The sequence below is a fragment of the Microcystis sp. CS-574 genome, assembly GCF_028329095.1.
GTDB lineage: Bacteria > Cyanobacteriota > Cyanobacteriia > Cyanobacteriales > Microcystaceae > Microcystis > Microcystis ichthyoblabe_A.
In genome coordinates, this window is sequence record NZ_JAQMSY010000049.1 from 1 (window position 1) to 57671 (window position 57671).

At 42.9% G+C, this 57671-nt stretch carries 53 protein-coding genes, 1 tRNA gene and 1 pseudogene (1 of these 55 running past the window's edge); 36 read left to right on the forward strand and 19 right to left on the reverse strand.

What is annotated here, in order from left to right; genetic code table 11:
* The first annotated feature begins 97 nt into the window (after positions 1-97).
* On the forward strand, positions 98-334 hold the full coding sequence (locus PN470_RS03330) for a CopG family transcriptional regulator (RefSeq protein ID WP_045361284.1): 237 nt from the start codon (positions 98-100) through the stop codon (positions 332-334).
* Entirely contained in the window at positions 334-732 is a 399-nt protein-coding gene (locus PN470_RS03335) for a type II toxin-antitoxin system VapC family toxin (RefSeq protein WP_002759214.1), read from the forward strand. The genes PN470_RS03330 and PN470_RS03335 overlap by 1 nt, the downstream gene beginning before the upstream one ends.
* A 223-nt stretch (positions 733-955) precedes the next feature.
* Here PN470_RS03335 and PN470_RS03340 read toward each other — a convergent pair whose 3' ends face one another.
* Positions 956-2038: a molecular chaperone DnaJ gene (locus PN470_RS03340; protein ID WP_123230776.1), complete on the reverse strand. Its 1083-nt coding sequence runs from the start codon at positions 2036-2038 to the stop codon at positions 956-958.
* 397 nt (positions 2039-2435) lie between these two features.
* Here PN470_RS03340 and PN470_RS03345 point away from each other — a divergent pair, with 397 nt between their 5' ends.
* From PN470_RS03345 to PN470_RS03365, 5 genes are all read left to right on the forward strand, one after another.
* A complete protein-coding gene (locus tag PN470_RS03345) occupies positions 2436-3794 on the forward strand; it encodes a CmpA/NrtA family ABC transporter substrate-binding protein (RefSeq protein WP_272103653.1) in 1359 nt (452 codons plus the stop codon).
* Positions 3795-3906: 112 nt separating this feature from the next.
* Positions 3907-4737: a nitrate ABC transporter permease gene (ntrB, locus tag PN470_RS03350; RefSeq protein WP_272103686.1), complete on the forward strand. Its 831-nt coding sequence runs from the start codon at positions 3907-3909 to the stop codon at positions 4735-4737.
* Positions 4738-4806: 69 nt separating this feature from the next.
* A complete protein-coding gene (locus tag PN470_RS03355; RefSeq protein WP_272103655.1) occupies positions 4807-6825 on the forward strand; it encodes an ABC transporter ATP-binding/substrate-binding protein in 2019 nt (672 codons plus the stop codon).
* A gap of 79 nt (positions 6826-6904) precedes the next feature.
* Entirely contained in the window at positions 6905-7744 is an 840-nt protein-coding gene (locus PN470_RS03360) for a nitrate ABC transporter ATP-binding protein (protein WP_002737031.1), read from the forward strand.
* Between the two features lie 268 nt (positions 7745-8012).
* Positions 8013-8486: a phosphate-starvation-inducible PsiE family protein gene (locus PN470_RS03365; protein WP_002751476.1), complete on the forward strand. Its 474-nt coding sequence runs from the start codon at positions 8013-8015 to the stop codon at positions 8484-8486.
* 159 nt (positions 8487-8645) lie between these two features.
* Here the strand turns inward: PN470_RS03365 and PN470_RS03370 are convergent, their stop codons facing one another.
* A complete protein-coding gene (locus PN470_RS03370; protein WP_271935900.1) occupies positions 8646-9167 on the reverse strand; it encodes an SH3 domain-containing protein in 522 nt (173 codons plus the stop codon).
* A gap of 12 nt (positions 9168-9179) precedes the next feature.
* A complete protein-coding gene (locus PN470_RS03375; RefSeq protein WP_002751478.1) occupies positions 9180-10685 on the reverse strand; it encodes an AAA family ATPase in 1506 nt (501 codons plus the stop codon).
* A 598-nt stretch (positions 10686-11283) separates the two neighbouring features.
* Here PN470_RS03375 and PN470_RS03380 point away from each other — a divergent pair.
* The 4 genes from PN470_RS03380 (at position 11284) to PN470_RS03395 (ending at position 14643) form a co-directional block, all read left to right on the forward strand.
* Positions 11284-11817 carry a hypothetical protein gene (locus PN470_RS03380; RefSeq protein WP_002751481.1) on the forward strand — a complete coding sequence of 178 codons (534 nt, stop codon included), beginning with the start codon at positions 11284-11286 and terminating at the stop codon, positions 11815-11817.
* A complete protein-coding gene (locus PN470_RS03385) occupies positions 11814-12941 on the forward strand; it encodes a DegT/DnrJ/EryC1/StrS family aminotransferase (protein ID WP_103112644.1) in 1128 nt (375 codons plus the stop codon). The genes PN470_RS03380 and PN470_RS03385 overlap by 4 nt, the downstream gene beginning before the upstream one ends.
* 181 nt (positions 12942-13122) lie before the next feature.
* Entirely contained in the window at positions 13123-14103 is a 981-nt protein-coding gene (locus tag PN470_RS03390) for a DUF4351 domain-containing protein (protein WP_002773319.1), read from the forward strand.
* A gap of 39 nt (positions 14104-14142) precedes the next feature.
* Positions 14143-14643 (forward strand): hypothetical protein, encoded by a 501-nt coding sequence (locus PN470_RS03395; RefSeq protein ID WP_103112645.1) that lies wholly within the window; start codon positions 14143-14145, stop codon positions 14641-14643.
* Positions 14644-15009: 366 nt separating this feature from the next.
* On the opposite strand, the gene PN470_RS03400 is transcribed toward PN470_RS03395, so the two are convergent.
* Positions 15010-15081, reverse strand: a tRNA-Thr gene (locus tag PN470_RS03400).
* A gap of 59 nt (positions 15082-15140) precedes the next feature.
* Here PN470_RS03400 and PN470_RS03405 point away from each other — a divergent pair.
* The 5 genes from PN470_RS03405 to PN470_RS03425 all read left to right on the forward strand — a co-directional run bounded on the left by PN470_RS03405 (position 15141) and on the right by PN470_RS03425 (position 19878).
* Positions 15141-15395: a DUF3493 domain-containing protein gene (locus PN470_RS03405; RefSeq protein ID WP_002751490.1), complete on the forward strand. Its 255-nt coding sequence runs from the start codon at positions 15141-15143 to the stop codon at positions 15393-15395.
* 221 nt (positions 15396-15616) lie between these two features.
* Positions 15617-15919: an RNA recognition motif domain-containing protein gene (locus PN470_RS03410; protein WP_103112647.1), complete on the forward strand. Its 303-nt coding sequence runs from the start codon at positions 15617-15619 to the stop codon at positions 15917-15919.
* Between the two features lie 473 nt (positions 15920-16392).
* A complete protein-coding gene (locus tag PN470_RS03415; RefSeq protein WP_271938913.1) occupies positions 16393-16695 on the forward strand; it encodes an RNA recognition motif domain-containing protein in 303 nt (100 codons plus the stop codon).
* A gap of 198 nt (positions 16696-16893) precedes the next feature.
* Complete coding sequence (locus PN470_RS03420) at positions 16894-19416, forward strand: glycogen/starch/alpha-glucan phosphorylase (RefSeq protein ID WP_272103661.1); 2523 nt, start codon at positions 16894-16896, stop codon at positions 19414-19416.
* Between the two features lie 180 nt (positions 19417-19596).
* A complete protein-coding gene (locus tag PN470_RS03425; RefSeq protein ID WP_002736843.1) occupies positions 19597-19878 on the forward strand; it encodes a hemolysin XhlA family protein in 282 nt (93 codons plus the stop codon).
* 111 nt (positions 19879-19989) lie between these two features.
* Here the strand turns inward: PN470_RS03425 and PN470_RS03430 are convergent, their stop codons facing one another.
* Both PN470_RS03430 and PN470_RS03435 read right to left on the reverse strand, forming a co-directional pair.
* Entirely contained in the window at positions 19990-20412 is a 423-nt protein-coding gene (locus PN470_RS03430; protein WP_042790766.1) for a type II toxin-antitoxin system VapC family toxin, read from the reverse strand.
* Positions 20399-20659: a hypothetical protein gene (locus PN470_RS03435; RefSeq protein ID WP_002740817.1), complete on the reverse strand. Its 261-nt coding sequence runs from the start codon at positions 20657-20659 to the stop codon at positions 20399-20401. Before PN470_RS03435 ends, PN470_RS03430 begins: the two co-directional genes overlap by 14 nt.
* A 180-nt stretch (positions 20660-20839) precedes the next feature.
* Here PN470_RS03435 and PN470_RS03440 point away from each other — a divergent pair, with 180 nt between their 5' ends.
* From PN470_RS03440 to PN470_RS03455, 4 genes are all read left to right on the forward strand, one after another.
* A complete protein-coding gene (locus PN470_RS03440) occupies positions 20840-20998 on the forward strand; it encodes a hypothetical protein (protein WP_271938908.1) in 159 nt (52 codons plus the stop codon).
* Between the two features lie 299 nt (positions 20999-21297).
* The gene (locus tag PN470_RS03445) at positions 21298-21579 is read left to right on the forward strand and encodes a type II toxin-antitoxin system RelE/ParE family toxin (RefSeq protein ID WP_002737336.1); all 282 of its coding nucleotides are present in this window, start codon (positions 21298-21300) and stop codon (positions 21577-21579) included.
* Positions 21580-21588: 9 nt separating this feature from the next.
* A complete protein-coding gene (locus tag PN470_RS03450) occupies positions 21589-21903 on the forward strand; it encodes a HigA family addiction module antitoxin (protein ID WP_002737909.1) in 315 nt (104 codons plus the stop codon).
* A 168-nt stretch (positions 21904-22071) separates the two neighbouring features.
* Positions 22072-26262 (forward strand): CHAT domain-containing protein, encoded by a 4191-nt coding sequence (locus tag PN470_RS03455; protein WP_272103663.1) that lies wholly within the window; start codon positions 22072-22074, stop codon positions 26260-26262.
* Positions 26263-26341: 79 nt separating this feature from the next.
* Here the strand turns inward: PN470_RS03455 and PN470_RS03460 are convergent, their stop codons facing one another.
* From PN470_RS03460 to bchL, 5 genes are all read right to left on the reverse strand, one after another.
* Entirely contained in the window at positions 26342-26752 is a 411-nt protein-coding gene (locus PN470_RS03460) for a hypothetical protein (RefSeq protein ID WP_272103665.1), read from the reverse strand.
* Positions 26753-27085: 333 nt separating this feature from the next.
* On the reverse strand, positions 27086-27889 hold the full coding sequence (locus PN470_RS03465; RefSeq protein ID WP_272103667.1) for a nucleoside phosphorylase: 804 nt from the start codon (positions 27887-27889) through the stop codon (positions 27086-27088).
* Between the two features lie 77 nt (positions 27890-27966).
* Positions 27967-29367 carry a ferredoxin:protochlorophyllide reductase (ATP-dependent) subunit N gene (locus tag PN470_RS03470; protein WP_069473983.1) on the reverse strand — a complete coding sequence of 467 codons (1401 nt, stop codon included), beginning with the start codon at positions 29365-29367 and terminating at the stop codon, positions 27967-27969.
* 16 nt (positions 29368-29383) lie between these two features.
* A complete protein-coding gene (locus tag PN470_RS03475) occupies positions 29384-30148 on the reverse strand; it encodes a DUF5331 domain-containing protein (protein ID WP_002773284.1) in 765 nt (254 codons plus the stop codon).
* A gap of 228 nt (positions 30149-30376) precedes the next feature.
* On the reverse strand, positions 30377-31246 hold the full coding sequence (bchL, locus tag PN470_RS03480; protein WP_002773281.1) for a ferredoxin:protochlorophyllide reductase (ATP-dependent) iron-sulfur ATP-binding protein: 870 nt from the start codon (positions 31244-31246) through the stop codon (positions 30377-30379).
* A gap of 458 nt (positions 31247-31704) precedes the next feature.
* Between bchL and PN470_RS03485 the strand changes: the two genes are divergently transcribed.
* From PN470_RS03485 to PN470_RS03500, 4 genes are all read left to right on the forward strand, one after another.
* Positions 31705-32550 (forward strand): hypothetical protein, encoded by an 846-nt coding sequence (locus tag PN470_RS03485; protein ID WP_272103669.1) that lies wholly within the window; start codon positions 31705-31707, stop codon positions 32548-32550.
* A gap of 4 nt (positions 32551-32554) precedes the next feature.
* A complete protein-coding gene (locus PN470_RS03490) occupies positions 32555-32740 on the forward strand; it encodes a hypothetical protein (RefSeq protein ID WP_002766362.1) in 186 nt (61 codons plus the stop codon).
* Positions 32741-32820: 80 nt separating this feature from the next.
* Positions 32821-33000 (forward strand): type II toxin-antitoxin system RelE family toxin, encoded by a 180-nt coding sequence (locus tag PN470_RS03495; protein WP_272103671.1) that lies wholly within the window; start codon positions 32821-32823, stop codon positions 32998-33000.
* A gap of 289 nt (positions 33001-33289) precedes the next feature.
* Positions 33290-33658, forward strand: coding sequence for an STAS/SEC14 domain-containing protein (locus PN470_RS03500; protein ID WP_002738247.1), 369 nt, complete (start codon positions 33290-33292; stop codon positions 33656-33658).
* 640 nt (positions 33659-34298) lie between these two features.
* Here PN470_RS03500 and PN470_RS03505 read toward each other — a convergent pair.
* Positions 34299-35240, reverse strand: coding sequence for a DUF1517 domain-containing protein (locus PN470_RS03505; RefSeq protein ID WP_002737563.1), 942 nt, complete (start codon positions 35238-35240; stop codon positions 34299-34301).
* 230 nt (positions 35241-35470) lie between these two features.
* On the opposite strand from PN470_RS03505, the gene PN470_RS03510 reads away from it, so the two are divergent.
* Both PN470_RS03510 and PN470_RS03515 read left to right on the forward strand, forming a co-directional pair.
* Positions 35471-36730: a phosphopantothenoylcysteine decarboxylase domain-containing protein gene (locus tag PN470_RS03510; protein ID WP_272103673.1), complete on the forward strand. Its 1260-nt coding sequence runs from the start codon at positions 35471-35473 to the stop codon at positions 36728-36730.
* Positions 36731-36773: 43 nt separating this feature from the next.
* Positions 36774-37073 (forward strand): 2Fe-2S iron-sulfur cluster-binding protein, encoded by a 300-nt coding sequence (locus tag PN470_RS03515; RefSeq protein ID WP_002801057.1) that lies wholly within the window; start codon positions 36774-36776, stop codon positions 37071-37073.
* 70 nt (positions 37074-37143) lie between these two features.
* Here the strand turns inward: PN470_RS03515 and psbQ are convergent, their stop codons facing one another.
* Both psbQ and PN470_RS03525 read right to left on the reverse strand, forming a co-directional pair.
* Positions 37144-37584 (reverse strand): photosystem II protein PsbQ, encoded by a 441-nt coding sequence (psbQ, locus tag PN470_RS03520; protein ID WP_002789746.1) that lies wholly within the window; start codon positions 37582-37584, stop codon positions 37144-37146.
* A gap of 238 nt (positions 37585-37822) precedes the next feature.
* Positions 37823-38956, reverse strand: a complete 1134-nt coding sequence (locus PN470_RS03525) for an FAD-dependent oxidoreductase (RefSeq protein WP_272103675.1) — start codon at positions 38954-38956, stop codon at positions 37823-37825.
* 219 nt (positions 38957-39175) lie between these two features.
* Here PN470_RS03525 and phaA point away from each other — a divergent pair, with 219 nt between their 5' ends.
* The 7 genes from phaA (at position 39176) to PN470_RS03560 (ending at position 47390) form a co-directional block, all read left to right on the forward strand.
* Positions 39176-40366, forward strand: a complete 1191-nt coding sequence (gene phaA / locus PN470_RS03530) for an acetyl-CoA acetyltransferase PhaA (protein WP_271938883.1) — start codon at positions 39176-39178, stop codon at positions 40364-40366.
* A 12-nt stretch (positions 40367-40378) separates the two neighbouring features.
* Complete coding sequence (gene phaB, locus PN470_RS03535; protein ID WP_002751543.1) at positions 40379-41095, forward strand: acetoacetyl-CoA reductase PhaB; 717 nt, start codon at positions 40379-40381, stop codon at positions 41093-41095.
* A gap of 126 nt (positions 41096-41221) precedes the next feature.
* A complete protein-coding gene (gene phaE / locus PN470_RS03540; protein ID WP_271938881.1) occupies positions 41222-42217 on the forward strand; it encodes a class III poly(R)-hydroxyalkanoic acid synthase subunit PhaE in 996 nt (331 codons plus the stop codon).
* Positions 42218-42383: 166 nt separating this feature from the next.
* Positions 42384-43478, forward strand: a complete 1095-nt coding sequence (locus PN470_RS03545) for a class III poly(R)-hydroxyalkanoic acid synthase subunit PhaC (protein WP_272103677.1) — start codon at positions 42384-42386, stop codon at positions 43476-43478.
* 226 nt (positions 43479-43704) lie between these two features.
* A complete protein-coding gene (chlP, locus tag PN470_RS03550) occupies positions 43705-44922 on the forward strand; it encodes a geranylgeranyl reductase (protein WP_002773238.1) in 1218 nt (405 codons plus the stop codon).
* A gap of 264 nt (positions 44923-45186) precedes the next feature.
* A complete protein-coding gene (locus PN470_RS03555) occupies positions 45187-46131 on the forward strand; it encodes an isoaspartyl peptidase/L-asparaginase (RefSeq protein WP_002790968.1) in 945 nt (314 codons plus the stop codon).
* 71 nt (positions 46132-46202) lie between these two features.
* Entirely contained in the window at positions 46203-47390 is a 1188-nt protein-coding gene (locus tag PN470_RS03560) for an FtsW/RodA/SpoVE family cell cycle protein (RefSeq protein WP_271938916.1), read from the forward strand.
* 515 nt (positions 47391-47905) lie between these two features.
* Here the strand turns inward: PN470_RS03560 and PN470_RS03565 are convergent.
* The 4 genes from PN470_RS03565 to PN470_RS03580 form a co-directional block, all read right to left on the reverse strand.
* Positions 47906-49210 carry an ABC transporter substrate-binding protein gene (locus PN470_RS03565; protein ID WP_103112663.1) on the reverse strand — a complete coding sequence of 435 codons (1305 nt, stop codon included), beginning with the start codon at positions 49208-49210 and terminating at the stop codon, positions 47906-47908.
* 497 nt (positions 49211-49707) lie between these two features.
* A complete protein-coding gene (ctpA, locus tag PN470_RS03570) occupies positions 49708-50946 on the reverse strand; it encodes a carboxyl-terminal processing protease CtpA (protein WP_272103680.1) in 1239 nt (412 codons plus the stop codon).
* Positions 50947-51211: 265 nt separating this feature from the next.
* Positions 51212-52291, reverse strand: a complete 1080-nt coding sequence (gene fba / locus PN470_RS03575) for a class II fructose-bisphosphate aldolase (protein ID WP_002751568.1) — start codon at positions 52289-52291, stop codon at positions 51212-51214.
* Between the two features lie 132 nt (positions 52292-52423).
* Complete coding sequence (locus PN470_RS03580) at positions 52424-53551, reverse strand: aldo/keto reductase (RefSeq protein ID WP_271936869.1); 1128 nt, start codon at positions 53549-53551, stop codon at positions 52424-52426.
* 572 nt (positions 53552-54123) lie between these two features.
* On the opposite strand from PN470_RS03580, the gene PN470_RS03585 reads away from it, so the two are divergent.
* Positions 54124-55599 carry a leucyl aminopeptidase gene (locus PN470_RS03585; RefSeq protein ID WP_272103682.1) on the forward strand — a complete coding sequence of 492 codons (1476 nt, stop codon included), beginning with the start codon at positions 54124-54126 and terminating at the stop codon, positions 55597-55599.
* A 168-nt stretch (positions 55600-55767) separates the two neighbouring features.
* Here PN470_RS03585 and PN470_RS03590 read toward each other — a convergent pair.
* Positions 55768-55974: pseudogene (locus PN470_RS03590) on the reverse strand (IS200/IS605 family transposase); the annotation flags it as partial.
* A 78-nt stretch (positions 55975-56052) separates the two neighbouring features.
* On the opposite strand from PN470_RS03590, the gene PN470_RS03595 reads away from it, so the two are divergent.
* Together PN470_RS03595 and PN470_RS03600 are read left to right on the forward strand one after the other, a co-directional pair.
* Positions 56053-57267: an RNA-guided endonuclease InsQ/TnpB family protein gene (locus PN470_RS03595; protein WP_271934845.1), complete on the forward strand. Its 1215-nt coding sequence runs from the start codon at positions 56053-56055 to the stop codon at positions 57265-57267.
* Between the two features lie 140 nt (positions 57268-57407).
* Positions 57408-57671, forward strand: the 5' end (the start) of a protein-coding gene (locus PN470_RS03600) for a tetratricopeptide repeat protein (protein WP_271934846.1). It continues 921 nt past the right edge of the window; the window shows 264 of its 1185 coding nt (coding positions 1-264); it begins with the start codon at positions 57408-57410; its stop codon lies beyond the right edge, outside the window.

A 57671-nucleotide genomic window follows, 5' to 3' on the forward strand; every position in this document is an offset into this window, starting at 1 on the left:
ACCGGCACCCCCCTTATCACGGGGGGCAGGGGGGATCGAACCTAAAGTCCATTTTTCATTTAATTATAACCAGCTACTTATTTGCTTAATTTAAGTTATGAACTTCAATCTTTATCTGGAAGATGAATTAAGTCAGCAACTACAGGCTTTATCTCACTCTACAGGCAAATCCCAGAATGCTTTGATTCGAGAAGCAATACAGCTTTTAATTACCACAAAAGAACAGTCTCAATGGTCGTCAACTATCCTTAATTTTCAAGGGGTAAGTGATGGTATTATTTTTGAAGCTTATAGAGAGGAACTTTCCCCACCTAGAGAAGATGAGGTGATTTAGTGCTGGTTTTGCTCGATACTTGTACGATTAGTGATTTTGTCAAAGGTGATAGCAACACTCTAGGGCAGATCAAAAATCACTCTCCTAGGGAAATTGCCGTTTCTGCGATAACTTTAATGGAAATCGAATATGGACTACTTCTTAACCCAGCGAAGGCAAAGAAAATAAGACCCATTCTTGACGAATTTCTTGCTTCTATCTCAATTCTTGCCTTTGGCAATCAAGAAGCCATTTGCGCCGCTCAAATTAGAGCAGCTCTCAAACAATCCGGCACTCCCATTGGTGCTTACGATCTGTTAATCGGTGCAACGGCGATTACTCATAATCTTAAATTAATTACGGCCAATCCCCAAGAATTTGCTCGTATTCAAGGATTATCGTGGGAGAATTGGCGTTAAAGCTAATCGCCTAACTAATTCGAGAATATATAGGGTTTGCTGAATAAATCTAAAAACCTTGTTGGATAAGGTTTTTAGACTTTTTTTCCCTCAAAAAGTGCCGACCATTGGAGTGATTGGGGGGAAAATTCAGGGACTTTTTCCCTGAAAATTAGGTAAAACCCCACACTCGGCCCCCAGGAAAAACTTTTTGCCGCATACCCTAAATATTGGCTTTCTCTCTTCAACGGCTGATTCCGCGAAGTTGCTCCAGAAGTTGATCAAGAATGTCTTCCATCTCTTCCGGGCTTCTGCCCATCCTGACCGGTCCGCGCAGAAACTCTTTAACCGTTATTTTTTTATCGCGGAAGTCACGGACAAAATTATAGACTTTTTCGGTGGATTGAACTTGTAATTTCATCTCCTCTAGCATTTGCTCAATCGGGTCGATGCCATCCTTCTCACAAGCGCGACTGGCCCTCACCATCTCGCCTTCCGGGGTATTTCGCACCGAGCGCAGTTCTCTTTTCAGGTTCTCGTATTGCTTTTTAAGTAGTTCGTTATTGGTTTCAACCCTCTCGCACTGTCGTTGGAGGTCGCTTTCCGATGAGCCTTCAACCGCGAAAGAGTCCCCCATTTGATGCTGTCGTTCGATTTCCAGCAGTCTGGCAATATCTCCCTCTTTATAGGCACGGTTGACTTCCTTCATAATCTCGTTGTGACGCATCCGAGTTTCGGGGTCTGTAACCTTGTCGGGGTGAAAAATCTCAGCCATTCTCAGGAAAGTGCGGCGTATTTGTCTAGATTCAGGAGATTTAGGCGAGCTTTCAGGTGATATCTCTGTTCCATCATCGTGACGGCCGTAGGAGTCTCCCCCAGAGAAGAAATCCTGCGCGGATTGCTCCGATGATCCTTCCGACTCTTCGTCTCCGAAAAGTTCGTCTAGTTCTTCATCTCCATCGTCAAATTTTGGGCTAATCACCCCCGTTAACTGAAGTGTCTCGTAAATTCCGAGAATCCTTTTTTTTGTCTGCTGCCCCATTTTTCTAGCAGTGAGGATTTCGTCAAAAAGGGCGTGTATTTCGCGGTCGAGGTCGGTAAGTTTTTGATAGAGGGGTTGCCCTCTCTGGAAAATCTCCGTCGCTAAGGAACGCATCTGGTCGAGGAATTTCTTCAGTTCGTTGCGTTTTCTGCCAATCTGCTTGAGGAGCCACTGATGCTCCTCCTCTAAAGCTTGGAGACGAAAATGTAGGGAAGACAGAGCCAAGGAAGGAGAGGTGGGCGAATCAGAGGAGTTCGGTGATTTCGGCTGTTTGGATCTGGTCATTACTTTGGGGTGAAAGCATATTGTCCATTCTACCAAGCCGCAAGGAACCGCATTCCTAAAACTCACCCTTGGCTCATTTTGTTGTTTCTCCCCACTTCCATCACCCCATCACCCCTGCTCCAGCGCCCTACGGAAACCTTTTTAAGTGGCTAGAAGCTAGATATATCAATGGTCTTAATTAATTCTTATCAATCGAATTAAATTTTTGTAAATAAAATTCTCGCTCGGATTAATTATTTTTTCCAAATTCCGCTAGACTTATTTAGTAAGTTCAATCGAGATTCAATATTCCATAGCTAAATTTCTATAGCACGGGCTAGAAGGGAAGTTTAGCGAGGGATTCCTTTACCCATAATTCAGCACACATATTTGCTTTAGCAGCAGGTAGGAGGATTCTATGTCAAATTTTTCGAGACGGAAATTTTTAACCACGGCGGCAGTTTCAGCCGCAGGGGCTGTTGTCCTCAAAGGTTGTGTGGGTAATCCCCCCGACAGTACGGGTGGAACCACCACCACCGCGCCCGCTTCCCCGGCAGCCTCTCCCGTAGCGGTGGCCCCCGGAGAGGCCCCCGAAACCACCAAAATTAAATTAGGTTATATCCCGATTGTTGAATCAGCACCTTTAATTATTGCCAAGGAAAAAGGCTTTTTTGCTAAATACGGGATGCCCGATGTGGAAGTCTCCAAACAAGCAAACTGGGGATCCGCTAGAGATAACGTCGAAATTGGGGCAGATGCGGGCGGAATTGACGGGGGACAGTGGCAAATGCCCATGCCTTACCTAATTTCTGAGGGACTAATCACTAAAAATAACGTTAAAGTCCCCATGTATGTGTTAGCGCAGTTAAACACCCAGGGTAACGGAATTGCGATTGCGGGTAAACACGAGGGCAAAAATATCGGTTTAGACCTAAAACCCGCCAAAGATTACATCCTCGGCATGAAAACGACGGGAACTCCCTTCAAAGCTGCCTATACCTTCCCGAAAGCTAATCAAGACTTCTGGATTCGTTACTGGTTAGCCGCCGGTGGGATTAACCCCGATACGGATATTAACCTAATTGCCGTACCCGCAGCCCAAACCGTGGCCAACATGAAAACGGGAACCATGGATGCGTTTAGTACCGGTGATCCTTGGCCGGCGCGAATTGTGGCTGATCAGATCGGTTTTATGTCAGCTTTAACCGCAGAAATCTGGCCCTATCACCCGGAAGAATACCTCGCTATCCGCGCCGATTGGGTGGATAAAAACCCGAAAGCCACCAAGGCCTTATTAAAAGGAATTATGGAAGCGCAGCAATGGCTCGATCAAGAGGCAAATCGGGCAGAAGCGGCGGCAATTCTCGCTAAACCGGCTTATTTCAACCTCAAAGAAGAAATTATCGCCGGTCCCCTCAAAGGAATGCAGAAAATGGGTGACGGTAAACCGGAAATCACCGACAAAAATAAAGGGGTTTTCTACTGGAAAGATCCCGCCGGTAGCGTTTCCTATCCCTACAAGAGTCATGATCTCTGGTTTTTAACCGAAAGTGTTCGTTGGGGTTTCTTGCCGAAAGAAAGTTTAACCACTGCCTCCGCCTTAATCGACAAAGTTAACCGCGAGGATCTTTGGAAAGCGGCAGCCACAGAATTAGGAGTTCCCGCAGCCGATATTCCCACCAGTACCTCCCGCGGTGTCGAGAAATTCTTCGATGGCAAGACTTTTGACCCCGCCAATCCCCAAGCTTATCTCGATAGTTTGGCGATCAAAAAATAGCGAGCTTTTACCGATAGGCTAGGGGCATAAAATATCTAGTCTATCAATCCCAAAAATGTTTTCTTCTCTCCCCAATCAAGTAACTTTATCTTCAACAAAGGAAAACGGCAAAATGGCAAGTAGCGTCAGCAGAACAGGTAAAGGTGGTTTCAACTTCAGTAAATTCTGGAAAAAGCATTCCCATGACATTCTTCCCCCCATTATCGGTACCCTGGGTTTTCTGATTGTTTGGCAATTAGTCTCGATGCTGGGATTAATCAAATTACCCCCCCCATCCGACCTAATCACCAATGAACGGACTCGTACTTATTTAATGTATCCTTTCTTTGATCGTGGGGGCATTGATAAAGGACTATTCTGGCAAACTTTAGCCAGTCTGCAACGGGTATTAATCGGTTATTCTTTAGCCGCAGTGGTGGGTATTGGCGTTGGGATTATGGTCGGTTTAAATTCTTTCTTAAATAAGGCACTCGATCCCCTTTTCCAATTCCTGAGAACAGTTCCTCCTCTTGCTTGGGTTCCCCTATCTTTGGCCGCTTTACAACAAAACCAACCAGCTGCTTTATTCGTTATCTTTATTACCGCAGTTTGGCCGATTTTGATTAATACCACCGTCGGTGTCCAACAAATTCCCCAAGACTATATCAACGTTAAACAAGTCTTGCAATTGTCCAGCAAAAAATTCTTCTTCAAGATATTAATTCCCTCGGCACTTCCCTACATATTCACTGGTTTGAGAATTGCGATCGGTTTAGCTTGGTTAGCGATTATTGCGGCGGAAATTGTTATGTCGGGTATCGTCGGTATCGGTTTCTTTATCTGGGATGCCTACCAAAATAACTACATTAGCGATATTATTCTCGCTCTGTTTTATATCGGTGGTGTGGGTTTATTGCTCGATCGCTTTATGGCTTGGTTGCAAAATCAAATCGTTCGTCAATAGGGAATCAATGGGGAGAGTTTCCCCATTTTCCAATAACTGAAACTTGAGGAAATTTAAGGAGAAAAAACTATGAGTTTGTTTGTCGCTGTCGATAACATTGATAAAGTATTCCCCCTCAGTGGTGGCGGTGAATATGTGGCCTTAAAAGGTATCGATTTACAGATCAAAAAAGGGGAATTTATCTCCCTCATCGGTCACTCTGGTTGCGGAAAATCCACCCTCTTAAACATGATCGCTGGTTTAGATTTGCCCACGGAAGGAGTGGTGACTTTGCAAGGTCAAAGCATTAAAAAACCGGGGCCTGATCGCATGGTAGTCTTCCAAAACTATTCCCTTTTACCCTGGTTAACCGTCAAAGAAAATATCACTCTGGCCGTCGATCAAGTTCTCACCCAACTGTCAGAAGAAGAAAGAAAAGCCGAAGTCGAAAAATATATCGATCTGGTCAATCTTCGTCATGCAGTGGATAAACGTCCCAACGAATTATCGGGGGGGATGAAACAACGGGTAGCGATCGCTCGCGCCCTAGCCATTCGTCCGAAAGTCCTACTTTTAGATGAACCCTTTGGGGCGTTAGATGCCCTGACTAGAGGTAATCTACAGGAACAGTTAATGCAGCTGTGCGAAGAATACCAAATGACCTCGGTAATGGTGACGCACGATGTGGATGAAGCGGTGCTATTATCCGATCGCATCGTCATGCTCACCAACGGCCCCGGCTCAAAAATTGGCGGTATTTTGGAAGTAGATATCCCCCGTCCCCGCAAACGGATGGAAGTGGTGGAACACCCCAGTTACTACAGTCTCCGGAGCGAGATTATCTATTTCCTCAACCAACAAAAACGGATCAAAAAACTACGCGCTCGCAAAGTCGAAGTAATTGCCCGTCACGGTTTAGAAAAAGTCAATCTAGAAATCGGTTTTGTTCCCCTCACCGCTTGCGCGCCCCTAGCAGTGGCCAAAGAAAAGGGATTCTTCACTAAACATGGTCTAGATGAGGTAAATTTGGTCCGGGAAACCAGTTGGCGAGGCGTTGTGGACGGGATCGCGGGGGGATTCCTCGACGGGGCGCAAATGCCTTCAGGAATGCCCACCTGGTTAACCGTCGGTGGTTATCAGGAGCAACCTTTGCCGATTGTCAGCGCCCTGACTATGACTCGTAACGGTAACGGTGTCACCCTCGCTAAACGCTTCTATGACGAGGGGGTGATTGACGGTAACGCCTTAAGACAGATGCTATTGGAATCGAGGGATCAGCGCCATATTTTTGGCATTGTTCACCCCTCCTCGATGCACAATTTGCTCCTACGTTACTGGTTAGCGGCAGCGGGAATTGACCCCGATAAAGACGTTCACCTCGAAACTATTCCCCCGGCCCAAATGGTAGCCGACCTGAAAACCGGTAGTATTGACGGTTACTGTGTCGGTGAACCTTGGAATCTCAGGTCCGCCATGGAGGGTATCGGTTACACCGTCGCCACCGACTTAGAAATCTGGCAGGGCCACCCGGGTAAGGCCCTGGGAGTCCGGGAAGATTGGGCCAATAAATACCCTAATACCCACGTCGCTTTAGTTAAAGCACTGCTGGAAGGTTGTCGCTACTGTGCCGAGGAAGGGAATCAGGAAGAAATTCGTCGAATCCTCGCCAGTCGTCAGTACCTTAGTACCAATATCGATTATATCCAACTGGGTGATCCCAACTCCTATGCGTGCAGTCTCGATCGACCGATGAAAGAATATGCACACCATCTGTTCTATGGAGATGGGGTAAATCGTCCCAGTCGTACCGAACACCTCTGGATGATGACCCAAATGGCACGCTGGGGCCACATTCCTTTCCCCCGTAACTGGGTAGAAATTCTCGAACGCGTCTGTCGGGTGGGTGTTTTTAGTACCGCAGCCCGGGAATTGGGTCTAGGGGATATTAAATATCGTCGCACACCGATCCTTTTATTCGATGGTATCGAGTTTGATGCCGAGGATCCGATCGGTTATCTCAATAGTTTAGAGATCAAACAAAACGTCACCATGGCCGAAGTGGCTATTGATGCTCGTCCTAGTGCCAGCGAATCCCGCAAAATTGCCTAAAAATCGACTAAGGGGATAATTCCTAACCAATTATCCCTAGCCATTGCTCCTATTATCTAATTTCCCCCAAAGACTAATCATGTACACCACCACCGACACCGTTAACCGAGTAACCCAGACCCCCACTAAAGAAGCTTTTGTTACCATTGAAGGAGTTTCTAAGGTTTATCCCACTCCCAGAGGCCCCTACACCGTCCTCAAGGATGTTAATCTCAGCATCAATGAAGGTGAATTTATCTGCGTGATCGGTCACTCTGGTTGCGGTAAATCGACCCTATTAAATATGGTGTCGGGTTTTTCTTCTCCCACCGATGGCATCGTTAAAGTTAACGGTAAGACAATTACTAAACCTGGTCCCGATCGCATGGTAGTGTTTCAAAACTATGCTTTATTGCCTTGGTTAAGCGTTTTTGAAAATGTCTATCTCGCGGTAGATGCGGTGTCTCCCAATGCTCCAGAGGCACAAAAACGCTCGATCGTGCGCGACCATTTAGCTATGGTGGGTTTAACCGAAGCTATGGACAAAACCCCTCCCCAAATCTCCGGGGGGATGAAACAACGGGTTTCGATCGCCCGGGCCCTTTCTATCCGTCCGGAAGTGTTGATTCTTGATGAACCTTTCGGCGCTTTGGATGCGATTACCAAAGAGGAATTACAGGAAGAATTGCTGAAAATCTGGCAAGATAAACGCTGTACGGTGTTGATGATTACCCACGATATCGATGAGGCTCTTTTCCTCGCTGATAAGCTGGTAATGATGACCAATGGACCAGAAGCGAAAATCGGCGAAGTGATGAATATTCATTTCCCCCGTCCCCGCGATCGGGAGAGAATTATGGAGGACCCTGAATATTATCGTCTGCGTAACTATGCCCTCGACTTCCTTTATAATCGTTTCGCTCACGATGATGTCAGCTAGATGTGAGCATTTGTATTAGTTTGGGGTGCGGTTGACTTAATAGCGATCGCACCTAGATTTTTTTTCTAGGGAAGCCTTCTTCAAGTAAAATTATTTCTAAGTAGGTAGATTTTAAAAATTGTCAGATACCCCCCTTATTAAGGGGGCAGGGGGGATCAACGCCCCCCTTATTAAGGGGGGATCAAGGGGGGATCAGCTTACTTATTAACTAAATAGAACAATTAGCAATAAAATACAATAATAATTTTTACTTTTTACTTAATTGATCATGCTCAAACAGATACGGAAACTACTTATCAATTTCGGTCAACAATGGCGCGATGAAGATTTCATGAGGTCGATTCATCTCATTGAAAACATAGTTTCTAAGGTTTTATCCGTAGCCTTAATTGTTGTTATTATTGTTTCTCTTTATGATCTAGTAGTTATCTTAATCCAAGATTTATTTACTACGGAACCCGTCGGTTTTTTTAGTAAAACTTTAATTGAAATCTTCGGATTATTTCTCAATATTTTAATCGCCTTAGAGTTATTAGAAAACGTCACTGCTTACTTAAGAAAACACATCGTACAGGTTGAATTAGTCGTAGTTACGGCTTTAATTGCCATCTCTCGAAAAATTATTATTTTCGATCCCAAGAAATACAGTAAAGATGATTTAATTGCGCTCACCGTGGGAACCTTAGCTTTAGCGGCAAGTTATTGGTTAATCAGAAAAGTTAATCGCGATAATCGCTCTTGAAGTAGTGGTTAAGTACCTAGACAGAATTAATCACAGATATTTTTTACTTCTGGAGTTGAGCAGTTCTGGGGTTCTCTCCTGCCAGAGTGTCAATTTAATTTTGTCCAATTACTGATTAGGGAAAGGGGTAGATTTAGAAAACCTAACCCTTATAAATATTTACTCGACTCTAGAAATATTACCCGCTTTAATCCAACCTTCGCGACCATCGGACAGACGCACGCGATGCCATTGCCCATCGCTGCTGGTTCCCACCACACTGACTTTAGTATTATAATCCAGACCGCCGAGACGAGTGGATTCACTGGTAGGTTCCGAGCGCAGACTTAAACCGCTTTGCCATGTCACCCGCGCTTGATAACCCTCGGATGTGGTTTCTTTTTTTGTTTCTTCGGGACTGGGTTTCGGGGCAGCTTTTGGTGCTGGGGCAGCTGTGGGAGACTCTTTCACCTCAGCTTGGGGTTGTTCTTGGACGGGAGTAGTGGGGATGGGAGAAGGTTTGACGGCGGCTTTTTCCTCCTTAGTTTCCTCTTTTTTCTCCTCGGTAAAGACGGGTTTAGGAGGATTAGAACTCATACCAGAGAGAAGTATATAGGCGACAGCAGTGGCCCCACCGACTAAAATGACCACTCCCAGGACAAAACCAACCATAAATTGTAATAAACCAGATAAACGCTTCATATTGGTGCTAAATTAACTGTTAGGATTAACATTAAAACGATCATCGCGAGAGGCTAAACGAGCTTTACCGGACTTGGCCCAATCCTGTAGAAACTGGATTTGTTCTTGAGCAGTGCGGGCTAGGGGTATAATCTGACTAGCGGCCTCAAGCACATCATCGGTGCTAAAGTCGCGATTTTGACTAAACCCGATGTGCATCGCTTCCACGATGGTTTGTTCGATTTCTGCCCCCGAAAAATCGGGAGTTTCGTAGGCTAGTCGCTTTATATCATAACTTTTTAGATTATGGGGCCGGACTTTCCCCAGATGAACGCTAAAAATCTCCTCGCGGGACTTTTGGCTAGGTAGTCCGACAAAAAATATCTCATCGAAGCGTCCTTTTCGCAACATTTCCGGGGGCAAAGATTGGATGTTATTAGCCGTAGCGACGACAAAAACTGGCGATTGTTTCTCCGCTAACCAAGTGATAAAAGTCCCGAAAACCCGTCCGGTGGTTCCTCCGTCGCCTTTTCCCTCCGCTCCGGCGAAAGCTTTATCGATTTCGTCTATCCACAGCACACAGGGAGCTAAAGCTTCGGCGAGATTAATCATCTGACGGGTGCGCGATTCCGATTCTCCCACCAATCCGCCAAATAAACGCCCCACGTCTAGACGTAGTAGCGGTAAGTGCCAATGATGGGAAATAGCTTTCGCTGTCAGGGATTTACCCGTTCCTTGAATTCCCACCAATAGTAAACCCCGGGGATTGGGTAAACCGTAGGCGCGGGCGCGTTCACTAAAAGCACCACCGCGACGAATCAGCCAATCTTTGAGATTATCTAGGCCGCCGATGTCAGAAATCTGCTCTGTGGCGGGATAAAAGTCCAATATCTGGGTTTGACGAATCGATTGGCGTTTTTCTGCCAAAATTAATTCCACGTCCTCTGGCTCAATTTTGCCGTGACTGGCTAAACATTTAGCTAAAACCCGACGAATTCTCTCTAGGGATAATCCTTGGGCAGAAAGCACTAATTCATCGAGGAGTGGTTCTTTGACGGGTTGTCCGGTGGCAGCGATTAATCGCTGAATTTCCTGTTTAATTTCTTCGCCACTGGGGAGGGGAAAATCGACGACGGTGATTACTTCTGTGAGATCCGAGGGGATAGACAGTTCGGAAGCGACGATAATTAGGTTTTTAGGCTGAGATTTCAGGGAACGGGCAAGATTACGCAATTTTCTGGCGATGGAAATATCTTCGAGAAAGCGCTGGAAATCGCGTAAAATCATGATGGCGGCGATGTTAGTCGGCAGCTTTTCGACGAACTCAAGAGCTTGCAGGGGATTACGCCGAGCAAAGTTCTCATTATTGGGATTATCTTGATAACCATCCACAAAATCCCAGACATAGACAGCACGGTTATTGCTCTGTTTGGCAATATCGGCGATCGCTTTTTCGAGACGTTCTTCTTCTAAGGTGGTAATATAGATGAGAGGATAGCGCGCCCGCAGCAGTAATTGAAATTCTTCACCAAAGCTCATAGCTATTCGTCTATAGTTTTTGCTATTTATATCATCATCAGAAAATATAGCAGTTAGCCGTCAGTCAAATAAGGATGGCAGGTAAGCCGTACACTACATTTTAAGATAAGTTAAGCTCGTCTATAAAAAGATTTTAAAAAAACCAATTTACGCTTGTATTTTTTTAAATGTATGGTATAATGTCATTGCCTTAATCGAGATTAAACCTGTATTAACTAAATCAATATCTTGTTAATTAGATTAAGCTTTAGTAAATTAAATCGGCCCATTAGGAGGGTAAGCCAATCTTAACAATCCTTGATCAAATAAACTTTATGTGAGTTGCTTACCCAGAGGCTGGTTCAGGCATATTTAAGTAGAATTTGCCATCTCAATTGTTAAGCAAAAATCAACCAAATGGGTCGAGTTCGTAACTATGATGATTGACTGGTATCACTTGAAATGCCGACGCGGATCACAAGTCAATTGTCAATAGCGTTTGAGATGCTCTCACCCTGGCCTATTAGGGGTAACAAAAGTTAGTCATAGGTTGGCCGTTTCTTTTCTGTAAATTAATTTCAGCCTTTCTCACAACCATTTCCTAAGGAGGGTTCAATTCATGTTTAAACTAGCTGCAGACTTTTTATCTTTGGATTTTCTCTGCCGACCAAATCAGAAAAATAAGCCAGAAAGTAAATTTAACTCTTTGCCAATTTCTCAAATCATGAAAGAGGGTAAAGTTTTAGCGATAATTCTCCGACGAGAGTTTAACCAAGAGGGAGTTCATTTCCTAACTCCCGACGATTTTTCCCAACAGTTGGCCTATATGAGACACCCGACGGGAAAAAGTATTATGCCCCACGTTCATAACAAAGTACAACGGGAAGTATTTTTTACCCAGGAAGTCTTAATTATCAAAAAAGGAAAACTGCGGGTAGATTTCTATGATGACGACCAAAAATATCTAGAAAGTCATATATTGAGAGATGGGGATGTGGTTTTATTGATCCAAGGTGGCCATGGTTTCCAAGTCTTAGAAGAAATAGAAATGATTGAAGTAAAACAGGGTCCCTATGTTGGTAATCAGGATAAAGCTCGCTTTACAGGAATTGAGGAAACCTTGGTTAAAATGGCAGGAGCAGAGATAGAATGAGTAGCTTTATTCCTGTCAATGAGCCACTACTTGCGGGCAAGGAAAAACAGTATCTTAACGAATGTATTGATAGCGGTTGGATTTCTTCGGAAGGTCCCTTCGTTGAGAAGTTTGAAGAAAAATTTGCCCTCGCTGTTGGGCGAAAGTATGCCGTTTCCGTGTGCAATGGTTCTATGGCCTTAGAAGCGGCCATCGTCGCTTTAGGAATTGGTTCGGGGGATGAAGTAATTCTTCCCACTTTTACCATCATTTCCTGCGCGGCCGCCATTGTCAAAGCCGGGGCGATTCCCGTGGTGGTGGACTGCGAAGCGCAGACTTGGAACATGGATATCGCTCAGATAGAGGCAAAAATCACGCCCCGCACTAAAGCGATAATGGTGGTTCATATCTACGGATTACCGGTGGCAATGACTCCAGTTTTAGAATTAGCTCAAAAATACGGTTTGAAGATTATTGAAGATGCGGCGGAAATGCACGGTCAAACCTATCAAGGCAAACCCTGTGGTAGTTTCGGTGATATCAGCATCTTTAGTTTTTATTCCAACAAACATATTACCACTGGGGAAGGGGGCATGATTGTCACCAACCAAGAGGATATTTTTGAGCGTTGTCGTTCCCTGAGAAATTTATATTTTCAGCCCCAACGACGTTTTATTCACGAAGAACTGGGCTGGAATCTGAGGATGACTAATCTGCAAGCGGCAGTGGGTTTAGCCCAATTAGAACAGCTAGAAACTTTTGTCCAGCGCAAAAGAAAAATGGGCAGACGCTACAGGGAATTATTGCAAAATATCCCCTGTCTAGAATTGCCTCTACCTCAAACTGATTATGCCGAAAATATTTATTGGGTTTATGGTATTGTTCTCAAAGATGAGGTTAACTTTGATGCTATGGAAGCGATGAAACGCCTCAAAGAACATCAGATTGGTACGCGTCCTTTTTTCTGGTGTGTGCACGAACAACCGGTATTTCACAAAATGGGATTATTGCAAAATATTTCCTGTCCCGTGGCTGAAAGACTGGCGCGCAGGGGTTTTTATCTGCCTAGCGGTTTAGCTCTCACAGACGAGCAAATTGAGCGAGTAGCCCAAGCAGTTCGGCAAGTTTTTGCTGAGGTTGGGTAGGGATGAAAAATTGATGAAAATTTTTTGAATAAAAACCAACTTTTATGGTAATTGGCATGGAAGGCAATATCGAGGATTTAATTTCTTTGTCTCCTAGCGCTGGTCATTGGAAAATCCTTGATAATTACTACAAAAAGGTATGAAGATAAGCTGAAGGATTCCTCGTTTATAATTATTAGGTATGAATAATGTTATTGACCATGATCGTTTATTTAAGGAATTAATTGCGACTTTTTTTGTTGAATTTATTCAGTTATTTTTTCCTGAGATTATCAATTATTTAGAGCTTAATCAGATCACATTTTTAGACAAGGAAGTCTTTACCGATGTCACGGAAGGAGAAAAGTATGAAAGTGATTTAGTCGCTCAAGTTCAATTTCGAGGACAATCATCATTTTTCTTAATTCATCTAGAAGCACAGTCTAGCTCTCAACCAGAATTTAATCGGCGAATGTTTACTTATTTCGCTCGTCTGCATCAAAAATTTGCCTTACCAGTTTATCCCATTGTCATATTCTCCTATGATCGTCCACAAAAAGAAGCAATTCGTCAATATAAAATTGAGTTTCCTGACTTAAAAGTGTTAGAATTTAACTATCAAGTTGTCCAGTTAAATCGCTTGAATTGGCGAGATTTTATCAATCAAGCTAATCCCGTCGCAGCCGCTTTGATGGCTAAGATGAAAATTGATGCTCGCGATAGAGCAAAAGTTAAAGCACAATGTCTAAGATTATTGGTAACATTAAGATTAGATGCCGCTAGAATGCAATTGATTTCAGGCTTTGTCGATACCTATCTCAATCTCAACTCGTCCGAGGAGATAGAATTTCAACAGGAGATTAGCACATTTATTCAACCCGAACAGGAGGGAGTTATGCAGATTACCACCAGTTGGATGCGCCGCGGTTTAGAACAGGGTTTAGAACAGGGTTTAGAACAGGGTTTAGAACAGGGTTTAGAACAGGGTTTAGAACAGGGTTTAGCAAGAGAAAGAAATCTAATTATTCGTCTGATTAAACGTAAGTTAGGAGCTATTGATGTGGCTCTAGAGAGTCGGATTATGACCTTGAATATTGATGATCTAGAACGAGCGGGGGAAGCTTTATTGGATTTTTCAACAGGGGAGGATTTAACTAATTGGTTAAATAATTTAGATGCTTAGTATTTTTCTATTAAACTTCACAGAAGGCTATTTATTATTATGGGTATAACTTTTGAAAATGCTATCCAACAAACTCAAGATTTACTAAGTAAAATTCAGTCTTTAGATACCGATACAATCACTCAAAAACTTACTGAGTTAGTCTCCACAGAAAATGGAGCTAGAGGATTCTTTGTTACTTATTTAACCAGCGATTTATCCTATACGGAACATCCTAGTTTGGAGGTAATCACCGCTTTAAAAACTTCCCCGACATTGGTGAATGAATTATTAGTTAAAAATCTGGTCATGTCCACGGCAATGGTCATCTATCATCGCAGTCAAGGAGACGAAGAAAATGCTCGAGGTTCTGAGAAAGTCCAAGAAAAAACCAGTCAACTAATTAAGCAGTTATTATCGCCAGCCTTGGGGGAAAAATTACGACAATTAGCTACCAGTTTAAACACAGGACAAGGAGAATATCAAGCCTTTCTAGAACGCTGGGGATATGACGATTGCCAACGTCAAGCGATCGCAGAAATCATTCAAACTTTTCTTTAGTAACTAGCTGATTTTTTCCCAAAGATTTCGCCCAAAACAGGGAATGATCGGTTAGAGGAATTAACTCTTTTACCTCTTGTTTGCTGCTAAAATGGCTTATTGAAGTCAATCGGCTCTCTTACTCTTGGTGTGATAAGTTTAACTTATATAAGACCGATCAATCTTTGTGTCCTTTGTGTCTTTGTGGTTCGTTCCATTCGCTCGCCAGTGGGAATGTATCTGAGAATAGATTTTACCCACCAAACCCAAGAGAGCCGCAAATCCCCGGCAAAGGCCTTAGGGGGTTTTGCCATAGCCGCCACAAAACCAAGGCATTTAACCACTGTACCAGTATTTCTTAGTCAACTTCCGGGAGGTAAAACCCCAAGCCGATGATGGGATTTGAACCCACGACCAATTGATTACGAATCAACTACTCTACCACTGAGCTACATCGGCACATTGCCAGTTTCCGATTATATCACGGACAATAGATACAAAGCTAGAAAGATTTTTTTATGAGCAAATCCCCTCGACTCGATCCCCAAAAATACGCCCGCTTGAAAGAGGAAGCGGCCAATCCCTACCGAGGTCTGCGGCAGTTTATCTATCTCGGTTTAGGTGCTTCTGGTTTTATCGGTGCGGTGGTTTTTCTGGCCCAATTAGCGGCAGGTAGGGACGTAGCCACCGCCTTACCCAATTTTGCCCTACAAATCGGTGTGGTGGCCCTGATGATTTGGTTATTTCGTCGGGAGAAAAAAGCTGGCGGTTGAGGGAGTAGCCACCGATAGCCAAAACAGTCTCTTCCCCTGAAGAATAAAAGTTAACATTAACTCCAGTCTTTTCGTGTTATGATCGGGCCGAGAGTCAAGATTGGTGTTCAAGTTCGTTTTCAGTATTAACTCGGTAAGTCTTTTACTTTAGTATTGTTCGGCTTCTCCCTGAATTTTGTGTCTCCACACCGTTTCGAGTATTGTTCGAGGATTCAAGTATTATGTCTATTTTTGTTGGTAATCTCTCTTACGAGATTTCCCAAGAAGATCTGGTCGAGGTCTTTAAAGACTACGGCGAGGTTAAAAGGGTTCATGTCCCCGTTGACAAAGAGACAGGCCGCAAACGCGGTTTCGCCTTCGTGGAAATGGTAAGTAAAGGCCAGGAAACCGCCGCAATTGAGGCACTGGATGGTGCTGACTGGATGGGGCGATCAATTAAAGTTAACCAGGCCCGCGATCGGGAAGAGCGCACAGAGCGCACGTCCTTCAATGGTGGTGGTGGTGACAGAAAAAAACGCTATTAAGCTTTTTTTGTAAATAATTGTGGGAGGGTGGACAGGGTTCACCCTTTTTTTGTCGTTAATTAGGGTTTGCGGCAAAAAGTTTTTCGTGGGGGCAGGGTGTGGGGTGTGGGGTGTGGGGTTTTACCCATTTTCAGGGGGTCAGTTACCTAATTTTCAGGGAAAAAGTACCTGAATTTTACCCCCGATCACTCCAAGGGTCAGCACTTTTTGAGGTAAAAAAAGTCTAAAAACCTTATCTAACAAGGTTTTTAGATTTATTCAGCAAACCCCAAGTAAACTATAAGGGATATCGTCATCAGATTCTGATCGGCGATCGACTCTTTCTGTGTTATGATCGAGGCAAGAGTCAAGATTAGTGTTCAAGTTCGTTTCCAGTATTAATCCGGTAAGTCTTTTACTTTAGTATTGTTCGGCTTCTCCCTGAATTTTGTGTCTCCACACCGTTTCGAGTATTGTTCGAGGATTCAAGTATTATGTCTATTTTTGTTGGTAATCTCTCTTACGACATTTCCCAAGATGATCTGGTCGAGGTCTTTAAAGAGTACGGCAACGTTCAAAGAGTCCATATTCCCGTGGATCGGGAGACAGGCCGCAAACGCGGTTTTGCCTTCGTGGAAATGGAAAATAAAGCCCAGGAAACTACCGCAATTGAGGCACTGGATGGTGCTGACTGGATGGGACGAGCAATTAAAGTTAACCAGGCCCGCGAGCGTGAAGAGCGCACAGAGCGTGCGCCCTTCAATGGTGGTGGTGGTGACAGAAAAAAACGCTATTAAGCTTTTTTTGTGAATAATTGTCGGAGGGTGAACAGGGTTCACCCTTTTTTTATCGGCAATTGCGATCGCAGATACGCTCAAAACCAATAGAAATCTAAATGTCTGAGTCTCTCCAAAAGGTAACAAGTAAACTATAAAGGATATCGTCATCAGGTCTGATCGGCGATCGACTCCCGAATATACGGACAACAAAAACCCATGGAGACAACCTCTACCCTAGCTGATGGGCGTGAAGCACTTCAATGCCCCACTTTAGTTGAAGACGATCGCACCGGCATGAGTCCCGAAACCCTAAAACGGGCTTTTCTGGACAATTTGTTTTATTTGCAAGGGGTTAACCGCACTAATGCCAGTCCCTACAATTACTATGTCGCCCTTGCCTACACCGTTCGCGATCGCCTGCTGCGTCGTTTTCTGAAATCCACCGACACCTACAAACAAGAAAAAGTTAAACTCGTCTGCTATTTCTCCGCCGAATTTCTCATGGGGCGGTATTTAGGTAATAATCTCGCTAATTTGGGTATTTACGACCTAATCAAAGAGATGATCGAGGAATTAGGTCTTGATTTTGAGGAAATTATCGAACAGGAACCAGATCCCGGCCTCGGCAACGGCGGTTTAGGGCGTTTAGCGGCTTGTTTCCTTGATTCTCTCGCTTCCTTGGAAATTCCCGCCATCGGCTACGGTATCCGCTACGAATTTGGCATTTTTCATCAAATGATCCAAGACGGTTGGCAGGTGGAAATCCCCGATAACTGGCTACGCTTCGGCAATCCTTGGGAATTACCCCGTCCCGATGAAAGTGTGGAAGTAAAACTGGGTGGCCGGACGGAAATCTATCACGATGATAAGGGACAGGAACGGGTACAATGGCTGCCGGAACGTCGGGTTTTAGCCATTCCCCACGATACCCCCGTCCCGGGTTATAAAACCAACACGGTTAACGCTTTGCGTCTCTGGAAAGCAGAAGCGAGTGAATCGTTTAATTTTGAGGCTTTTAACGCCGGATTATACGATCAATCCGTGGCTGAAAAAATGGACGCGGAAACCATTTCTAAAGTCCTTTATCCCAACGATAATACCCCCGCCGGTCGCGAATTACGTCTCGCCCAACAATACTTTTTTGTGGCTGCTTCCCTGCAAGATTTAATTCGCATTCACCTAAAAAGCCACAAAAATCTGCAAAATTTCCACGAAACCGCCGCTATTCAACTAAACGATACTCACCCCGCCATTGCGATCGCTGAGTTAATGCGTTTGTTAGTGGATGAAAACGGCTTAGAATGGTCAAAAGCTTGGGCAATTACCCAAAAAACCTTCGCTTATACCAATCATACCCTATTGCCGGAAGCCCTAGAACGTTGGTCGGCGGATCTGATCGGGAAATTGCTGCCCCGACATCTAGAAATTATCTACCTGATCAATCACTTTTTCCTCGACGATGTGCGGACTTGGTTTCCCGATAACGAGGAATTATTGGGCAAATTGTCGATAGTTGAAGAAGCTGGTTGGGGTAATAAACAAATTCGCATGGCTAATTTAGCCTGTGTGGGTAGTCACTCAATTAACGGAGTCGCTGCCTTACACACGGAGTTACTGCAAAAAGACACCCTGAAAGAGTTTGCCATGCTCTGGCCAGAAAAATTCTACAATAAAACCAATGGTGTCACCCCGCGCCGGTGGATTTTATTGAGCAATCCCCAATTATCGGCACTATTTACCGAAAAAATCGGCGATAATTGGTTAAAAGACCTGAAGGAATTGCGAAAACTGGAACAATACCTTGATGATCCTGAATTCCGTCAGCGTTGGTATGAAATTAAACAGGCGAATAAGGCCGATTTAGCGGCTTATATGCTGAAAACCCGCAATATCGAGGTGGATGTTAATTCGATTTTCGATGTGCAGGTAAAACGGATTCACGAATACAAACGCCAACATCTGGCAGTTCTGCACATTATCGCCCTTTATAATCGCATTAAACAGAACCCTCAGATCGATATTGTGCCGCGCACTTTTATCTTTGGTGGTAAGGCAGCCCCCGGTTACTTTATGGCGAAGTTAATTATTAAGTTAACTAATGCTGTGGCTGAAATTGTGAATAAGGATCCTGATGTCAGAGGTCGTTTAAAATTGGTTTTCCTGCCTAACTTTAACGTTTCTTTGGGTCAACGCATCTATCCGTCGGCTGATCTTTCCGAACAGATTTCTACGGCGGGTAAGGAAGCTTCCGGAACCGGTAATATGAAGTTTGCCATGAATGGCTCCCTCACCATTGGGACTCTGGACGGCGCTAATATCGAAATTCGCGAGGAAGCAGGGGCAGAAAATTTCTTCCTTTTTGGCTTGACAGCAGAAGAAGTTTATGCTAAGAAAGCACAGGGTTATGAACCGATGAGCTATTACAAAAATAATCGCGAATTGAAGGGAGTGATCGATCGAATCAAGAGTGGTTATTTTAGCCATGGTGACCAGGAATTATTCAGGCCGATCGTTGATTCTCTCCTCTACGATGACCAGTATATGCTTTTAGCTGATTATCAATCCTACGCTGATTGTCAGGAACAGGTAAGTGAAGCTTATCGCGATCGGGACAAGTGGACGCGGATGTCGATTCTTAACTCGGTTCGTATGGCTAAATTCTCTAGTGATCGCACAATCTGGGAATATTGTCAAGAGATTTGGAAAGTTAATCCGGTCAAGATTAGTTTAGAGGATTAAAAAACTCGGTCAAGTTCGGGTTTAGTCTTTGACTAGCCCGAATTTTGGAACCGTCGCCCCAAAAATGCTTTGTGAAAAGGATAAAATTTATTATTTTTTGCTATCCAAAAACTGGGTCAACACTTTTGAGTTTTAGGGTGAATGATTCGGGGAGCTTTTTGATTATGAGGAAAAATATAAATGTCAGTAATAATTGAACAAAACCTAGGGGAAATTTTAGCTCAAATTAATCACAAATTAGAGAATTTACAAAAAGATGTTACAGACATCAAAATTGAGTTAACAGAAGCTAAGGGGGAAAGACAGGTATTAAAGGTGGAAATCGATAACCTGAAGCAAGATGTTAAGGCAATTAAAGGTTCACAACAGGCTCAAATTTGGACATTAATTGGTATTTTAATTACGGCGGTAGGAGGGTTTTTAGTGGCAGTGGGTAGGTTTGTTATTTCCGGTAATCCTTAATTACAATACCGTCTAAACTATGATTGAGAGTGATTAAATGATCGACTATGATTAGATTGTTTTTAGACAATCACACAATCACAAAAATCCTATTCATTTGATTCCCAAGTACTAAGGATATTCTAAGAATAAATTTTGAAAAGTATGGTTATCCTGCCAGCGATAGATTGAAAAATCGCGACGATCTGACGTTAAAATTCTCCCGTGTCCTAAGTTTTCAGCTAATACTACTAATGAAGCATCAGCTAGATCCATTGGTATATCTTCATAACGGTCTATGAGTTGTTCCATTCGTCTAACATGATTTGATTGTAATTCAAATACTTCAAAACCACCTGCTAAGAAATTTTGAATAAATAGCAGTTGAGCATGATTACCGAGACGAGTTAGCAAAAGGTAACAAGTTTCGGTGACAACACACCAGGTTGTTATTAGGGGTTCTCGCAATCTTTGAATTACAAGCTGTGCTTGTTGATGATGATGATCTTGCTCATTGGCGAGGGCCAACCAGAAGCCTGTATCAACTATAATCATGTTTGGCTGACCATTCTTCCTTCAGGATAGTTTTATAGTTAGTAGAAAGATCGGGCGAACCTTGTCCACACCCAATAAAACCGCTTTCTTTCAGCACTTTAAGGGAATCTGAGTTGCGCGGGTGTAGTTTGGTATATTGTTGCTCAATAACTTGATTGAGCAGGGTAGTGATATCCTGATCGCTATGTTGTTGGATGTAGGCGAGTTTTTCCCTTTGTTCTTGGCTAAGATGAATGGTGATGTCCATAGTCTTTCTCCTTAATAATGTCTAAACTATGATTAGAATAATTGAACGATAAACTATGACTAGGTTATCCTTTGTCCTAGACAATCACGAATATTTATTGTATCACATTATATCATAGGGTTGGTCTCTCAAAAAAAAATCACAATCCATCACATAATCAGATCAATCACAGTACAGACAATGAATGAACAAGGCGGCCAAGCATATATTAATTTAATTGAACAGTTGCTCATTTGTGCTGATGATGAGGAACGAACTAATATTCTGCAAGCTAATATGGAATTGATTGACCCTCAATTTTTGCAGGTGATGGAAAACTATGCAACGGGGTTAGAATAATAAGGATACAATAATAACCATGCAGATTGATTTAACACAAAACTTTGGGCAATATCTCAACCCTCAAGCGAGAAATATAGAAGAATATGAGGTGTTTTTAACTGTTGGGGACATTGACAATAGGCTAAGGTGTTGTTAGTATATCCAACATGAAGGCTACCGCGCTCATTCTTCGTCGCGTCATCTTGGCCCCAGACGCATTCGCAGAAGTCCCTGTCTGGCCTGTTCCCCAACCAGTTCTGCCATTGGAGCATCCTTACGTCATATACTTAAAAGTAGGATAAGAAATTGTTTAGAGAGTGAGCCAAAACTTTAAAGATAAAGAAGCTCAAAAAGTTTTTGAACGTAAACATTCGCGTAAATTGCCATTAGATATCCAACAAGTGGCATTGCGAAAATTGCGGATGCTTAATCGTGCGGAAACCCTGCAAGATCTTCGTGTCCCACCAGCAAATCGATTGGAACGTCTGGTTGGTGACAGGGAAGGTCAATATAGCATTCGGGTTAACGATCAATGGCGAATTTGCTTTGTCTGGCAAAACGGTGATGCTCTAGACGTAGAAATCGTTGATTATCATTGAGGTAAAATAATGAATGAAGATAAACTAATGCCAATTCATCCCGGTGAGGTTCTTTTAGAGGAATTTATCAAGCCAATGAACCTTAGTCAGAATCAAATAGCTCTGGCTCTTGGAGTTCCTGAACAATGTATTAACGAAATCGTTCACGGAAAGCGGTGTATCACGGCGGATATAGCTCTTCGGTTAGCTCGTTATTTTGATATGTCACCGCGATTTTGGCTGGGATTACAAATGGATTACGATCTGGACGTTGTTGAAGATGAAATAGGAGATCAATTGGACAAAGAAGTTGCTGTAATGACAGTTATTTGTGCAGAAAAGTAATTTGTTTGATATGTTCTAAGGCAGAAACTTGGAATATATCAAACAAATTTGGCATCGATCCCCCTTGACAATCACGAATATTTATTGTATCACGTTAAATCATAAGGTCGCTCTCTCTCAAAAAAAATCACAGTCCATCACATAATCACATCAATCACAGTACAGACAATGAATGAACAACGCACCCAAGCTTATGTTAATTTAATAGAACAGTTGCTCGCTTGTACTGATGATGAGGAACTCAATAATATTCTGCAAGCAAATCAGGAATTGATTGATCCCCAATTCTTGCAGATGATGGAAAACTATGCAATGTGGTTAGAAGAACAAGGAAATAATGATGCTGCGGCTCGGTTACGGAATATGGCGCAACAGTTGGGGCAGTTTCTCAACCCTCAAGCGAGAAGTATAGAGGAGTATCAAGACTATTTTAATTTTTTGATGGAAGTATTGCGAAAAATATGGAATGATCCCAGCCCCCATTTGATTTATCCTTGTTTAGCGCAAAATCTGGATAAATTAGATGAAAACTTCGCCATAGTTTTTCATGACTGGGCAAGACAGGCATTAGCAAAAGCTACAACTGAGCAATTTTATTATATTACCAGAGATGCTTTTAATTTGAGCAATTTAATTAGAGAATTTAGACCAAATAATATTACTCTTAAACAAAAAAATGCCATTAAACAAATTGCCATCGAAGGTTATGAAATAGCTTTATTTAACCTTACTTTTAATGCTTTTCCTATAGAATGGGCAAAGACAAAACAAATAATAGCATCTATTTATCTAGATAAAATCACGGGTAAGAAGACTAATGATGTGGAACAAGCAATCTCTTGCTACAAAGAAACTTTAAAAGTATTTACCGAGGAAAAGTTTGCCGAAGATTGGGCAAGAACAATGATTGGATTAGGTCTTGCCTATACAAACAGAACTAAAGGGAATCGATCAGAAAATCTTGAACTTGCCTTTACCTATTGTATGGAGGCACTGAAAGTTTATAGTTTTGAAGCATTTCCTCAAGAATGGGCAATGACTCAAAATAATCTTGGTAATGTTTATAACAATAGAATTATAGGGGATAAAACAGAAAATTTAGAAGGCGGGATTACTGCTTTTACAAAAGCATTAAAAGTTTATACTTTTGAAAATTTTCCTTATGAATGGGCAATGATACATAATAATCTTGCCAATATTTACTTTAATAGAATCAGAGGAAATAAAGCTGACAATTTAGAAACAGCAATTACCAGTTTGAAAGAATCTCTAAAAATCTGGACTTTTGATGCTTTTCCTTATGAACGATCAGGTGTGCTAAGTAATTTAGCAAATGCTTATAATAACAGAATTAAAGGAGATAAAGCAGAGAATCTCGAACAAGCAATTTTTTATTATCAAGAAGCACTACAAGTTAGAACTTTTGAGATTTTCTCCCAAGATTGGGCAGATATACAAAATAATCTGGCTACTGCTTACCTTTACAGAATCAGAGGCGATAAAGCAGAGAATCTGGAAATAGCGATCTCGGCCTATAAAGAGGTACTGAAAGTCTGGAATTTTGACGATTCCCCCTATAAATGGGCGATGACACAAAATAATCTCGGTAATGCTTACCTTAACAGAATTAGAGGAGATAAAGCAGATAATTTAGAAATGGCGATCTTAGCTTATACAGAAGCATTAAAGGTGAGAACTTTTGAGGCTTTTCCTTATGAATGGGCAATGACAAAACAGAATCTTTCTGGTGCTTACCTTGACAGAATTAGGGGAGATAAGACGGAAAATTTAGAAGATGCGATCTCCTTTTCTACAGAAGTATTAAAAGTATATACTTTCGAGGATTTTCCTGAAAATTGGGCAGCTACGCAAAATACTTTGGCAAGTGTTTACATTAAAAGAATCAGAGGGGATAAAGCAGAGAATCTTGAAAAGGCGATCTTGGCTTATACAGAAGCATTAAAGGTGAGAACTTTTGAGGCTTTTCCTTATGATTGGGCAATGACAAAAAATAATCTCGGTAATGCTTACCTTAATAGAATCAGAGGCGATAAAGCCAACAATTTAGAAATGGCGATCTTAGCTTATACAGAAGCATTAAAGGTGACAACTTTTGAGGCTTTTCCTTATGATTGGGCAACAACACAAAATAATCTGGCTAATGCTTACAGTGACAGAATCAGAGGAGATAAAGCAGACAATTTAGAAAAAGCGATCTTAGCTTATACAGAAGCATTAAAAGTGAGAACTTTTGACGCATTGCCACAAGAATGGGCTACGACACAAAATAATCTGGGGAATGCTTATCAAAATCGCATCCGAGGGGAAAGGGCAGATAATCTAGAGTTTGCGATAGAGGCTTTAAATCTGTCTTTAGAAGTTTATACCCGTGATGATTTTCCTGAATATTGGGCAAGGTCACAAAATAATCTGGGGGCTGCTTATTTATATCGTATCAGAAGGGAAAGGGCAGATAATCTAGAGTTAGCGCTCGCAGCTTATAACCAGTCTTTAGAAGTATATACCCCGACAGCTTTTCCCATAGAGTGTTTACTAACAGGACGAAACTTAGGAAATACTGCTAACCTTATCGAAGACTGGGAAACCGCCATCAAAGGCTATAACTTAGCGATCGAAGCCGTAGAAAATATCCGACTCGAAGCCTTAAACCCCCAACGACAACAAGAAATCCTCTCCGATGCAATGGATGTTTATCATGGCATTGTTCAATCCTATCTCAACCTCAATCAACCAGATCGCGCCTTAGAATATGTTGAACGTAGTAAAACCCGCTATCTAGTCCAATTGCTTACCGATCGAGATATCTATCCTAAAGGTGATATCCCCCAAACTATTATTACCGAATTAGATCGCCTCCGTCGTGCCATTATTGGAGAAGAACAACAGTTAGCCATCCAAGAACAAACCCGCAATAGGGGAGGAATTTTAACCCTAGATGAACAAAAACAACCCATCTTAAATGACTATACTCACCTCAATCAGTTAAAACAAGAATTAAATCAACTCATTGACCGTGAAATAACCCCCATAGATCCCACTTTTAGCTTAACTCAAAAGGTTGAAAGTATTCCTCTAAGTGAGATTCAATCCTTAATTGATCAAGATACTGCCATCTTAGAATGGTATATTGCAGGGGATAGTATTATGGCGTTTATTGTTACGGCTGAAGGTTTGATCCCCCCTAACCCCCCTTCAAAAGGGGGGAATAGTGAGGTACAAGGGGTTAAAGTTTGGCAATCTTCAGCAGAAGATCGAGAAAAATTGATTAATTTTATTAAAAATTATCGTGATGCTTACGAAAATAATAAAACCGCGTGGATTAATAATCTTAATGATTGTTTAAATCAACTATCAGAAATTCTCCACATTGATGAACTTTTAGAACTGATTCCTAAATCTTGCTCTCGTCTCATCCTAATTCCCCATTGGTTTTTACATATTATTCCCCTTCATTGTTTACCCCTAAAAAATGGACAATTTCTCTATCAACGCTTTTATAATGGTGTGGGATACGTTCCCAGTTGCCAACTTTTAAAACTGGTAAAATCATTACAGCGTGAGAACTTTACTCGTCTTTTTGCTATTAAAAACCCCACCAGAAAAGACCTAAAACCTCTCTTGGGTGCAAATCTAGAAATCGAGAGAATTAGTCAAGGATTTGCTGCAGAAAAAACCATTATTATTGGGGAATTAGAAGCATCAGAACAAACCCTAGAAAACCGTCGTCAAGAATTACAAGCATCCCATTGTCTTCACTTTTCCTGTCATGGTAAATTTAATAATGAATCCCCTAGAGATTCCGCTTTAATGTTAGCAGATCCAGACGGTAACTTAGGAGAATTAGCTAACCTAACCCTAGCAGAAGTATTTGAAAAATTTGACTTAAGAGAATGTCGTTTAGTCACTTTTTCTGCTTGTGAAAGTGGTATAATCGAAAGTAAAGCTGATAGTATTAGTGATGAATATGTCGGTTTACCGAGTGGTTTTCTATTTGCAGGTAGTTCTAGTGTTGTTAGTACCCTTTGGACAGTAGATCCCCTAGCAACTACGTTATTTATGACTAAATTTTATCACGATCTTAAACGGATTTCTATCCAAGATCAAGGGAGTATTGCTATTGTTTTAAATCATACTCAAACTTGGTTAAGAACATTGAACAGTAAAAAATTAGCCAGAATTAAAGATAGTCAAAAATTCCAGCAATTACTCGATCGAGTCTTTGAGAGTAAACGGGATAGAAGAAAATTCCAAGACTTATTAGAAGCTGCGGTTAAACGTCAACCCTATCCCTTTGCCAATCCCTATTATTGGACTGCATTTATCGCTACAGGGGTTTAATCTATTGTTCCTTGAGAATACAATTAAGTTGAGGTATTCTCCCCCCTTTTTAAGGTGGGTTGGGGGGGATCACTTTGATTTAAGAATCGGAAGAAGTTTGACAAAATTTATCCATTCCTTCCTCTTGAATATAAATAGCAACTGGAGTTGATAAAAGTCCTGCTACTCCAGGCGGACACATAAAACATCCTGCGATAATATCTGTTAAAGGGGGAATAAGTGCAGGTAAATATGTTTCTCGCAAAGTTTCATACTTCGGTTGACAAATAGAATCACGACATTTATTAAGAATAATAACAAACCAACGAAAATCAGCCTTATCTTCTACCCCTTCAATACCGTTACGAGTGGCAATAGATTCAGCAGCATCTGCTAAATCTCCCTCCCATTCCTCAATAACATCAAGTGCAATTAAAACGTTCTCATTGTCCGCAAATTGAATACGGTACTGAGCAATTTTTTCCAGTGTTAACTGCGTTGTGTCTGACATAATACCATCCTTAAAGCTAAAACCAATTTTTTCCCATTATCTCACCTTATAATCGTCTCGTCGCTAAAGGTTTTGACTTTACCGATGACAAGTTAATCCGGTCAAAATTAGCTTAGAAGACTAAGAAGAAGCGAATTTTTGGGGGTGAGAATTTACTTTTGTCAAAAATCATTACATATTCGCAACAAAATACACTTTTTTGAGCAAACTAATATACCATACTTAGACAAGGCGATCGATTATTTTGTCCCAAGAATTACGCGCTAAACTTATCTCCTGTTATCCCGAAAGTCAGGAAAAAGAGGAAGTCTTAATGAAGATGATTTCTGAACATTAATCAATTGAGGATAGGGAGAGGTTGCTAACGGTCAATATTGCCACCTGAATCGCTTTTTCAATGGCCTGTTGTTTGCTTTCTAAACTAATCCCTTCCTCTTTACTTCTTGCGGCAATCACAGCACAAATACAAGCGGCAGTAAATCCATAAACCCCCGCCATTTTAAATAAAGTTCCCGCTTCCATTTCATAATTGAGAATATTTAAACGTCGATATTCTTCCGTAATTCCCTCTAAATGGCGCTGAAGATAAGGGTTAGCAGAAGACAGGATTCTTTCCTGTCCTTCATAAAAACTATCCACAGAAGCGGTAATACCTAAATGATAATTTACTCCCAAAAATTGAGCCGATTTGACTAGAGCAACTGTCAAAAAAGGATCCGCCACTGCGGGATATTCCGGAGGAGCAATATCATTAGCTGCACCTTGCCTACATAAAGCCGCTTGCGAGATAATAATATCACCAATTTTTATTCTATTTTGAATTGCGCCACAAGTACCAATACGAATAATAGTTTTAATTCCCACCTGTATTAATTCATTAACCACAATACTCAAAGATGGCGCACCCATGCCACTGGTAGCCAGAAGAATTGGGGTAGAATTATCTAGATAGCCAAGATAACTATTTAATCCGCGATAATCCGATAGTAAACGTGCATTTTGTAAATAAGTTTCAGCAATATAGCGCGAGCGTTCTGGTTCCCCCGATAATAGGGTGATAGTCGGTTTTACTGTGCCTAAATCCTCACTGCTAAAGTTGAGATGATAGGGTTTTTGGTGAGATAAGTTATTGGACATTGAAGTGAACTAAATACAGAAAAAAGGTAAGGAATTGATTTTCCTTACCTGATGATTGTACACTTTTGACAACAGAATTACACTTTTGCTGACTCTTTAACTAACTTATCCCAACCCAATTCCTTGAGGTTATTGTTGCGACGCAGGGGACGAGTAGCTAACTCTAAAATATCTCGCGCATTGGTAAAACCATGAATTTGAGCAAATGTAAATTCTACCGACCATTTAGTGTTAATTCCCCGCGCTTCTAAGGGATTTGCATGGGCCATTCCTGTAATTACTAAATCAGGTTTTAACTCGTAAATGCGCTGAATCTGATTGTAGTTATCGGGTTTTTCGATAATTTTCGGGATGGGAACACCCATATCATTACAGGTTTTTTCTAGTAACGCTAATTCGGCCGCTTGGTAGCGTTTATCCATGTAAGGAATACCGATTTCATCACAAGTCATCCCGCAACGAATTAGGAAACGTGCCAGAGAAATTTCTAGTAAATTATCCCCCATAAAGAAGACCGATTTACCGCGCACAAGTTGCAGATAATCCTCTAAACTTTCCCAAATTTTTGCCTCTCTTTCTTCTAATCCCTGGGGTTGTACTCCCAAAACCGAACAGATTTTTTCTATCCAAGCGCGGGTTCCATCCGGACCGATGGGAAAGGGTGCGCCAATTAATTTACACTTACGACGACGCATTAAAGTGGTGGCAGTTCGTGATAGAAAAGGATTGACACCAGCCACATAATAACCTTCTTCAATTACCGGTAATTCAGTAAAACGTTTGGCCGGCAACCAACCATCTATTTTAATTCCTTGTTTTTTTAATTCTAGGGTTAAATTAGTCACAATTGGGTCGGGAACAGAACCAAATAAAACTAAAGGATGATGGTCTTTATATTCCGATTCTTCCTGTTTAATTTCTTCTTTTTTACGTCCAAAAGTTAAGAGTTTCTGGATGGCATTCCGTTCTTCTTTTTCATCTTCATGCTTAACTTTTTCGGGACATTTATGCACCATGGCAGCGAGGACGGTATCTTCTCCTTGGGTAAAGGCATAATCTAAACCATTAGCGCGTGCTGTCACGATAGGAATACCGATTTCTGACTCTAGTTTCGGTGCTAATCCTTCTAAGTCCATTTTGATGATTTCGGTGGTACAAGTACCAATAAAAACGATAACGCTAGGGTTTCTATCTCGTTTAATTTGTAAGCAGAGGCGTTTTAGTTCTTCGTAGTCTTTTAGTTGAGCGGAAATATCCCCTTCTTCTAATTCGGCCATAGCATAACGCGGTTCGGCAAAAATCATCACCCCCATGGCATTTTGCAGGAAGTAACCACAGGTTTTTGTGCCGATAACAAGGAAGAAACTATCTTCGATTTTTTGGTATAACCAAGCAACACAGCTAATTGGACAAAAGGTGTGATAGTTGCCGGTTTCACAATCAAATTGTAAAGCGCTCGGTTCTTGAGTGGCAGTCATGTTTTTTGGTTCTCCTTTAACTTGGTTTATTTAGGTTTTCTTGTTGTAACTCTTGGCGGATTTTTTGCAGTACAGGATCCTCAGTAGGATATAAAGAATTACTTAATTCTCTTTCTTTCTTTTCTAGTCGTTTTTTCTCAGGATCAAAATTTAATCCTAAAACTTCTAGAAGTTTGTTTCCATCGGAACTAAGCTGACAAAAGGGATACATCCACACTGATAATTGAGATTCTAAAACGGTCATTGCACCTATAATGATGTCAGCACTAGGACGTTTACCACCGTCGGGAGTTTTTCGCCAGGAATCTTTAGAATCCATTAAAGACTTAATCCACGGTTGATTGTTTTGGTAGTAATCTAACCATTTATCTGGTAAGATTTTTAGCAATTCCTCAAAAATAATTACTTTGTTTTTTTCGACTGATAATTGTTTTTCTCGGAATCCGTTGAGATATTCAGTGTGCGAATTAGAAATCAGTAGTTCTTTTTCCGATTTTTCCAACTCCTTTTTTTCAGAATCAAAATTTAGTCCTAAGACTTCTACCAGTTTGTCCCCATCGGAACTAAGTTGACAAAAGGGATACATCCACACTGATAACTTAGGTTCTAAAGCTGTTGCTGCCGCTATAATTATGTCAGCACTAGGACGTTTACCACCATCGGGAGTTTTTCGCCACCAGCCTCTAGAATCCATTAAAGACTTAATCCAAGCTTGATTATTTTGGTAGTAATCTAACCATTGCCGCGGTAAGGTGGCTTTTAATTCCTCAAAGTTGCTCATTTTGTCCCCTTGGCTAAATAATGATGTTTTCCCTATTAGAATTCCCAATGAGAGGAAAAAATGATCATTATCAAGTCCTCGATAAAATTCGTGGGTAGGGTGGGTTAGGTGACGATAAGTTAGGCTATTAACTAATAAGTTAATTCTTCGCCGTAACCCACCCAGAAAAAGAGTTTATTGGTGATTATTGGTGGGTTACGCTGTCCCTAACCCACCCTACAAAATAATCTAAACCATCATTAGATCTAATTCCGCCTCGGCGTTAACTTTGGGTTTATCAGCATTAAGATAGAAATCCGATAATAAAGTGAATAATTCCCGGTCGGCAGATTCTTTGGGAATAACTCCTTCTGGTTTGGCTAAAATCTGATCGGCAATGTTGAGATAATAGTCACAAACGTAACTTAACATCGGATCTTTGTCGGCCATTTCAAAGAGAGTTTGACCTTTAACTCTGGAGACGCGAATATCTTCAATTAAGGGTAAAACTTCTAACACTGGCATGGGAACATGATCCACATATTTATTAATTAAATCGCGTTTTGAGGTGCGATTACCAATTAATCCGGCTAGTCGCAGGGGATGGGTGCGCGCTTTTTCCCGGACGGAAGCGGCGATGCGATTGGCGGCAAAAAGAGCATCAAAGCCGTTATCTGTGACAATTATGCAGTAATCGGCGTAATTTAAGGGTGCGGCAAATCCTCCACAGACCACATCCCCCAAAACATCAAACAAAATCACGTCAAATTCATCAAAAGCGTTCAATTCTTTTAATAATTTCACCGTTTCCCCGACGACGTAACCACCACAACCAGCACCGGCCGGGGGTCCACCCGCTTCCACACATTTGACGCCACCGTAACCGTCATAGATAACGTCTTCGGGCCAGATGTCTTCGTAGTGAAAATCTTTTTCTTGTAGGGTATCGATGATTGTGGGAATCAGAAAGCCTGTCAGGGTGAAAGTGCTATCATGCTTGGGGTCACAGCCTATTTGTAGGACTTTTTTGCCTCTTTTGGCTAAAGCAGCCGAAATATTACAGCTTGTTGTCGATTTACCGATGCCACCTTTTCCGTAGACTGCGAGTGTTAAAGGCATGGAAGTTCTCCTAAATGTACGCTTGAATGGTGAGTTTGTTTATCAGTGCTTTGATCGCAATTATTGACCATCTCCCCACCCCTTGGCAAGAGGCTCAATTTTTATCTGCTATAGCTAGAGTGAGAATAAAAGCTTAAAAATTAGATTAACAATTTTTTACAGCCTATAAAGTCTCTGAAATCGACAAAAACTTATAAAAACAGTTTTATTTATATATTTAATTTAAATGCAAACAATAAACAAAAAACCGCCAAAGCTTTACAAAAACTCGATAAACAGGGTTTTACCGTGCCAAATCCAGATAAAAAAGGTCAAGATAGAGCCAGTCTAGAGACCGATGTCAGATTTTCGTGAATAATCATTACAATTTTCCTGGTCAGCAGATTAAATAAATCGATCCTGAGAAGGACGCCGAAAGGCTGTAGTACAATTAGAACAAAGTACCTGTAGGGTTTCCTATGCGAGTTAAGCAAAAAACGCTGACTACACTCTTATTAGAGAATAAAGCTCCTAAATATCGTCCTTTTCTGGGTTTTTTTCTGGCTGGGTTTCCTTTTCTGTTTTTAGCCTATGTAGTTTTTTCCCAGCGCGCTTATCTCGACTGCATTCGGTTAGGTACAAAAAGGATAGATTGTCAATATGTCCAAGAGTATAATTTTCCTATTTCTAGTCGGGAAAATTTTTCTTTAACTCACATTAAAGCTACGGCTGTCTATCAGGAAGTTTTTATCAGTGTTGAGCAGGAAAAAACTGTTAATAACGCGGTTTTATTGGTCGGAAGAAATAACCATCTCTACATCGAGAATTTTCTAGATGTGCAGTCAGCTAGTGATTTTAAAACTCGATTTGAGAATTTTGTGAATAGATATCAAGCTCAGGAAATTATTGCCAAAAGTCCCCTAGATACCTTGTCAGTACTGCTAGAACAGCATCATAATTATCCCTATTATCTCTGGGGTATGTTATGCTTATTCTCTGGTCTATTGTTATTTTATGATGCCAGCTATTGGGAGAGTTATGTCTTTAATCAGGGTACCGCCACCCTAACCCGTAGGCGACAACATTTAATTTTTAGAAGTGAAAGCGATTATCTTCTAAAGAGAATTGTTGAGGCAAAGATAAAAGATTACAATGGCTTTTTAGGGTCTAATTACCGAGGGATTATTTTAATCTTATCCAACGGGGAAAAAATTATTCTCAATCGCCGGTTACTGGAATCTATCAGTAACGGAAAAAGGGAAGAAAAAATCCTAGCAATGATTGCCGAAAAGTTAAACTTAACTCAAGAAGACCTGTTAATCTAAGTAAATGCGCTCAAATTCTAGTTATTTAAAGTCTCTTTTTTTCGGTTTCCTATTGGTGACTGTGTTAGTTTATGTATTACGCGGCATGGGAATATTATCCTTTTTACCCGGAGGATTAATTTTGTTATTAATTCTCTCTTCCGTGGTGACGGGAATCCTCTACGGAATCGATAAAACCCGCCGTTTTTAGGAAAATATTGGCTCTTCCTTCCAGTCGAGATACTGGAATCACTTCAACAGAATTAAAATACAAATTATTTGGAGATAGACTTGGCTAATTATATTCTACTCAGACAAGCAGAACGCTCCTTAGAAAGGATGCCTAAAAATGATCAAATTCCTATTCTTGAAGCTTTAGATACTTTGATTTCGGATTCTACAAAATTAGATATTAAACCCCTTTACGAAAGAGATGAACTAAGATTGCGAGTAGATAAATATCGAGTGTGATTTTTTGAAGATAGAGATAACAATCTATAGGTCATTACAACTATTAAACCTCGCGGCGATGTCTATAAATAATACCAGAACTCTTTTCTAGAGTGCTGTTTCTCCTTTCGCCATAAGACAGTGATTCACAGAAGTAAGGAGTTTCTGGTGTTTTCCACTGTTTTACCGCTTCTCATGCTTAATATCGTCTTCCATAATGTCGAGGTTATAGCTCGTCTAGTAATTCTGGTGAAACCGTCTATTCGTGATATCATAGAGTTAGACTTCGACCATTTGGGAGAGGCAAACTATGATAGATTATAATTTAGACGCGGCGCATAGCATTCTCTGTATGCGACCTACATCTGCACTTGCGGCGGAAGATTTTGTCAAGATTGCAGAGGCAGTGGATCCCCACATTGAAGCCACTGGTGGCCTTGCTGGCGTGATCATTGAAGTTCCCGAGTTCACTGGTTGGGATAGTTTTGGTGCCTTGGTCGCCCATTTCCAGCTCATACGCGACCATCACAAGTACGTCAGTAAAGTTGCAGTGGTGACTGATTCCACTCTGGTTAAACTGATCGAAAGTCTGGCTTCCCACTTTGTCTCAGCTGAAGTTAGGCAGTTCCCTTGGGGGGAAACCGAGGTAGCGACCCAATGGATCTTGGGCGGTTCCTGATTCCCTTGCAGTATAATAGACATTTCCAGAAATTAACCTCAATCTGGCCTAAATTTTGGAGATGTCTAATAAGTAGTCGTGCAAAATTAATTTCCTAGTCGAGACAGGAGACTCCGAGACGGGAGACTCCGAGACAGCTATTAGGGATCGGATTTGAGTTTTCAGTTCACTGTTTCCTCACACCAGAAGTCTGACGGAGTAGTGGCTTAGATGTGTAATTAATTTTGCTTAGGTACTTACCAAATCGGTTTTTAATAGTATGATTGACTGCCAAGTTATGAATTGTTTTTCGCTGCTCCCGGCTCTTCCAGCTTTGGTGGGTAAAATGTATTCTAAGATACATTTCTCAAGAGCGAGGGGGTGGAACGAACCACAAAGACACAAAGGACACAAAGATCGATCGATCATAATGTAAGTTAAACTTATCACACAGAACCTAGAAGAGCCTGCTCCCTGCTCTTCTATGCCTTTTAACAGGATTTAGCCATAATCGGTGGAGTTGTTAGGTTTCCTTCCGAGGGACTAACCTACGAAACTCACCCCATCACCGGCCAATTGATTTTTTTAGCAAACCCTAATCAAAAAATCTCCCCGTAATAAGGGAGATTTTAGCTAATATCTAGAGTTATTCCCCGACAAATTACACTAATTTCAGATCGGGATAATTGGCGAGAATGTCATCTTGACTGAGAATATCACCCTCGCTTTGGGGGGTCCAAATCACTTCTACTGCTAAAAGTCGATCGCCTCCCATACTACCAATTTGTTGCAGGGCTTGTTTCAAGTCTTGGGAGTCATTAATTTTCGGTAGAGAAAATTTACCAACAATGCCGGCTAAAATAGTCACCAAAATATAGCCTTCCGGTGCGGTTTTAGCTAATTCCCCAGCCGATTCGGGTAAAATATTTTCTTGAGAACCTTGACGCAGTTGATTATTGTAATTAGTTAAGGTTTCCGCCGTTAGTTTACCGCGTTCGTTGAGAGACCACTGATTAAACTTCGCTTCTGCACTGCTGAGGCTGGTTTGTTGGCAATCGACGTTACCATAAACCCAGTATTCTGGATGACGTAACAGGGCGAGGGCCGATTCTTGTAAGACTTCGACTCGTCCCTCGGAGGTGCTAGTATCGACAGTTAGGGCGATTTGATTTAATTCTTGTTGCAGATAACGGGCATTAGCCAACAAACCCACCTGTACTTTAGCCACGGAGACGGTTTCATAACCGGATTCTATCGTCATACCATTCTCATCACTGCCTCCACCATTACGGAAAGCATTAACGAGGAAATTGGCAATAGCAAAAAAGATTAACAGAGAAATTAAGCCACCGCCACCACCACCCCAAAAGAAGGGTAAGAGGAAGGGAAAACCAATACCTCCACCGTAACCCGGGGAACTGTAACCACCACCTCTAGAAGGGCTAATACTGCGACTAGGGGCGCGAAAACTACCGCCACCCATTCTACCCCCCGATGCCGCTAAAGCACTGGGAATAGAACCGAAAATCAGCGTTGTCACTAATCCTAGAACTAATAACGGCTTGGCAAGCGATCGAACTTTAGTTAAAATTTTGTCAATCATAAGAACACCGAAGCAACCCTTTATTTACTAGCATAACGAGTTTATCGGTCAGGGATAGACAAATCTTGAATAGGGATAACCGAATCAGTTATCAGTGATCAGTTATCAGTTAGAAGGTGTTGGGTATTGAGATTTTAGGGTTTTGGGGTTTTGGGGTTTTTTAGTTGAATTCCCCCATTTCCCCATTTCCCCATTCCCCCATTCCCCCATTCCCCCATTTCCCCAAATTTATGACTTGGAATTTCTCCGCTCCCACGGATTCGGACTTAGGCGATCGCGAAGTACCCTTAGAAAATCATCATCTCTGGGGTAAAAGGATTGCTTTACTGGTGACAGGAGGGATTGCGGCCATGAAAGCGCCGCTAATTGCCCGATCTTTGCGGAAATTCGGGGCCACAGTCGTGGCTTTTGTCTCGGAAGAAGCTTTAAGATACGTCACTAAGGAAGCTTTGGAATGGAGTACGCTTAATCCCGTAGTTAGTCAATTAACGGCAAAAGCAGAACATTTAAGCGATCAATCTCCCTTTGATCTTTATTTAGTCGCCCCTGCTACCTATAACACGATTAATAAGTTTCGTTACGGAATCGCTGACGGAGTGATCACTTCATGCTTGGCCTCGGCCTTGGGACGACTGGAAAAGGGAAAAACTAAAATTCTGCTTGTCCCCACCATGCACGGCAGTTTACATAATGCTATTCTGAGCGAATCTTTGCAAACTCTCGATCGCTTGGGAGTCGAGATTATGCCACCCCGGGATGATTACGGTAAGCACAATCTCCCCGGGGAAAAAGAGATCACCGTGGCAGCCTGTGGGATTCTCAGTAATTCTGTCCTGAAAAATATGCCGATTTTAGTCACCGGTGGACCCACACCCGTGATTATCGATAATATCCGTCGTTTAACCAATCGTTTTACCGGACAATTAGGGGCCGCTATTGCAGAAGAATTATACCTGCGCGGGGCCAAGGTGCAGTTAATCCACGGACGGGGCAGCTATACACCCCCCGCTTATTTACCCCATGAAATTATTGAAACTTATGACGAGTATCTAGGGAAGGTTATGGGAGAATTAGAGAGTAAAGATTATAAATTTGGCATTTTTTCGGCAGCAGTGGCAGATTATCGCTTAGAAAGCCCTTTTTCTGGTAAGATTCCCAGTGGAGGGCAGTTAAATCTTAATTTTGTGCCGACGGAAAAAGTGATTGACAAGGTGAGAGAAAATTTTCCCGATTTAGAGATGGTGACTTTCAAGTATCAGGAGGGAGTCAGTCAGGAGGAGTTACTGGAAATCGCCCGCAAACGCCTAGAAAAGGGCTATCAGGCGGTCATTGCTAATAGGGGTGAGGAAAAGGGCGATCAAGGGGAACAGGTGGCTTATTTGGTCACAAAAGCGGCACTGGGAAAATTTATCGGTAAAAAAGCGATCGCTATTGGTATCGCCGAATATTTAGAAGAGCGAGCCAAAAATGTTACAATCAAAAAAATTTAATATTTTTTAATATTAATTTGCAAAAATTTAGGGTAATACAGTCATGGGTAACATCAACTTCGTCAAAGAGAATAAGATCGTGGTAGCGGCAGATGGAGCGAATTTACGAGAGAAAGCAATCCAGAATGGCGTTGATATCTACACTTTTGGCGGTAAATTGATGAATTGTGGCGGTTACGGTCAGTGTGGTACTTGTATAGTGGCAATTGTCGAGGGGATGGAAAATCTCTCCGCTAGAACCGACTTTGAGCAGCGCTGTCTGAAGAAAAAACCCGAAAATTATCGTTTAGCCTGTCAAACCATGGTTAATGGCCCTATTAGCGTCCAAACTAAACCAAAATAGCATTTATCGGTTTTTTAGCTGCGGCCTGGTCGGTGATCACTGATAATTGATCACCGATCACTAATACAAACTAACTAGGAACAATATTTAAGAAAGCATCGAAGTCTTTTAATGCTTCTTGGAATTGATTAGCAGCGAGACTAGCATCTTTTTCTTTGGCTGCCGCATCGATACGTTCAAAGTGAACGAAAAGATTTTTCGCTAACTGCTTGGCTTTTTCTTGGTCTTTGGGCAGTAAATTACGCGATAATCCTACCATTTCCTGACGCAATTGCCCCAAAGGGCCGTGGATATAGGTGCGAGTATCTACCCAATTTTTGTCAGCGATGAGGTCTTGCAAAACGCTCATTTTTTCGCGAAATCCTTCTATGGGTTGGATGTAAACCTGTAACTGTTCGATTTTTTGCGGACTATAGACGGTGGGGATAGTTGCTTGGGGACCACTGCAACTAACCAGCAGGGTAGTAACTAGGACTAAAACTAGGGAAATAATCGAGCGAAGACGTAGCATTGGTTTATATGTACTATTTAACAAACTATTGACGTTCTCTCCCTTAACCAGTCAAGGTATCGGGACGATTTTTACTTTATCAGGTTGTGGGATTCCCAAATCAGATTTTACTCCCAACGGCCTTGACAGTAACTCGGTGCTATTGGACGATAATCAGCAATTTTGCCTCTGATCCCCCCTTAATCCCCCCTTGATAAGGGGGGTGTCTGATAATTTTTAACACCTACCTACTTATTAACTAGAGCTTATCAAATTGTCTCATAAAAGCTCGATCGATCCGATCTTTCCATAACCATAATAATGGTGATTGCCAGCCGAAACCGCCCCAAGATGCGATCGCTTTTTGGTCTCCTGTCCCAATTAAACTCAGATAATTTTTCTGGGGAAAATAGGGTTTTAGGGGCTGATTTTGCAGAATTCTTCCTAAATTATCAAACAGGGGTTTTCCTTGTCGGACGGCAAAAACTCCCGCTTTCGGACGGGGATAATCTGGAATCGTGGCAATATCTCCCACGGCAAAAATATGGGGATGGGAAAGAGATTGCAGATAATTATTCACTAAAATAAACCCTTTTTCATCTGTCAGTAATCCTGACGCTTTAATCCAACTAGGGGCCGAGGCAGCCGTTACCCAAATTGTATAATCCGTGGGTAAAATTAACCCCGATGAACAGATAATCCGATCTGCTTGCACTGCCGTCACATCCGTTGATAAATATAATCTAATTCCCCTTTGTTGACAAATATTCTCTAAACGTTGACCGACCCAATTATTATGGGCTGCTAGGAGTTTTTTTCCTCGATGAATTAGAGACAAATTCAAATTACTGCTAGAGTTGAGAATTTTGGCCAAACGGGACTGCATATTTAAAGCTAATTCAACTCCGCCTGCACCACCACCAACAATGACGATATTTAGAGTATTATTAGGGTTAATAACCGCTTTTTTGAGGATTTCTTGCCATCCTTCCCGAAAAATCGGTACTGGTTTGGCGGGGATAGCGTACTCTTTAGCACCGATAACATTATCCACTGCCGGGAGGCTGCCAATATCGATCGAGAGATAATCAAAGGGAATCGGTGAAGAATTATGAAAAATTACTTGACATTTTTCCGTATCTATGAAATTAGCCTTGTCTAAACAGAATTGCGCTTGAGAATACCTAGCTAGAGAAGGTAAATCGATATGAGTCTCGGCAAAATCATAAAAACCGGCGATGTGGCCGGGTAACATTCCCGAATAGGGGGTATGGGTGACATCGCTAATTAAAGTTAATTGAACGTTTTTTAGGGGTGATTGCCCCCAAAGACGAAGGGCGATCGCATGACTATGGCCACCACCGATAAAAACTAGACGCTTGACTAAATCCATAAAAAAAGGGGATTGCTGCCGGAAAAGTTAAATTCTAATGAATATATCTTCTGACACAGAAATTCTGTTGCAAAATCGAGGGTAGATAGACAAAAACTCAAGGCATCGAGGCCAGGAACTTGTAACCAATGACAGTCAATTGGGATTTTGATCTTTTCGGACTCGATATTCTTAAGTAAATTCTATCTATTATCTTCGCTTCCCAATAGAGAGAAGTCTATGCAAGAAGTTTATATCGTGGCCGCTGTCCGGACTCCAATTGGTCGTTTTGGTGGGGGATTAATCGGATTATCCCCGGCCGATTTAGGGGCAACAGTGATGAAATCTGCCCTAGAAATCGCTAATTTGCCCCCAGAAGCCCTAGATTTGTACATTTTCGGCAATGTTTTGGGATCCGGTCATGGTCAGTTAATTCCCCGACAAGCGGCGATTAAAGCGGGAATTCCCGTAAGCGTGGACGGATATCGGGTGGATATGGTTTGTTCTTCGGGAATGATTGCCGTTAGTAACGCTGCCACCTCAATTCGCGCCGGAGAAGCGGATCTCGTCCTCGCTGGTGGTATTGAATCCATGTCCCAAACTGGCTTTTTTCTCTCCCATCGGGCCCGGTGGGGTTATAAATTCCTTATGGGTGCGCCGGAACAATTAACCGACCTATTACTACACGATGGCTTAACCGATGCTACCACGACTGAGGGCATGGGTTCCCAAGTTGATCGCCTCTGTCTTGATCGCGGGGTTTCTCGGCAAGCATTAGACGAAATTGCCGCTTTATCCCACCAAAGAGCGGCCACAGCCACAGAAAAAGGCTGGTTTAAGGGCGAAATCGTGCCAATTGAGCTTAAATCTAAGAAAGGTTCCACAATTCTTGATCAAGATGAGGGTATTCGTTCCGATAGTACCCCGGAAGGTTTAGGAAAACTGCGGCCGGCTTTTAATCCGTCGGGAGTTTTAACCGCAGGGAATAGTAGTCAGATTTCCGATGGGGCTGCCGCTATCCTTTTAGCCAGTCAAAAAGCTGTGGATCAGTACGGTTTAAAACCAATTGCCAAAATCCTTGGCGGTGCTGTGGGTGCTGGCAAAACCGATCGCTTCCCAGAATTTCCCGTCCTCGCGGTGAAAAAATTACTGGCATCTCTCAATAAAACGATCGAAGATTTCGATTTAGTGGAAAATAACGAAGCTTTTGCCTTAAATAATCTGCTTTTTGAGATGGATCTGGGGTTAGCTAGGGAAAAACAAAACGTTCACGGTGGTGCGATCGCATTGGGTCATCCCATCGGCGCTTCCGGCGCACGGATTCTGGTGACGTTAATTAATGCGTTGAAAGTACAGGATAAAACCCTCGGTATGGCGGCCATCTGTCATGGGACCGGTGGCGGAACAGCGATCGCAATTGAAAGAGTTTAGGAGGAAAAAGCTATGGTATCTCTCGGACTAGAGGAGAAAGTTATCGTCGTTACGGGCGGAAATCGAGGCATTGGGGCGGCTATTGTCTCTCTTTTGATAGATTTGGGGGCCAAGGTGGCCTACACGGATTTAGTCGCCGATAATCCCCAGGGTTTAGGCATTGTCGCCGACGTGACTAAGTTGGAATCTATGGAAGCGGCAGCTCAACAAATTGAAGCGGAATTGGGACCGGTTTACGGTATCGTCGCTAACGCGGGGATTACCAGAGATAACTTTTTCCCTAAATTAACGCCGCTAGATTGGGATTTAGTGATTAATGTCAACCTAAAAGGGGTTAATCACACGATTAAGCCGTTTATTGAGGGAATGTACGAACGACAAGCGGGATCGATCGTTTGTATTAGTTCTATTTCCGGTGATCGCGGTAATGCCGGCCAAACTAATTACGCGGCTACAAAAGCGGCAGTTATCGGTTTAGTCAAATCCTTAGCGCGAGAAGCTGCCCGTTATAATATTCGCGCCAATGCGATCGCACCGGGGTTTATTAACACGGAAATGACTTTAGCGATTCCCGATAAAGTTCGCGATAAAATCACCGCCGAAATTCCCTGTCGTCGCTTCGGTGAACCCGCAGATATCGCCTGGGCAACTGCCTATTTACTCTCTCCTGTTGCCAGCAGTTATGTCTCTGGAGAAGTCCTCAGAGTTAATGGGGCCCATCACACCTAATCAGTTATCAGTGGGTAAGTTATCAGTTATCAGTGGGTAAGTTATCAGTTATCAGTTATCAGTTATCGGGTGTAGGGTGGGTTAGTAAACTAGCGAAATCAGCGTTAAAGGAAAAGGGCAAAAATAATGGATAAACCGACACAAGCTTGGAGTGAGATGGCCACCGATTACGTCAATCTTTGGACAGAAACCGGGGCAAAAATGTGGTCAAGTTGGTTTGATATGATGGGAGCGATACCGACTCCTATGGGCAATATTAAACCAGAATTACAACAGGCAACCCAGCGCTATTTTGATAATCGGGATTTATTGATCAAATTCCTAAAATTATCGATGGAAGCTTGGGAAAGTATCTTCCCGAAAATGCAAACAGGAGAAGACTGGCAAACAATTTTAGATAATTATACCCAACAGATGCGCGGTCAACTGAATAGTTTTACTACTACCACTTCCCAAAGTAGTCAAGATGTCAGTCAACTATGGACAATTTACCTGCAACAATTACAAAGTCTCAATCATTTATGGTTCGATCCTTTCGTCCTGTCAAATGACACAATAACCAAAGCTTGGTTAGGTAACACTTCTTCCTTGATCGAACTCAATAATATCTATTGGCAGAAGTTTTATGATGAGACTTTTGGCCAATGGTTACAGATGCCTTTATTGGGATTGCCACGAGAATTTAACCGCAAATTACTCGATAGTTTTGAAACTTGGCGCGTTCTTTATCAAGCTAGTATTAACTATCAAATTGTACTGGCTGATATTCAAGTTAAATCCTTTGAAGCTTTAACTAAAAAATTAGTTTTCTTAGCAGAAAAAGGTCAACCTGTCAAGGATTGGCGAGAATTTCAAGATGTGTGGAGTGTCGTCGCTGATGATATTTTTGAAAAGGCTTTTTGTCAACCAGAAAACCTAAAAGTACGGGGAAAATTTATTAATTCCCTCAATGATTATCGCCTCAAACAGCAGGATTTAATGGAAATTTACCTGCGCTCAATGAATCTGCCTACCCGCAGCGAAGTCGATGAAATTCATCGGACTATCTATGAATTACGCAAAGAGGTAAAAAGTCTCAAAAAAGCTTTAGGAGAAAAAAAAGAAACAGAAAGTAACAATTAGTTAATTGTGCTTGACAATCAGTTATCAGTTATCAGTTATCGGATTGCAGTTTTCAGTATATAGTGTTAGGTGAAAACTTCGGAACTTTCTTTTCACTGATTACTGTTTACTGTTCACTGCTCACTGAAAAATCCCCACTTCCACACTTTTCTAGGAGAATTAAATTATGTGGCCATTTTTGACGCAAGTAAAACTGGAAGATTTTACCCAAGATTATCTAGAATTAACTCAGAAAAATCTCAAAGGTTTAGACAATCTCAAACGAGTTAAAGAAGAAGATATTGAGTGTGGAGTCTCGGAAAAAGAAGCAGTTTATCGGGAAGATAAAATCATTCTCTACCACTTTAAACCCGTGGTCGAAAAACCCTTCGAGATTCCCTTGCTGATGGTTTATGCTTTGGTCAATCGTCCCTACATGGTAGATTTACAGGAAGGGCGTTCTTTAGTAGCAAATCTGCTGAAATTAGGCTTAGATATCTACTTAATTGATTGGGGATATCCCACCAGAAGCGATCGCTGGTTAACCCTTGATGATTATATCAATGGTTATGTGGATAATTGCGTCGATTTTATTCGTCAAAGTCACCATCTCGACAAAATTAATCTGCTAGGAATCTGTCAGGGGGGAACCTTTAGTTTATGCTATAGTTCCCTCTATCCCGATAAGGTAAAAAATCTGGTGACAATGGTGACACCGGTGGACTTTTATCAAACCGAGACCCTCTTAAATATGCGCGGGGGGTGTTCCTTGGGAGCCGAAGCATTAGACATCGATTTAATGGTAGATACCATGGGCAATATTCCGGGAGATTTTCTCAACTTAGAGTTTCTGGAATTGAAACCTTTGCAGTTAGGTTATCAGAAATACCTCGATTTTCCTGACATCATGGAAGACGAATCAAAATTAGTTAATTTTCTGCGTATGGAAAAATGGATTTTTGATAGTCCTGACCAAGCGGGAGAATCCTATCGACAGTTTCTCAAGGATTTCTATCAGCAAAATAAACTGATTAAAGGGGAAGTGATGTTAGGAGATAAACGGGTAGATTTACACAATCTGACCATGCCAATTCTCAATCTTTATGCGGATAAAGATCACCTTGTCCCTCCCGCTTCTTCCCTCGCTTTAGGGAATTATATCGGTACTTCTGACTATACCGCTTGTGCTTTCCCGGTCGGACATATCGGAATGTATGTCAGTGGCAAAGTGCAACGGGATTTACCCCCCGCTATTACTGATTGGTTGAAAGCAAGAGGTTAAGAATCCTCGCACCTATCCCCTTTTCCCAGTTTGGGAGAGGGGTGTAACACAATACAACACATCGATAAAAAAAACATCTACGGGCAGTAAAATAAACTTTTGTAACAGAGGATGTTAAGCACTGTTGCAAGATCGGGCAGAATCGGAGGATATCGTTCCTTTCGGCTAAACCCCTGTGGTACACTGCAAAGCGTACTCGCTCGTAAGTATGTAGGAGAAAACCTGAGTGTTAAGAGTCGCTGTTGTGGGTTCAGGGCCGGCCGGTTCTTCGGCGGCAGAAACATTAGCTAAAGCAGGCATTGAAACCTATTTATTTGAACGCAAATTAGATAATGCTAAACCCTGTGGTGGAGCGATTCCTCTCTGTATGGTGAGCGAATTTGACCTACCTCCTGAAATTATTGATCGCCGGGTGAGAAAAATGAAAATGATCTCCCCCTCGAACGTCGAAGTCGATATTAATCTCGATAATCAAGACGAATATATCGGAATGTGTCGTCGGGAAGTCCTCGACGGTTTTATGAGAGAACGCGCCCATAAATTAGGAGCGCATTTAATCAACGGAACCGTTTACGGTCTCGACATTCCCACCAATAGCACCGATCCCTATACCCTACACTACGCCGATCACTCCCACGGCAATTCCCAAGGGGAAATGAAATCTCTGAAGGTGGATATGGTTATCGGCGCCGACGGTGCTAATTCTCGCATTGCCAAAGCTATTGATGCCGGGGATTACAACTATGCGATCGCTTTCCAAGAACGCATCCGTCTCCCCCAAGATAAAATGGCCTACTACGAAGATCTGGCCGAAATGTATGTAGGGAAAGACGTATCCCCCGACTTCTACGCTTGGGTATTCCCCAAATACGATCACGTCGCCGTCGGTACTGGCACAATGAAGGTCAATAAAGCCATGATTAAAGACCTACAAGCTGGTATTCGCGCTCGCGCGGCCCATCGTCTGGAAGGAGGCGAAATCATCCGCGTGGAGGCCCACCCCATCCCTGAACATCCCCGTCCTCGTCGTGTAGTTGGTCGCGTGGCACTGGTGGGAGATGCTGCGGGAACAGTTACCAAGTCTTCGGGAGAAGGCATCTATTTCGCCGCTAAATCGGCGCGGATGTGTGCCGAAACCATTGTCGAAGTCACCAACGGCGGCCAACGTATTCCCACAGAGGACGAGTTAAAACTCTACCTCAAGCGTTGGGACAAGAAATACGGTATGACCTATCTGGTATTAGATATCCTGCAACGGGTTTTCTACCGTACCGATGCCACCCGGGAAGCTTTTGTGGAAATGTGTTCCGATAAGGATGTACAGAAGATGACTTTTGACAGTTATCTCTATAAAACCGTTGTTCCCGCTAATCCTCTCGTACAGATGAAGATTACTGCTAAAACTATCGGTTCTCTCCTGCGCGGTAACGCTTTAGCTCCTTAAAATCAATGTGATAACCGGAAAACCCAATCTCCTCATGGCGGTGGTTGGGTTTTCTTTTGGGTTGTCCCTTCTTGTCTTCTCTAATTCAAATAAAAATATCGAAAAAATATTTGATAAGCTGTTAAGCAATTTAAATCCGCGGGCAGCTTACATTACAGTTTATGCCCTTTTGTTAAAGGGGAAGTCAAGATATATGGTGTAAATGCGCTACTATTTAATGGCAAAGCCGTCCTCAAGAGACGGGGTTTCGGACTCAATTTTTCGATGACCAGAGTAAATGCGAAGTTAATTATTCATGGGGGAGCGAGTTCCCTAGAGGATAAAGGTGGTTTAGAATCAGTGCGCGATTCTCTCCGGGGGATTGTTAAGAATATTTACAACCTCCTTGACAATGGTGCTAGTGCTGTGGAAGCGGTGACAAAAGGATGTATGTTACTGGAGGATGAACCGCGATTTAATGCTGGGACCGGTTCGGTGGTGCAATCGGACGGTCAGGTGCGAATGAGTGCAGCCTTGATGGATGGTCGTCACCAGCGTTTAAGCGGTGTCATTAACGTCTCGCGGGTACAGAATCCCATTAGCCTGGCCCACTTTCTCCAAAGTCAAGAGGATCGCATTCTCTCGGAAATTGGGGCTGCAGATCTGGCCCGAGAATTACAAATTCCCCTCTATGATCCCCTAACCGATTATCGGATTCAAGAATGGATGGAAGAAAGAAAGACGAACTTTAATCGCAAAATGGCCCGTTTATTCGCCGATTCGTCAGCACAACGGGGAACTATCGGGGTGGTGGCCCTTGATCAGCAAGGAGACATCGCCGCCGGAACTTCTACCGGAGGTAAGGGATTAGAAAGAATCGGTCGCGTTAGTGACAGTGCCATGCCGGCCGGCAATTATGCGAATCCATGGGCCGGAGTAAGTTGTACAGGGGTCGGGGAAGATATTATCGATGAGTGTTTAGCCGCTAAGGTGGTCATTCGCGTCACCGATGGTTTTTCCCTCGCCGCTGCCGTGGAGAAATCGATGCACGAATCCCAAACTAATGGTCGGGATCTGGGCATGATTTCCCTTGATCGTCAGGGTAATATTGTTTGGGGGAAAACGGCGGAAATTCTCTTGGCTGCCTATCACGACGGTCAGGCGATCGGTGATACCCTAGAATGGCACGGTGAAAACGCGGGTTTAATCGGTCATGTCGCCGTCGGATAGTGGAACAAACTGCGATCGAGCCTAGTCCTTTTGGTTAATCTGTGCAAGATACTTCTTTGCGAAAAATCTCCGTGTGGCAATATATTATCCCTATTTTTGACCCCGATGTGAAAAACTGGTCAGCCGAAGCGCGATTATTGCGCTGGATGACTTTTTTGTGGCTGTTAGTCGGGTTAGTCGTGCTTTTTTCTGCTTCCTACGCTCTGGCTGACAGTCGCTTTGATAACGGACTATACTATTTTATCCGCCAATTAATCTGGCTTTGGGTTGGCTTAATTGGCTTTAATTTCCTGGTGCGATTGCCGATCGAGAAACTCCTCAAAATCGCCCCCTGGATGATTTTATTAGTTTTAGGATTAATTTTGATCACTCTCATCCCCGGTTTGGGAGCTAATATCAATGGTGCCACCCGTTGGATTAAAATCGGGCCGATTCTCTTGCAACCGTCGGAATTTATGAAACCGTTTCTCGTCCTGCAAGGAGCGGCGGTTTTCGGTGGATGGCAGCGTTTAAATGTCAATCAACGGTTAACTTGGATCGCTATTTTTGGACTAATTCTAGCCGGCATCCTCTTACAACCTAACTTGAGTACCACTGCTCTGTGTGGTATAACTCTCTGGCTGATCGCTCTTGCCTCCGGTCTGCCTTTATCCTACATGACCAGCACCGCTTTACTGGGTTTAACTATGGCCGTGGTCAGTGTTACTTTCCGCGAATACCAGAGAAAACGGATTTTATCTTTCCTAGACCCCTGGCAGGATCCCCGGGGTGATGGTTATCAATTAGTGCAGAGTTTACTGGCGATCGGTTCTGGCGGAACCACTGGCAGCGGTTACGGTTTATCCCAACAAAAATTATTTTATCTACCCTTCCCAGATACGGATTTTATTTTCGCTGTCTTTGGCGAGGAATTTGGTTTTATTGGCGGTATTTTACTGTTAATCATGCTATTTCTCTACGCTACTCTCGCCCTGATCGTGGCGGTTAAATGTCGTCATCGCATCAAAAAATTAGTGGCGATCGGGGCGATGGTAATTTTAATCGGTCAATCTCTGTTAAATATCGGTGTGGCCACTGGTTCTTTACCCACTACGGGCCTACCTTTCCCTCTCTTTAGCTATGGCGGCAGTTCCAGTTTAGCCAGTCTCTTTTTAGCCGCCCTCTTAATCCGGGTGGCCAGGGAAGAAAATGACCCCGATCCAGTTCCCACTAATAAAAAAAGTCCTCAGAAAACTGTCTCGGTTTTCAGTCATCAGTGATGGATTGGGAATTATGAAGTGGGGTGTGGGAAGAATAAATAAAAATAATCTCCTATCTCCTGACTTCTGACTCCTAACCCGATATTGGTCAAAGATAAGTAAAAATTATTGATTGATGCCAAAAACTTGAGAATATTTAAATTAACATTCCGCAATATTTACAAATTCTTAAAAATTAATTGAGAAAGATTTTTATTTAACAACGATGTTATCATGGTTACAGCGATTTTACTGAATTTCATAGTGGGCAGTTCTGTGCTTTTTTGGACAGCAACGCTTGAAACCCTTGCCACAGCTAGAAGGTGATCCCAATTAAGACGGGTAAATTAGTCAATTTCACCCACGACGATGATCTTTTTTTTGTGTAGTTTTGTTGCAAAAAAAAAGTTTTTTTGACAAAAAGCACAAAGTGTGCTGCTGTCAACAGACTTCGTGGGTGTTGAGGGGGAGAGGGGAGCAGGGAAAATAAATACAAGCAATCTCCTGATTCCTGATTACTGATCACTGATTACTGATTACTGATTGGGTGTCACCTGATCGATAACCTTGAGAGTGCCGTCATCATTAACAGTCCAGACATCGTAACTACCGACCACATCGCCATTTTCATCGATATCCACATTGCCACTGGCCCCCTGATAGTTAATATCTTCGCCTTTGCGAATCATTTCCATGGCTTGACAAGCATCGGTTACTTCCGTCCCAGGTCCGTTAGCCACCTCACGAATCTTGCTTTGAATCCCTTCCCCGGTGTTAGATTTAGCCGCCTCGGCTGCTAACATCAATAAAATCGCCGCATCCCAAGTATGGGGAACAAAAGCGGTGACATCCTTGCCAGTTTTTTCTTTCCAGAGAGTAGTAAAAGCGCTTAAAGCTTGACCGTCGGCCCCGGGGACAGTGCCTAGGGCCCCAGCAATAATTGACTTACCATCAGTTCCTTTCCCCACCTGTTTGGTGAAATCTTCCGAATAAACCCCATCGGTGAGGAGGACGGTAACTCCTTTGGTCAATCCCTGTTTATAGGCCGCTTGTAGCAATAAACTGCCCGTTTCAGCGTAAAGGACTGCCGCTACAGCATCCGGTTGGTTAGCGAAGGCAGCCGCCGCTTCACTATCGAGAGTGGCAGCTTTCGGGTCATAACGGACGGGATTTTGCTTATTAGTGATCGTGCCACCTAATTTATCGAAAGCGCTCACGAATTCCCGTTCAAATCCGACTCCATAATCGTTATTGATCACGACGGTGGCCACATTTTGAAAACCCTTTTTCTTAGCTAGGGCCGCTAAAGCTTGAGCTTGGTAGGTGTCCGGGGGAGCCGTCCGCGCCCAAAAACCTTTAAAATCGCCTTTTTTCGCCCTGTCAGTAAATACAGGACTGGTGCTACCCGGAGAGACTAACATAACTTTCTTTCTCACCGCCACATCGACGGCTGCTCCTGAGACGCTACTGGCAAAGGAACCGATCACACCGGCTACTTTATCCACCTCCGCTAGTTTCGTCATCGCTGAAGCACCGGCGGCGGGATCGGTTTGGTCATCTTCTTTCACGAGGGTGACGGGTTTGCCATTGACTCCACCACAGGCATTGATAGTCTCTACCGCTAGGGCAGACGCTTCGGGCATATTTTGACCAATAGCGGCTAAATCTCCAGTAATGGGCAGTAAAGCCCCTAATTTTAAGCCTTGATCACCGGGGGTAGTGGTGGTGGGACTAGAGGCAGTGTTATCGGGGGTTTGGGCATTATTACAAGCGGTTAAAAAATTAGCTAAGAGGCTGATGCTCAGGGTTAGGGCTAGGGGCGATCGAATATATCTCTGCATGGCAGTAAAATCAAGGATGAGTTAAGGTTGCAAGGCTGAAAAACCCGGACTGGGAAAATTCTAATCGATGTTAGCATTCTCTCCAAATCAAACAGGTTTTCATCTTAATTTAGATATTGATGGAAAAAATGGCTAATTTGTTCGATCTATGCCGTCCGGTGTGGGGTGTGGGAAGTTTTTTCAGTGTTGCCAAAGGCACGGCGTAGCCGTCCAGTGATCAGTAAACAGTAAACAGTGAACAGTGAACTGAAAACGGTTCTTTTTGTTTGTGTTAGGCAATGGAGGGGGTTATAAGGGATGAAACCCTTATATAGAAAGACATTGATGGGATCTTGGTCAATTATTTTCCCTCTCTAACGAACTAATCAATTAAGTCTCTTGCCAGATAAGGATTTAGTCGATTTATGCCACCCGATCGAAGCAGACCAAGTAACGAAGAATCCTGAAAACTCGCATCTGATAACTGGTAACTGATAACTGATAACTGAAAACCCCACTTAGGAAGCTTTGGCTAAAACGGTCTTCTGGTTTAAAAACTGAATTGCCGTTTGGTATTGACTATCTTTTTCGGTGCCGATTTCCTCATAGGTGATCGGTTCCTGTGCCACCACTTGATCGGGCATAATTCCTAACTTATGAATATCATGGTGAGCGGGAGTTTCATATTTCGCCACGGTAATCGCTAATCCTGCCCCATCGGGTAACTCGAATAGGGACTGAATTAATCCCTTACCGAAAGTCTTTTCTCCCACTAAAACCCCCCGTTGATTATCCTGTAATGCTCCGGCTAAAATCTCGCTGGCGCTGGCGGTTCCCTGATTGACTAAAACGACTAAAGGCGAGTCGGTTAAAGCATTGCCAGAAGCGGCAAAACTATCGGCAATTCCCTCGCGATTAACCGTATAAACGATCGTTCCCTGATTAATCCACATCCGAGCGATTTCTATGCCCGCTTGCAGTAAACCACCGGGGTTATTTCTTAAATCTAAAATATAACCCTTGGCTCCTTGTTTTTGTAAGTTCGTCACCGCTTCCGAGACTTCTTTGGCAGCGTTAGCACTAAATTGATTTAAACGCACATAACCGATGGGCAAGGAACTAGAATTTTTATCTAAAACCGCTACCACTGGACTTAAAGAAATGCGTTGACGGGTTAAAGATAGGGTTTTTGGTTGACTTTTTTGATCGGGAAGAATGACTAAGGAAACTTCTGTTCCGGCGGTCCCGCGCATTTTGGCTGCTGCTGCATCGAGGGTTAAAGTAGTGGTATCGATGCCATCAATAAACAAAATGCGATCGTGGCTAGTCAAACCAGCGGCCTCAGCAGGAGAACCTGCAAGGGGGGCAACTACTTCTAAGTAACCATTGTCAGGATTGATATTAATTTGCAGTCCTACCCCCGATAATTCCCCCGTGGTGCTAATTTGTAGGTTATGGTATTGATCCGGTCGCAAGAGACGGGTAAAAGGTTCATCGAGAGTGGCTAACATCTGTTCGATCGCATTATAGGCCGCCGTCCGATCGTTGAGGGGTTTTTTGATGAATTGTTCCCGCACCTGCCACCAGTTTTGATGATTAAAGGTGTCATCATAATAGGATTGGTTGACTAATCGCCAAGATTGCAGTATTAATTTTTGTTCTTCGCTAAAGGCGGCTGCTGTGGGTGTCCATGCCATCCAAGTCAGACAAAACCAAAATCCCACCAATAATCCCGCCCACAACGATTTTTTTCTCATCTTGCTTCTCTTATAAATCCAGTGCTGATCTGCTGATTATTTTCAGTATAGTCTTTTCTCTGAAATCGATTCGGCTCTCCCGGGTTTGGTGGATAAAATGTATTCTAAGATACAGTCCTGTGGCCGAGCGCGTAGAGCGAACCACAGAGACACAAAGGACACAAAGATCGATCGTTCCTGATAAAAAAGAGGGTAGTTATGGTTAACTACCCCAAAAAATCCTGCTAAATTGGTGCCATTAAGCGATCGCTTAATTGTTCAGCCACTAGACAGCCACAACTTTTTTGCTGACTTGGGTTAATTGCCCTTTAGCATATTTGGCTGCGTAGTCATCGAGGGACATTTGTTTGATTTTGCTGGCGTTACCGGCGGTACCAAATTGTTGATAGCGATCAGCACAAACTTTCTGCATATAGGTGATCGAGGGTTTCAGGAAGGAACGGGGATCAAACTCTTTCGGGTTGCTGAATAGCGCTTCCCGAACTGCGGCAGTAATTGCTAAACGGCAGTCGGTGTCGATATTGATTTTACGCACACCACTCTTGATGCCTTTTTGGATTTCTTCCACGGGAACACCGTAGGTTTCAGGGATAGCGCCACCGAATTGGTTGATTAATTCGAGGAGATCTTCGGGAACCGAGGAAGAACCGTGCATAACCAAGTGAGTATTTGGTAAGCGGTTATGAATTTCTTCAATACGGCTAATAGCGAGAATTTCGCCGGTGGGTTTGCGGGTAAATTTGTAAGCGCCGTGGCTAGTACCAATGGCTACTGCTAAAGCATCTACTTGGGTTCTTTCGACGAAATCCACCGCTTCATCGGGATCGGTTAACAGCATCGAGTGATCTAATTCTCCCTCAAAACCGTGACCGTCTTCTGCTTCTCCTTTACCGGTTTCTAAGGAACCTAAACAACCGAGTTCCCCTTCCACACTAGCACCGATCGAGTGAGCAACTTTTACTACTTCAGCAGTAACGTTAACGTTGTACTCGTAGGTGGCGGGAGTTTTAGCATCCGCTTCTAAGGAACCATCCATCATGACGCTGGTGAAACCGTTACGGATCGCCGAGTAGCAGGTGGCGGGTTCATTACCGTGATCTTGGTGCATCACGATGGGGATATGAGGATAGGTTTCCACCGCGGCGGTGATCAAGTGACGCAGGAAGTTTTCCCCTGCATATTTGCGCGCACCGCGAGAAGCTTGTAGGATAACGGGGCTGTCGGTGGCTGCCGCCGCTTGCATGATCGCTTGGATCTGCTCCATATTATTTACGTTAAAAGCGGGGATGCCATATCCGTTCTCAGCCGCGTGATCCAACAATAACCGCATGGGGACGAGTGCCATATCCTTTACTCCTTAATCTATTTCTTGTTTTTTGTCTCTTTAAATTCAAGAAAGTTAATTCTCTTACCTGTTAATCTTAAGATAGTTTTTACACTTTGACGATCCCCAAAAAAAATTTTTCTAGGTTTCGTCCTAAGATGACCACAATCTCCGTTGCGCTGGTCCTTTAAGTAGTTCGTGTGTATCAAATAGCAGTCGGGGAATCGGCAATTTTTCCGGGCAGCGAGGTAAACAATCACCACATTCAGTACAATTATTGGCCTTGCGTCCGGGGAACCAATGACCTGCATTTTCTAGCATTCGATAGCGATACTGGCCAAAATCGGTCATTTCGTAAGCTACTGCCAGATTCCGCAGTCTCAACACTTCGGGGATATTAATATTTTCAGGACAGGGTAAACATTGATAACATTGGCTACATAGATCTGTGGCCAATTTATCGGTTAAATGTGTCTCTAAACGCTTAAAAACGGCAATTTCTGCCGCATCTAGGGGCTGATCTTCTTCGCATACGTTAATAATTGCCTCTAATTCCTCTGGTATCGCTGCCCCGACGCTGAGGGTAGTAATGCGCGGATCGCTCAATAAAAAGCGATAATTTAGCTCTAGGGGTGAAAAAGGGGCGCATAATTCCTCTAGTTTCTTCGGAGGTCTGTGGAGACTACCTCCCTTATCAGCAGGGGAAATAATAAACACACCCATGTCCTTTGCTCTGGCTAAAGCGATCGCCGGTTGCTGTCTTTGCCAAAAAAAATAGTAATGGATATTGACAAAAGCGAAGAAATCTGTATTGATCGTCTCCAGAATAATTTCTAGGGGTGCATGGGTAGAAAAGCCAATATGACCGATTTTTCCAGCCTCTTGGGCCATAAAAACGGCTTTCATGCAGCCTTGCGGGTCTTTAATCCAGTTTAAATGCTCGCGGGTGTTAATACCGTGAATTGCTAGACAATCGAGGTGATTTAATTGTAATCGTTCTAGGGATTCGGCGATCGCTTGTTCCATAGTTTGGCGATCGGGAGTGGGGACCAATTTCGTGGTCAGATAAACCCGCTCCCGCACCCCTTGACGCTGCAGGTAGCGACCGAGAAAAACTTCGCTATTACCGTAACCTCTGGCCGTTTCTAGGTGATTAATCCCCAATTCTAGGGCGCGATCGAGTGTTGCGGCAAACACCGACTCTGAGGACAAACAGCGCATTGTCCCCAGAGAAAACAGCGAAAATTGCCAATTAGTACGGCCAAATCGTCGATAACGCATTGATTCAGTTATCAGTTACCAGTTACCAGTTACCAGTTATCAGTTACCAGTTACCAGTTACCAGTTAAGTAGGGCTTGCTGAATAAATCTAAAAACCTTGTTGGATAAGAATTTTAGACTTTTTTCCCATCAAAAAGTGCCAGACATTGGGGTGAGCGGGGGGAAGTTTAGGCACTTTTTCCCTGAAAATTAGGTAATTGACCCCCTGAAAATCGCTAAAACCCTAAACCCTACACCCTACACCCCACACCCTGCCCCCACGAAAAACTTTTTGCCGCAAACCCTAAGTAGGTAACCTCAGTTCGGGATAAGCTAAAACCCTGATGCTACCGTAGCCTGAAACTCGTATTCTTTCGTGGAAGCTATGGCAAAATTCCCTTATCCCGAACTGAAGTTAAGATACAGTCTTATAGGCGAGTGAGTGGAACGAACCACTCCAGACACAAAGGACACAGAGATCGATCACTACTATATAAGTTAAACTTATCACACAAAGAATAAGACAGCCACTGATAGAGCTTACAGTATAGTGATTAATAGAAGCATTTTGCAAAGAATTATCGAGATAAAGAATGGATATTCGATCGACTGACACCTCGCTCCTTACTTGGACAGGAGATACTTTAGCCCTAGGTTTACCAGAAGGAGCCGTAGAGATTGCAGGAGAATTGGCAGAATTGAACGATAAACTGGGGGGAACCCTAGGGGAACTCATCTCCGAGACAGAATTCGAGGGAAAATTAGGCAGCAGTGCGGCCACTCGTCTAGGTGGTGGGGGTCCGATTCGCAAATTAATCCTGGTGGGATTGGGAAAAACTGCCGATTTCGACCTGCAAACCCTGCGTCTAGCGGCCGCCGCCATCGCTCGTCTGGCCAAACAACAAAAAAGCCAAGCTCTGGCCATCAGTTTACCGGTAGTTGGGGATCAGTCCGCCACCGCCGGAGCAATCACGGAAGGACTACTACTGGCCAATCATCAGGATACCCGCTTCAAGTCCACTAAAGAGGAAAAAGGAGCCAAATTAGAAACCGTCGAGTTATTGGGTTTAGGAGAGCAAGCATCTGCGATCGCCAAGGCCGAGCAGATCTGTTCTGGGGTGATTCTGGCCAGAGAATTAGTCAATGCTCCCGCGAACACCGTCACCCCCCTAACCATGGCAGAAACCGCCGAGCAAATTGCCACCGAATACGGATTAAGTCTTAATATTCTGGAACAGGAAGAATGCGAAAGCTTGGGTATGGGATCCTTCCTAGGAGTAGCCAAAGCCTCGGATATTCCCCCGAAATTCATTCATTTAATCTATAAACCCCAAGGAACCCCGAAACGTAAACTAGCAATCGTTGGCAAAAGTTTAACCTTTGATTCCGGCGGTTTGAATATTAAAGGGGCCGGCAGTGGCATCGAAACCATGAAAATGGACATGGGGGGTGGTGCCGCCACCCTAGGCGCGGCCAAGGCGATCGCCCAATTACGGCCAGAAGTGGAAGTACACTTTATCTGTCCAGCTACGGAAAATATGATTAGTGGTCGCGCTATGCACCCCGGGGACATTTTAACCGCTTCTAACGGCAAAACTATTGAAGTCAATAACACCGATGCCGAGGGACGATTAACCCTGGCCGATGGCTTGGTTTTTGCGGAAAAATTAGAGGTGGATGCGATCGTGGATCTAGCCACTTTAACTGGGGCCTGTGTCATCGCTTTGGGGGACGATATCGCCGGTTTATGGAGTAGCGATGAGAGTCTCGCTGCTCAACTCCAAGAGGCCGCTAAATTAGCCGGCGAAAAATTCTGGCCAATGCCTCTAGAAGAAAAATATTTCGAGGGTCTGAAGTCTCCAATTGCCGATATGAAAAACACCGGCCCGCGCCCCGGCGGTTCCATTACAGCGGCTTTGTTTTTGAAGCAATTCATTAATAATACTCCCTGGCTCCACCTAGATATCGCAGGACCAGTCTGGTCCGACAAAGAAAATGGCGTTAATAATTCCGGGGCCACCGGTTTTCCCGTCCGCACTCTAGTTAATTGGGTAATGGCCAATAATTAAGTTATCGGTGATCGGTAAGCGGTATTAAGTGAGGAGTATTTTCACTGATTACTGTTTACTGATCCCTGAAAAATCTGCCCCACCCCTCACCCCTATCTCAAGGTCGCGAGAGGACTCCCGTTAAACTGCGTAGCGGTTAACGGGAGATGAATCGCGACCAGAATGAAACTAACGCAGTAGCCTTTCCACTTTTGGGGAGTTTTGGTTCTCGACGTATTTTTTTAGTTGTTCGACAGTAACGTCGCCACAACTAGCCACGAAATAAGCTCCCGCCCAAAAATAGGGTTTGTTGTCGAAATACTTTGCCGCCAAATCCGGAAATTCTTGTCTAATTAAGCGACTACTAACTGTTTTAAGGTTAGCGATTAGTTTGGTCCATGATTGTAATTAGTTGATATACTAGGCAGTAAGTGTTACAATTTAACTATACATCACATCACGAAGCTAACGACAGTGATAACGCTTACCTACCAGTACAAACTAGAGGTAAACAATAAACAGGAACGAGAGATTGTCCACATTCTTGATGTTTGTAAGAGCGTTTATAATTACGCGCTCTCGGAACGGAAAGATTGGTTAAACTCTCGAAAGTGTCTTGCGGATCGCTGTTCGCTAGTTTCTGAGTACATAATTCCTGCGGATGACCCCTATTCAAATTACTTCGTTCAAGCTAAAAATCTAACGGAAGCTAAAAAAATCTATCCGATATTAAAGACGGTTAACGCTCAAGTCTTACAGCAAGTCTTAAAAACTGTAGATAAAACGTTTGACCATATAAAATCGAAAGGCTTCGGCTTTCCTAGATTCAAGAAAAAGATGCGAAGTTTTATTTTTCCCACGCTGTCAAAAAACTTCTTAGGTGACGAATACTTAAATTTTCCACAATTGGGAAAAATTCGGATTAGGAAATCCAGAAAGTACCCGTCTGGGTTTGAGCCTAAACAAGCTCGAATTATCCAAAAAGCGTCGGGATTTTACGTTTCGGTTTCCTTCCAATCTACGGAATTAGTTCCCGATATGACAGTAGGGAAGACCTGTTTAGGAATTGACGCGGGAATTGAGAGTTTTGTCGCTACTTCACGGGGAGATTTAATCAAAGCCCCTCGATTTTTGTTGAAAGTACAGAGTAAGCTTAAATTGCTACAAAGACGCTTGAAACATCAAGTCAAAGGCTCGAACAATTGGTTGAAACTCCAAGATAAGATAGCGAGATTACACGAAAAAGTGTCTAATACTCGTAGAGATTGGCATTTTAAGTTAGCTCATTACCTTTGCGATCTCGCTGATAATATCTTTGTTGAAGATATTAGCTTCGTTTCCTGGTCTAGAGGGATCGTTAGAAAACAATCTCTGGATTCAGGTATCGGTAGTTTTATTAACGAGATATTACCGTTTGTCGCTTGGAAACGGGGAAAATATTATCTTAAGGTTGATAAAAACGGAACCTCGCAAGAGTGTCCGAATTGTGGCGCAATTACTGGTAAAAAAGCGTTATCGGAAAGAGTTCACCGGTGTGATTCTTGCGGCCACATTGAACCGAGAGATACGGCATCAGCGAAGGTAATTGAGAACCGAGGAAAAAACGCGGTCGGACTGACCGTGTTAGAAAACTCTCGCGGAGGCGATTTGACGGGGATCGACTGGGTTAAACTCGGTCGATCTAGTTAAAAGCCTAAGAACCGAGAATCCCCCGCTACACCGACACCGCGCGAGCGGTTAGCGGGGGAGAGTCAATCCCCGATAACTGATAACTGCTAGACTAATTGGGTGATGCTTGCAAGATTAATAAAACCAGTGTCGAGATTAGAATGCAGGGACTTTTAAGAAAACTTTGGCGTGCGATCGAAAACTTTTTTACCCGACTTTTGGGGGGACAAGGGGGAAAGGGGAAAGTACAAGCGATCGAATCTGTTCCCCTAACCGATACAGATTACGAGTTTCTCTATATGGAGTTACTCGATGGGGTGGCCCACGGTTGGCACGAAGGCAGAATTCTGAGATTTTTTGAGAAATTGGGCGATCGAGGTCGGCAAAAAGATTGGGTAGAATGGTTAGAGCTCTTTGGCACCCGT

Excerpts from the sequence above, each read along its gene's own strand:
- PN470_RS03355 (WP_272103655.1), top strand. The coding sequence starts at position 4,807 with ATGAGTTTGTTTGTCGCTGTCGATAACATTGATAAAGTATTCCCCCTC.
- ntrB (WP_272103686.1), top strand. The coding sequence starts at position 3,907 with ATGGCAAGTAGCGTCAGCAGAACAGGTAAAGGTGGTTTCAACTTCAGT.
- phaE (WP_271938881.1), top strand. The coding sequence starts at position 41,222 with ATGGATAAACCGACACAAGCTTGGAGTGAGATGGCCACCGATTACGTC.
- PN470_RS03385 (WP_103112644.1), top strand. The coding sequence starts at position 11,814 with ATGAGTAGCTTTATTCCTGTCAATGAGCCACTACTTGCGGGCAAGGAA.
- PN470_RS03425 (WP_002736843.1), top strand. The coding sequence starts at position 19,597 with ATGTCAGTAATAATTGAACAAAACCTAGGGGAAATTTTAGCTCAAATT.
- PN470_RS03365 (WP_002751476.1), top strand. The coding sequence starts at position 8,013 with ATGCTCAAACAGATACGGAAACTACTTATCAATTTCGGTCAACAATGG.
- PN470_RS03375 (WP_002751478.1), bottom strand. The coding sequence starts at position 10,685 with ATGAGCTTTGGTGAAGAATTTCAATTACTGCTGCGGGCGCGCTATCCT.
- PN470_RS03345 (WP_272103653.1), top strand. The coding sequence starts at position 2,436 with ATGTCAAATTTTTCGAGACGGAAATTTTTAACCACGGCGGCAGTTTCA.
- PN470_RS03525 (WP_272103675.1), bottom strand. The coding sequence starts at position 38,956 with ATGGATTTAGTCAAGCGTCTAGTTTTTATCGGTGGTGGCCATAGTCAT.
- PN470_RS03505 (WP_002737563.1), bottom strand. The coding sequence starts at position 35,240 with ATGATTGACAAAATTTTAACTAAAGTTCGATCGCTTGCCAAGCCGTTA.
- PN470_RS03415 (WP_271938913.1), top strand. The coding sequence starts at position 16,393 with ATGTCTATTTTTGTTGGTAATCTCTCTTACGACATTTCCCAAGATGAT.
- PN470_RS03440 (WP_271938908.1), top strand. The coding sequence starts at position 20,840 with ATGAATGAACAAGGCGGCCAAGCATATATTAATTTAATTGAACAGTTG.
- PN470_RS03340 (WP_123230776.1), bottom strand. The coding sequence starts at position 2,038 with ATGACCAGATCCAAACAGCCGAAATCACCGAACTCCTCTGATTCGCCC.
- PN470_RS03380 (WP_002751481.1), top strand. The coding sequence starts at position 11,284 with ATGTTTAAACTAGCTGCAGACTTTTTATCTTTGGATTTTCTCTGCCGA.
- PN470_RS03510 (WP_272103673.1), top strand. The coding sequence starts at position 35,471 with ATGACTTGGAATTTCTCCGCTCCCACGGATTCGGACTTAGGCGATCGC.
- phaA (WP_271938883.1), top strand. The coding sequence starts at position 39,176 with ATGCAAGAAGTTTATATCGTGGCCGCTGTCCGGACTCCAATTGGTCGT.
- PN470_RS03420 (WP_272103661.1), top strand. The coding sequence starts at position 16,894 with ATGGAGACAACCTCTACCCTAGCTGATGGGCGTGAAGCACTTCAATGC.
- PN470_RS03515 (WP_002801057.1), top strand. The coding sequence starts at position 36,774 with ATGGGTAACATCAACTTCGTCAAAGAGAATAAGATCGTGGTAGCGGCA.
- PN470_RS03370 (WP_271935900.1), bottom strand. The coding sequence starts at position 9,167 with ATGAAGCGTTTATCTGGTTTATTACAATTTATGGTTGGTTTTGTCCTG.
- psbQ (WP_002789746.1), bottom strand. The coding sequence starts at position 37,584 with ATGCTACGTCTTCGCTCGATTATTTCCCTAGTTTTAGTCCTAGTTACT.
- PN470_RS03475 (WP_002773284.1), bottom strand. The coding sequence starts at position 30,148 with ATGAGCAACTTTGAGGAATTAAAAGCCACCTTACCGCGGCAATGGTTA.
- PN470_RS03360 (WP_002737031.1), top strand. The coding sequence starts at position 6,905 with ATGTACACCACCACCGACACCGTTAACCGAGTAACCCAGACCCCCACT.
- PN470_RS03465 (WP_272103667.1), bottom strand. The coding sequence starts at position 27,889 with ATGTCCAATAACTTATCTCACCAAAAACCCTATCATCTCAACTTTAGC.
- PN470_RS03390 (WP_002773319.1), top strand. The coding sequence starts at position 13,123 with ATGAATAATGTTATTGACCATGATCGTTTATTTAAGGAATTAATTGCG.
- PN470_RS03435 (WP_002740817.1), bottom strand. The coding sequence starts at position 20,659 with ATGGACATCACCATTCATCTTAGCCAAGAACAAAGGGAAAAACTCGCC.
- PN470_RS03430 (WP_042790766.1), bottom strand. The coding sequence starts at position 20,412 with ATGATTATAGTTGATACAGGCTTCTGGTTGGCCCTCGCCAATGAGCAA.
- phaB (WP_002751543.1), top strand. The coding sequence starts at position 40,379 with ATGGTATCTCTCGGACTAGAGGAGAAAGTTATCGTCGTTACGGGCGGA.
- PN470_RS03565 (WP_103112663.1), bottom strand. The coding sequence starts at position 49,210 with ATGCAGAGATATATTCGATCGCCCCTAGCCCTAACCCTGAGCATCAGC.
- PN470_RS03455 (WP_272103663.1), top strand. The coding sequence starts at position 22,072 with ATGAATGAACAACGCACCCAAGCTTATGTTAATTTAATAGAACAGTTG.
- fba (WP_002751568.1), bottom strand. The coding sequence starts at position 52,291 with ATGGCACTCGTCCCCATGCGGTTATTGTTGGATCACGCGGCTGAGAAC.
- PN470_RS03555 (WP_002790968.1), top strand. The coding sequence starts at position 45,187 with ATGACCAGAGTAAATGCGAAGTTAATTATTCATGGGGGAGCGAGTTCC.
- PN470_RS03545 (WP_272103677.1), top strand. The coding sequence starts at position 42,384 with ATGTGGCCATTTTTGACGCAAGTAAAACTGGAAGATTTTACCCAAGAT.
- PN470_RS03585 (WP_272103682.1), top strand. The coding sequence starts at position 54,124 with ATGGATATTCGATCGACTGACACCTCGCTCCTTACTTGGACAGGAGAT.
- bchL (WP_002773281.1), bottom strand. The coding sequence starts at position 31,246 with ATGCCTTTAACACTCGCAGTCTACGGAAAAGGTGGCATCGGTAAATCG.
- PN470_RS03460 (WP_272103665.1), bottom strand. The coding sequence starts at position 26,752 with ATGTCAGACACAACGCAGTTAACACTGGAAAAAATTGCTCAGTACCGT.
- PN470_RS03395 (WP_103112645.1), top strand. The coding sequence starts at position 14,143 with ATGGGTATAACTTTTGAAAATGCTATCCAACAAACTCAAGATTTACTA.
- PN470_RS03405 (WP_002751490.1), top strand. The coding sequence starts at position 15,141 with ATGAGCAAATCCCCTCGACTCGATCCCCAAAAATACGCCCGCTTGAAA.
- PN470_RS03330 (WP_045361284.1), top strand. The coding sequence starts at position 98 with ATGAACTTCAATCTTTATCTGGAAGATGAATTAAGTCAGCAACTACAG.
- PN470_RS03500 (WP_002738247.1), top strand. The coding sequence starts at position 33,290 with ATGATAGATTATAATTTAGACGCGGCGCATAGCATTCTCTGTATGCGA.
- PN470_RS03485 (WP_272103669.1), top strand. The coding sequence starts at position 31,705 with ATGCGAGTTAAGCAAAAAACGCTGACTACACTCTTATTAGAGAATAAA.
- PN470_RS03490 (WP_002766362.1), top strand. The coding sequence starts at position 32,555 with ATGCGCTCAAATTCTAGTTATTTAAAGTCTCTTTTTTTCGGTTTCCTA.
- ctpA (WP_272103680.1), bottom strand. The coding sequence starts at position 50,946 with ATGAGAAAAAAATCGTTGTGGGCGGGATTATTGGTGGGATTTTGGTTT.
- PN470_RS03470 (WP_069473983.1), bottom strand. The coding sequence starts at position 29,367 with ATGACTGCCACTCAAGAACCGAGCGCTTTACAATTTGATTGTGAAACC.
- PN470_RS03580 (WP_271936869.1), bottom strand. The coding sequence starts at position 53,551 with ATGCGTTATCGACGATTTGGCCGTACTAATTGGCAATTTTCGCTGTTT.
- PN470_RS03450 (WP_002737909.1), top strand. The coding sequence starts at position 21,589 with ATGAATGAAGATAAACTAATGCCAATTCATCCCGGTGAGGTTCTTTTA.
- PN470_RS03410 (WP_103112647.1), top strand. The coding sequence starts at position 15,617 with ATGTCTATTTTTGTTGGTAATCTCTCTTACGAGATTTCCCAAGAAGAT.